This window comes from Paenibacillus sp. plas6, from assembly GCF_057221655.1.
Map to the genome: position 1 here is coordinate 3,525,045 of NZ_CM170151.1, position 57,671 is coordinate 3,582,715.

The following is a 57,671-nucleotide window of genomic DNA, read 5'->3' on the forward strand; positions in this document are numbered from 1 at the left end:
ACGAAGTGATTATTCCCCAAAACACAATATTAATTGAAAATCCGATTGCACTCGTTGATAAGCATATTGAGCAGCACGGAAATCGTAAAGTTGCAGAAGCTTTTTATAACTATTTGTTATCCGAGGAAGCTCAACGAGTTTTTGTAAAGTACGGCTTCCGTCCAGTAAACGAAATTGTTGCCGAGGAAAGCAAGCAACAGTTTACAATTCCAGAGGGGTTATTTGACATTTCATACCTTGGCGGCTGGGATGCTGTACGTGAGCAACTATACTCAAAGCGCGGTCTTTGGTATCAAGTACTGGCGGACTTATAATTTAGTAATGAAATCATATAATAAAGGATTGCAGAAGATTTGAGTTATTAGATTCAAATATTTTCTGACATCCTTTTTTTATTGTTGCTTTATTGCGAAAAATAGCATACCATTAGTTTAGAATCATTCTAATTTTAGATAGCTTTAGATTAGCTTGCCTTGTAGGGCTGAGGAGGCGAACGGATGAATATACAAGCTGAGATTGAGAAAATAAAGCACAGCTTGATGGAAAGTGGATATAAGCTTACAACGCAGCGTGAAATTATAGTTCGTGTTTTATTAGAAAATGAAGAAGATCATCTTAGTGCGGAAGATGTATATATGCTTGTTAAGGAAAAATTTCCTGAGATCGGTCTAGCTACCGTTTATCGTACATTGGAGCTGTTAGCGGAGCTACAAGTCGTTGCAAAAATGAATTTTGGGGATGGTGTTGCCCGCTTTGATTTACGCGGTCAAGATCATGAACATATGCACCATCATTTAATTTGTCATGAGTGCGGCGCACTTGAGGAAATTAAAGATGATTGGTTGTATGAGCTAGAACAACGTGTTGAAGCGGTATATGGCTTTAAAGTGCTTGACCATCGTCTTGACTTTATTGGCTTATATAAAAGCTGCCCAAATAAAAATTGTAAAACACATAAAGATTCTAGTAAGTAATTGCAGCAAAATGAAGCTTAAAGAATATTGGATGTTTAGATGCTAGCGAACGGGCTGATAATTAAAAAAGGGATGCGAACGTCAGAGGTAATGTACCCCGCTGGCGCTTTTTGCATGCTTATGTACCCTGCAACATGGCGTATTTCTTTCGCTTTCTAAAGCCGACTGTCCAATGAAATAATTAAGGAAGCAGTCGGCTTTAATAGCGGATTAATGTCATTATCCAGATACTATGTTGCGGAGATGGGGAATTGTTAGTGAAGCATTGAAGAATTTGCAAGCTCGAACTTTAAAAGGGCAAGCAAAGCTTTGCCGTCTAAGCACTCGCTTAATTTTTAGGCTCTATTGCTCGTTAAAAATAAATTTCTCGATTACGTGGCGAACGCCTTCTTCATTGTTGCTTAAGGTTACATAATCGGCGATTTCTTTTAAGCTTGGAACGGCATTGCCCATCGCTACGCCAAGTCCAGCTACGGAGATCATTTCACGATCATTCCAGGCATCCCCGATAGCAATTGTTTGCTCCATTGTACAGCCAATATGCTGAGCTAAAAATTGCAGCGCATGTCCTTTTGTGCCGTCTTTATGCATAAACTCTAAGTAATGCGGTTTAGATTTTGTAATATGCAGTTGATCACCTAGCATTTGCTGCAAAATGACAATATGATGATCAAGCACTTCTGGCTCGTCGATAATAAGCATTTTATGATTTGGCTTGTCAATAAGCAGCTCAAAATTCGGCTCAATTACGTAAGGAATGTTCGTTAGCTTGGAATAAGCTTGAATCCGTGCATTATCCTCAGTACCGTATAAGACATCATCAACATAAAGCTGCAGATGAAGGTTATTCTCTTTAGCGTATGCTAGTACCTTACGAGCAGCATCCTGAGGTACAGTGCGTTCATGCAACACTTTACCATCAAGCAGCGTTTTGACTAGCGCTCCTTGATAGGTAATAATAGGTACATTGAGATCGATTTGCTTGGCAATTTTTTTAGCGGATGCATACATTCGTCCAGTTGCTAAAGTTACAGTTACACCTGCTTGAATAGCGCGTTCAAGAGCCTTTTTTGTACCCTCGGTAACTTGAATATCGTCGTTTAGCAACGTATCATCAATATCAATTGCAATAAGCTTATAATTCATTAGATCATTGCTCCTTCCCTTGCTGTAATCTACATAATCTTGATTGTATCGAAAACAAACCTAACATACAAGGAGAACACATATGGAACAAAACAATAACACATACTTTGAAAGCAAACAGCCAATGAATTCGAACAGCCACCCAAGTAAGCTTAAATTGTTTTTAGTTCCGCTTATCATTTTAACGTTAATTGTCGGTTTTTTTGGCGGTCAGCTTTGGACAAAGCGGCAATATTCAATTATGAATGAACCGAACTTCAAATTACTGCAAACCGCGTATGACCGTATTCACCAGAAATATTTGTACGATATTGATAATGAAAAGCTAGTTGATGGTGCAATATCTGGAATGGTAAGCTCACTTGGCGATCAGTATTCTCAATTTTTAGCTAATGAGCAAGGGGCAGAGTACGCTCAGTCATACCAAAGCAATTTTTATGGAATTGGAGCAGAAATTCGTCAGGAAAATGAACGTTATTTCATATCTTCATTAGTGAAGGATATGCCAGCCGAAAAGGCAGGGATTAAGCCAGATGACGAAATCGTGCAAGTCGATCGTCAATCAATTGAGGGTCTCAATTTCAATGAGCTGCTAAGCAAAGTGCGTGGTGAAAAAGGAACAAAAGTAATTATTGGTGTGAAGCGTACAGGAGTAGAAGGTGTGCTGGAGTTTGAGATGGAGCGTGCCGAAATTCCTGTTACGACTGTAAGCTCAGAAAGATTAGCAGATGATATTGGCGTTATAGCGATTAGCGGGTTTAAAGAGAAAACAGATGTTGAATTTGCTGAAGCGCTTAAGGAGCTTCAAGCAAAGGGTGAGCTTAAAGGATTAATTATTGATTTGCGTTCAAATCCTGGCGGCTTGCTTGAGCAAACGATCAATATAGCCAGCTTGCTTATTCCGAAGGGTGAAAAAATCGTTGATGTTGTCTATAAAAATGACAGCAGACGAATTAGCTATGTTTCTCGCGAGGAAGAGACGCTTACTGTGCCAATTGCAGTATTAATAAATGAATATTCTGCTAGTGCGAGTGAAGTGTTAACTGCAGCGTTAAAGGAACAGGTTGGTGCTTACGTCGTTGGCGTAACTTCGTATGGCAAAGGAGTTGTGCAGAGCTATGAGAAATTCCGCGACAGCTCTGTGCTTGTATTAACCGAGGCAGAATGGAAAACTCCAAACGATAATAGCATTCATAAAATTGGAGTTGAGCCAACACATGCTGTAGAACTTCCTGAGTATGCTAATCTTCATGCTATTCCTTCCGATGTTGAGCTAAAGCTTGGCAGTTACGGTGAAAATGTTGAGCTATTAATTAAATATTTGCAAACATTAGGGTATTCTTTAGCTAGCGAAGGTGTGTTTGATAAAGAGCTAGAAGATGCGCTGAAAAAATACGAAGCAGCAAAAGGCTTACCTGTGGACGGAAAATATAACGATAAAGATGGCACGCAAATGATTAAGGACATTCGGGCTTTAATTGCAGAAAATGATACGCAGTTAAATAAAGCGGTTGAACTGTTAAAGCAGTCCAATTAGTTGAAATATTAAACATAGAAGGAAGCAAAAACTGGATGAGTCATGCAAGGGGATATTCTCCTTATGTGACGCATCCTTTTTTATGTCCGTCATTATTTAGTTTGACTTGACTTTATCATTGATAATCATTATCATTTATTTGTAATGAATAATGAATAATGTCGTCAGTGAAGTGGATGGTGAGAGCATGAAAATTAAATATTGTAAGCGCAGCTTAGAACAAGGGCTAAAACCTGTCTATAAGCGTATGAAAAAGAAGTATCCAGAGCTTAAACAAAAAAAGACGGGTTGTCTAGGACAATGCAAATCATGCAGATCAGGCTGCTTTGTTATGATTAAGTCTCAGCCAATCATTGCTTCCTCACCAAAAAAGTTATACAAAACATTAAAGAAAATTGTTGGATAAATTTTTTGGGAATATTTTCATCTCGCCTTTCCTTATTCTAATTTCTATGTTAGAATAATTATAAAGAAGAGAAAGAGGTGCATACATTATGAATGATAAATTAGCTCAAGCACTTAATGACCAAATGAACTTTGAGTTTTACTCAGCCCATGTATATTTAGCGATGGCTGCATATTGCTCCTCCGAAAACCTGGATGGATTTGCTAACTTTTTTCTAGTGCAAGCTGAAGAAGAAAGATTTCATGGAATGAAAATATATAAATTTTTAAATGATCGCGGACAACGTGCTACAATTCAAGCGCTTGGCGAGCCAAGAAATGAATATAGCTCTATGTTAGAGGTATTTGAGCAAGGTTATCAGCACGAAATTGCTAATACTAAACGCTTCTATGATCTTTCCGATCTAGCGATTGCTGATCGTGAACATGCGACAATTAACTTCTTGAAATGGTTTATCGATGAGCAAGTAGAAGAAGAAGCTTTATTTGATGGTATTATTACAAAGCTAAAACGCATTGATCAAGATAGCAACGCATTCTATATGATGGATGCAGAATTTGCAACACGCACTTTTAATGCTCCTGCAGAGGAATAACATTTAGGAATAAATTATCGCCTGCTGTCAGCATTGACATCATGCATAAAACAGAAGCCTAGCATTGTCGAAAGTAGGACAATGCTAGGCTTTTCTTATAACTACCCCTTAACCGCACCTGCAGTTAATCCCTTCATAAACGTTTTTGAACCTAAAATAAAGAGAAGAAGTACAGGCACGGTAGTCATTGTTAAAGCCATCATTCTTGCAGCATAGTCTGTACGATGTACGATACCAAGGTTGGAGATAAAGAGCGTTAATGTATACCATTCTGATTTATTAATTGTTACAAGCGGCAACAAATAGTTGTTCCATGACCATAGAAACACGAGTGTAGCTAAAGTAGCTAATCCTGGTTTTGTGAGCGGAAGCACTAACCGTAAAAATATTCCTAGTTCACTGCAACCATCTATACGGCCGCTTTCCAACATTTCAGTAGGGATAGAGTCGCGCATAAATTGGATCATAAAGAATGCTCCAAATGGGAATGCTGCCCAAGTGAGAATAACAGGCCATAATGTATTACCAAGCCCTAAGTTTCGCATTTCGATAATGTATCCGATTAAGCCGACTTGAGTAGGAACCATCATTGTGACCATAACGAAAATTTGCAGCCATTTTTTTGCCTTGAAATTAAATTTTGCAATGGCATAGCCGATTGTGCAGCTTGTAATCGTCGCTAAAATAACGGCTGAAACAGATACAACTAAGCTGTTCAAATAAACCCGATAAAAATCTGCAGCCAGCACCGTTTTTAAGTTTTCGGAAAAATAGTTACCGGGCAACAAAGGAATGCCTTTAAACAAATCCTCATTGTAATGCGTACCCATCACGATCATCATATAAAACGGAAACAAGGAAAGAAGAGAGATGATGCCTAACAGAATCCATACGAAATATTTCATTTGTCATCCCCCTTGCCTGACATAATGCGGAAACTAATAAGTGAAAATACAACGATCATAATAAATAAGGAATATGCAATCGCTGACGAGTAACCAAATCTTGTATTTGAAATGAACGATTCATCTACGAATTTCCATATTATTGTCAATGCTGTATTGTTCGGACCACCAACTTGAACGGAGCCTGACCAGCCGCCATATAACAGCTTCGGCTCATCAAATAGCTGAAGTCCGCCGATAATCGCCGTTACGACTAAGAAAATGGAGATGTTTTTTAGCAATGGGAACGTCACTCTCGTAAATAGCTTAAAGCCTGTTGCCCCGTCCACTTTAGCTGCCTCATATACATCTTGCGGAATCGTCGTCATTCCAGCCATATAAATAATCATGAAATACCCTAGATTTCGCCAAATTACCATAAGGGCAATAATCGCGCGCGAGCTCCATGGCTCTTGCAGCCAATAATAGCCCTCTTGCAAAATATTTAATTTCACTAACAGCAGGTTTACTAAGCCAGTTTGCCAATCGAAAAAATAGGAGAAGATAAAGCCGATTGCTACTGGCGTTGTAATATAAGGCAATATATTAATCGTTTGGATTAATTGCTTGCCACGTGCTAAGTTAAACGTCCAATAAGCAAGCGCAAGTCCAGCGATTAACGTAATTGGAATAAACATTAGCATCATAAGAAGTGTATTGGAAATTGATTTAAGAAACAGCTTATCTTGCGTCCAAAGCTGAATGTAATTTTGCAAACCAACAAACACTTTATCGCTAATGCCGTTCCAATCATATAGACTAAGCAGAAAGGAATACAATACTGGATATAGCTGAAATGCCGCATAGGTTAAAACAAACGGTAGGGCAAAAAGATAGGGCCACATTCGTGACCCCCATTTCCGTTTGCGGGATGCGGTGGAGGCTTCTACTCTGTTCTCTGCAAGCATGCTCATCCCTCAATTCGCATTTGATAACGTCTTAACAGCTTTACTTCACTGTTGCTTCTGGCGCTTTATTTTTGAATTCTTCCTTGAATTTCTCTAATGCAGTTTCAGCCGTAATTGAACTATCCTTTGTCCACAATGGATATAGCGTATTAAATACAGAATCTAGCACAGAATCGTATTTAGATTGCGGCTCACCCGCCATATCTGGAACGATTTTTTCCATAAAGTATTTAGCAAGATTTTGACCGCCAAAGAACTCGTCGTAAGGACCAGGAGCTTCAATGACATCTGCATGGTTATCATAGAACGATTTAGAGCTCGTCATATTACCGAACGTTTGGAAATTATAAAGAGAGCCTTCATCAGATAAATAAGCAAACTTCACAAACTCCCAAGCAGCTTCTTTCACTTTACTGTCCTTGTAAATACCAATAGCTGTACCGCCGCGCACAAAGCCGCGCTCAGGTGTTTTTACTAGTCCCCAACGACCGCTGCCTTCTGGGTCATTAGCGGAAATATGCCATTTTGCTCCCCAAGGTGCCATCGGATAGAACATAACTTCACCTTTAGCCATGGAAGCAGACCACGCAGGGGACCATAACTCGTTTTTACCAAGTATTCCAGCATCACGCATTTCGAATAAACGCGCGAGTGGAGCTTGCAATTTGCTAGTAAGATCGACTTCATTTCCGTTAACATAAGGTGCAACATTTTGCCCGCGCAGCGCTAGAAAGGCGTCGCCAACACCAGCTAGCATCGTAACTGAACCGTTACTTTTCTCTTTTAGCTCAATTCCCTTTTCAATAAATTGATCCCAAGTTGCCAGCATTTGCTCTAGCTCGACAGGGTCGTCAGTTCCCCAATATTGTTTTGCCAGATCACGACGATAGGCAAAGCCTGCTGGAGTTAGCGATTGGTCTACAGCAATGATGTTACCATTTGAATCAGACACAAACGGCACAACATAATCGACGATTGTGCTTTTATCAAAATTGTAAGGCTCATTTTCAAGACTATCTAAAATATTAAGATCGAATAATTTGCCACGGTAAGCAGATTCACCAAGAATAATATCAGGAACATCAGAGCCAGAAGCAATACCGCTTTGCAGCTTTTGTAAATAATCCGTTGTATTAACAACAGTTAGTTCAATTTTAATGTTCGGATACACCTTATTGAACTCAGCAATCATGCCCTGCTGGAACGCTTCATCCCAGTCCCAAATTTTAACAGTTGCGCTAAGCTGTGTTGGGTCGTTAACCGAAGCGGATTGCTCAGTTGCTGGTGTTTGGTTGTTGGCAGTGTTGCTATTGCTGCTCTTGTTATTGCCACCGCAGCCTACAAGTGCCATCGAAAGCATAGACAGTGTTAATAGCATAGCGCCGCTTTTAAATGCGATTGTCTTTTTCATATTTCATGTCTCCCCCTAAATGAAAATTAAGAAAACGCTTTCTTTATTTGAATTATAAATGTGTTAGTTTACGTCAGACAGTTTGAAATTCGGTGATATGGTTTAATTTTAGGGGATAATGATGCGAATTAATAATCCTCGCTCTTGGCCAGCTAGCATTTCCAGTCGAGCTGCTGCACCATAATGGGAGGTTAGCCGTTCTTTAATATTGCTTAAGCCAATGCCTCGCGTACGCTCTGGCATGCTCACTCTTTTAATTTCAAATTGTTCACGCATAGGGAAGCCTATTCCCGTATCTTCAACCTCTAAATAAAGCAACTTGCCCATTGTATAAGCGCGAATAGTAATTTTCCCTGCAGGCTGATCAGAGGGAATAATGCCATGAACGATTGCATTTTCAACCAAAGGCTGTAGCATAACTCTTGGAATTTCGCGCTCTAGCAGGGACGGCTCGATGTCCCATTCGAGCTGTAAACGATCAGGATAACGTGTCTGTTGAATGGTGAAATAACGATCAATAATATTTTTTTCTTGCCGCAGGGAAGCGACTGTAGCTCCTTCTCCTGTGCGAACAGTATCTTGTAAAATGGTAATTAATGCTTGAGTTACTTCTGCAACTTGTTGATTGCGCCCCGCATGAGCAAGATAAATTACTGTGTTTAATGTATTGTAAATAAAGTGAGGGTTGATCTGGGACATAAGCAAATCTATTTGCATTTTTCGTTCCTTTTTTTCATGCTGAATCGATTCTTCAATCGATAGGGTGAGTCCATCAATCATTCGATTAAAGCCATTCCCCAATAGTTCAAGCTCATCGTTGCTTTTCACTTCGACCTTAGCTTTCAAATCTCCCAGGGATACCCGTTTCATCGCTTTTACTAGTGCAGCGATCGGCTTTGTAATACTGTTAATAATAGGGAAGGTGACGAGTATTGTAAAAACAATGGCGCAAAGGACAATGATTAAATTGTAGGTAAACATCCGATTTATTTTTTCAAACATTTTTACTTTAGAAATGACGGCGACTTGCTTCCAGCCATGCATCATTTCATCATTAGTTAAAATAATCCAGTTACTATCCTCATCGTAGTCACTGTTACTTACATGTTTTACGATATTTTCGTAAAGCTGATTGTCGTCAAACTCAACCTTATCCCCATAGGAATATAAAGCAGTGGATTCATCAACGTAAAGATCAAACTTTTCATAATCGCTCGCAATATGCTCAAAGGTTTTGGCGATTTCTGTATAGGCAACATCGATAATGACATAGCTTTCAGACCTCATAAGCTGAGACGATAACAATGATTCGAGCGGCGTAAATTTAACGACATAGCTGAACACCTGCTTATTACCATTAAGATAGAAAAAGGGATGCGTCTTTGAATAGCTGACATTGTTATCCTTGATTTCTGTAAACCACGACTGCTGTAAATATGTATCGAAGTAGTCTTCATAACCGCTATGATTAGAATAAGTTCGCCCATCAGGACCAACAATTAACACATTTAAAATATTGCTATTTAATGCGGCAAAGCGTTGCAGCTTTTCCTTAATAAGCAACTCCTGATAATACGATTCCTCAAGATCTCTTTTTTCAGGTTCATATATGCTTCGAATAATTTCATCATCTGAAATAATGTACTCAACGGATTTGGCAATTTGCTCTTGGATTTTATTAATTTGAAATGAGCTTTGACTCATATTGGTATGCCGATCCTTTATCGTCTGCTCACGCAAAATCTCCTTTGCATAATTAAAGCTAATAAAGCTGCTAAGCAATAAGGAAAGCGAGACGACGATAATAGTACTAAAGAGAATTTTCGTTTTAATTTTGAAACGCATATTATATCACCTTGACCTGTCCATATATTCTTGCGGCGTCATTCCCGTATGCTTGCGAAATACTTGACTAAAATATTTGCTTTCCCGGTAACCAACTCGCTCGGCAATTTGATAGACTTTCAGCTTACCTTCGCGCAGCAGACGCTTTGCATGTTGCAGACGAATTTCCGTTAATTTATCATGAATCGTTATGCCAAGCTCCTCTTTGAATAAATGGCGCAAATGATCGCTGCTAATGTTAAGCTGCTCGGCAAGCTGTTCAATATGGAAATCACTATCTGCGTAGCGGCTCTCGATATATTCGAGCGCTGTTCTTACTTTCCGCGATAACCCTTTTTGAACTTTCGTTAATGCAATAAAGCACGTTACAACGGACGCAAACCATCTCTTTAGCTCATCGAAGCTATTAAAATAAGGTTCTGAAATTTCACCTTGCTCCCAGAGCAGAGGAAGGCTAGAGCCGAGTGTGCTAATTGCTTGGCGATTCAAGGTCATATAAAGGGTTAAACAGCTCTCTTTTAACGCGCTTAAATCATTAGCATAACGAATACGCTCTAAGATGGATTCAAGTCCTTTAGCAGCTTCCGTAAAACTTGAATCTTGTATATTTTGCTTAATCATATCCAGCTCTTCTTCATAGGTTAGCTGCTCTAGTAATGGTTGCTCCTCATAGCTTAGTTCTAAGCGGAAAATTTCCTCAGGTCCATAGAAAAAGCTGCTCTCTAATTTATCAAAGGCGGTTTTAAGCATAAAAGGAATGTCTTCAATTTTGGTAATTTGTGAAACTAATGCGCTTGCAAAACTAGAGGTACTGGTTTCTTTAAGCGCCTCTTTAACCGCAAGCAATTCGGTTTCCAGCAACTCCTTTTGTTTTTTTACGCTTGCAACATCTGTTAGCCCGTAAAGTAACAGAATATAGCGCTTTTGAATTGAAATGGTAAGCAGGAGCTGTTGCGAAGTTGAGCGTTGTTTATGCTCTAACATTTGTTCAAAGTTAAGCTCATTCCATTTTTGCTGCGCATCGTGATGGTCAGAATCAAGCCAAGAAAAAGGAATACTCTCTTTCAACAATATCATCTGCCATTGCTTCTGCCAGCTCAGCAGCTTTTGCAAGGGAGAGATTTGATGCAATTGAGCCCCGCTAAACCAATGCAGTAGTAATGCTTCCAACTCATCCAGCAGCTTTTTACGTTCTAGCTGCAAATCCTGTTTTAAGCGGAGCAACTCCTCCTGTAAATGCTCAGCGTTTAGCTCGTGTTTAACTAAATAATTATAAATCCCAAGCTTTATTGCAGTTTTTGCATATTCAAAATCTTTGTAGGAGGTTAGCAAAATAATGTTGAGATTAGGAAACTCCTGAATTATTTTGCAGCTTAACTCTAAGCCATCCATCCCTGGCATCACAATATCCATAATCATTAAGTCTGGTCGAGTTTGTCGAATAGAGTCGATAACCTTTAATGGCTGAGTTTGAGTCGCAACGATTTCGAAGCCTAGTGATTCCCAGTCAACTAAATCGCGAATGTACTCAATAGCTAATATTTCATCATCCACTAGCATTACTTTAATGTTTGGCATAGAAACCACCTTCCTCATTTATGCAAAATCAAACATATTACCGCCTATTATATAGGGAAAATGATAGATATTCTTGCTAAAACCATGAAAAAAAAGTGGATTTATCGGAGGTTAGTTGCAGTTTTTTATTAAAAAATCGCCTAAATTTGCACACTTCCTTGATTTTTGTAAAATAATCAAAATCATTTCAAGCTTGTAAACTATGAAAGCAGTTGAAATAGTGGTAAGATGGACGTTAGTATTTAGCTAGCATAAAGCTGTAATCGTGTGCTAATGAATTTATTTTTTATAAAGGGTGCTGTAAGATGAAGGTTGTATTATCGACATTAAATGCAAAGTTTATCCATACATCGCTAGCGCTTCGTTACTTGAAGGCGTTTAGCGGTCATAAATTTGATATGGAAATTGCTGAATATACGATTAAGGATCCAGCAATGAATATCGCCTCGGATTTATTTTCACGTAATCCTGATGTGATCGGCTTTTCCTGCTATATTTGGAACATTGAAGAGACCATTGTTGTTATTAATATGTTAAAAAAGATTAACCCACAGCTTAAAATTGTGCTTGGCGGTCCAGAAGTAAGCTATGATACAGAATATTGGATGGAGCGTCTTCCTGAAGTTGATTTCATCGTTATGGGTGAAGGGGAAGAGACATTTGATCATTTATTAACAGAGATTTCAACAACAGAAAAATATCATATGGTATTTGGTATTGCTTATCGTAAACAGCTAGAGAGAGGAGCTGAAATTCGAATTAATCCTCCGCGACCTAAGCTTGATTTAAGCACTTTGCCTTCGCCGCATCGCTTTGTTGAGGATTTGCCGCAGCTAGGCAATCGTATCGTTTATTTTGAGACAAGCCGTGGTTGTCCATTTAGCTGTCAGTTCTGTTTATCAAGTATTGAGGTAGGGGTACGCTATTTTGATATTGAACGTACAAAAGCAGACATTCTTTATTTAATTGATAACGGGGCAAAGCTGATCAAATTTGTCGATCGGACATTTAATATTAAGCGGGATTATGCTTTGGAAATGTTTAAATTTCTTATTGAAAATCATCGCGGCTGTGTTTTTCAGTTTGAAATTACTGCAGATATTATGCGTCCTGAAGTACTCGATTATTTAGCAGAAAATGCGCCTCCAGGAATTTTCCGTTTTGAAATCGGCGTGCAGTCAACCAATGATCTGACAAATCTCGCAGTGCAGCGACGCCAAAATTGGTCGAAGCTGGTGCGTACGGTAACAAAGGTGAAGGAATCGGGGAAAATCGCCCAGCATCTCGATTTAATTGCTGGGTTGCCTCTAGAAAACTATGACACGTTCCGCGGCACATTTAACGATGTTTTTGCGTTGCGTCCAGAGGAGCTGCAGCTTGGCTTTTTGAAAATGCTGCGTGGTACAGGGCTTCGCCGAGAGGCAGATAAATGGGGATATATTTATATGGATCATGCCCCATATGAGATTCTAGGAAATGAACTGATGCCATTTGCTGATATTGTTCGAATTAAGCGCGTAGAGGATGTTTTAGAGAAATATTGGAACGCTCACCGCATGGATCATACGCTGCTTTATTTGGTTGACCATGTATTTGAGTCGCCGTTTGATTTCTTCCAAAGCTTTGGCGATTATTGGGAGGAGCGTGGCTGGCAGAAGATCGGACATCAGTTAGAAGATCTGTTTACACGCCTTTGGTCGTATTTGAACGTCGTAGAGGAACGTGAAGGAATAAAGCTTAATCTGCCAGTTATTGTTGGCTTAATGAAGCTTGACTACTTCTTAAACCATCGCTATAAGCCGCGTAAAGTATGGTGGGAGCATGAACTCGATAAAAGTGAGTGGTCGAAGTGGATGAAAGCTTTAGCGGAGCAGCCTGAACAGGTTGGGGAACGTTTTGCTAGCTATCAATTTAATGAACGGGAATTACAAAAGCATCTATCGCTTGAGAAGGTTCCGTTTAATATGCCGCATTATTTGGCGACTGGCGAGTTACTTGCAGAAGGGGAATCGCTGCTTATTATGATGTATGTGCAGGATGAAGGAGAAGAAAAACCTACTGCAAAACCGTACAGCTTGCTGCTGTCAAATGAATCTTCTGGTGCCATTTAAGAAACCCGTCATTAAAATAAGAGGAGCTGGGCAGTTTGCCTGCTGAATAGATTATTGTTAAAAATCTAGCAGTAGGTAAATGACCCAGCTCTTTTTAAATTGCTGCAGACAGCTTTATATTACGATTTAGTTTACTTCACTTGGAACAACGGAACGAAGTACAGTTAATTCGCCTTCCAGTGTATAATTGCCTAAAGTTGCAGGAAGTAGGAAGCATTCGCCAGCTTTAATATCTTGTGAGCCATTAAACCAGCTAATGCTGCCTTGACCTTCTGCGATAACAAGAATTTCAAAGCTTTCTTCCGAAGTCGTTAACGTTGTAGAGCCTTCAATTAACCCTTTATCTACTTTGAAATATGGAGAAGAGGCTATCGTTAACCATTCGCCCCTTTTCATTTGAGTCGTATCGCTGTAAGTTGCGCCAGCACCGTCATAGGCGATAACAGCTAAAGAATCATCAATATGCAGTTCACGCAGCTTGCCGTCAAAGCCTGGACGATTGTAGTCGTATAGACGATAGGTCGTGTCAGAGTTTTGTTGAATTTCCGCAACGACAACGCCAGAGCATAAGGCATGAACTGTACCAGCAGGAATGTAGAAGGTATCTCCTGCTTTAACAGGCACCTCTTGCAGCATATCCATTACATAATTGCCCTTTAAGGCACGTTCCAACATTTCTTTCGTTACTTGATCACGCAGACCATATATAATTTTGGCATTCGGTTTTGCCGATAAAATATACCACATTTCTGTTTTACCAAGCTCACCTTCAGGCAATTTTTCATAATTGTCAGTCGGATGGACTTGGACAGACAGATCATCATTACAATCTAACAGCTTAATTAATAGAGGGAAGCGATGACTTTTCCCAGACAAGCCATTTTTACCAAACCACTGCTTGCCAAATTGCTCACGAATGACATCTAGCCCTGTGCCAGCAAGCGGACCGTTAATGACTTTTGTAATCCCATTCGGGTGATCGCTAATCATCCAACCTTCGCCAATTGCTCCTTCAGGCAGCGTTAAGCCAAATTGCTCAAGTGCTCGTCCGCCCCAAATGCGTTCCTTAAACTCAGGCTGGAATTGCAGCGGATAAGGAGTAATCTCTCCAGGCTGGAACAACTCCAATGATTCACCATCCGGACCGTAGAAGAAGAAATATTTTGAGCCATCAGGCAGTACAGTTAGCTCGGTATCTTGCAATTTAACCTCATCCATTTGCTTAAAACGCTCCAGCTCAGCTTCAATATCGCTTACGGTAAAAGCAAGATGATGCACTTTGCCTTCAGCAGGTAATTGATCATTATATCCTTGAATCAGTTCAAGAATTGTCTCGTTGGAATCTGGATAACCAAGAAAGGCGAGTGTAATGATTCCGTTGGAATGAGGCATCGTGCGAATATGCTTTAAGCCAAGCACTTTAGTATAAAATGCGATAGAGGCTTCAATATCTTTAACCATTAATCCTACATGCTCAATTTTTTTGATTGCCATAGAACAATCTCCATCTCCTTTTATGTATAAGTACTGCGTAAAGCAACCGTTAACTAATAGCAGTTGCTTTACGCTCAATACCGATTAAATAGGGGGCGTGTGGACGCTGCGGCTGACGATACAATACACAGTGCGCTAACTCCTGCGGCAAGGCGCTAGCCCATTGTTCAACGATTTCGGCTTCACGGTCTCCGCCTTCATGACCAGGGTATAACGTGCATGTAATAATACCGCCAGGGCGGAGCAAGGCTAAACCTTGTTCCAATGCCTGCAACGTACTGTCAGCTTTGGTAATAATTCGCTCGTCCCCGCCTGGGAAATAACCTAGATTAAACATAATTGCTGCAACAGGCTTTTCAATGTAGCTTTTCATATTTGCATGACTGTCAAGAATAAGTGAAACGCGTCCTAGCTTGCTTTGATCTTGGAATGCAGCCAGCCTGCGTGCCGTTTTATCTAACGCATCTTGCTGAATATCAAAAGCAAACACTTGACCTTTGCTGCCAACAAGCTGGGCAAGCATTAATGTATCTACACCGCCGCCAGCAGTTGCATCAATTACCGTTTCACCGCGCTCAACACGCTCACTGACCCAGCGCTGCGCCATTGTTAAAACTGAATAAAACCCCATCTGCTTATCCTCCAGAAGTCCATAGCTTGCCTTGCCAGCTATTTCGCCGCTCAAGCTCTTTATCAATGCCATTGAGCACGACCCATTTTTCTCGGCTCCATGTTGGCCCGATTAACAGCTCACGTGGAGCATCACCTGTGAGACGTGCGACAACCATTTCAGGCGGCAATATTTCGAGCGTATCGACTACAAGCTTTATATATTCATCGCGCTCTAGGAAACGCAATAACCCAGCTTCATATTGTTTTACCATAGGAGTTTTCTTCATCAAATGAAGGAGATGTATTTTAATACCCTGCACATCCATTTGTGCTACTTGTCGCCCTGTTTCTAACATCATCTCATGCGTTTCCTGAGGCAGGCCATATATAATGTGAGCACAAACGCGAATATTTCTTTCTCGAAGTCGTCGTACAGCATTTAAGTAGCAGGCAGTATCATGGGCACGATTTATTAGTTTTGAAGTGGATTCATGTACAGTTTGCAAGCCCATTTCTACCCATAAATACGTTCGTTCATTTAACTCTGCCAAGTAATCAACAACATCATCCGGTAGGCAGTCTGGCCGAGTTGCAATCGATAATCCGACTACACCAGGCTGCTCCAATATTACCTCATAATACTCGCGCAATGTCTCTACAGGTGCATACGTATTGGTGTAGGCTTGGAAATAGCCGATGTACTTAGCCTCAGGCCATTTTTTATGCTGTCTGTCACGAATCGTATTAAATTGCGTAACGAGATCATCGCGTCTGCTGCCAGCGAAATCACCTGAACCGCGTGCGCTGCAAAATGTGCATCCGCCTTTTGCGATAGAGCCATCACGATTAGGACATGTAAAACCAGCGTCGAGCATCACTTTAAATACTTTTGAATTAAACTGCTGACGCATTTCATAATTCCAAGTATGAAATTTTTTTTCTCCCCAAATTAGTGGTTCATTGGAGGAGGATTGTAGATTAATCATTTTTTACCATCCTTTTCGCAACTTCACCCACAATTGTAACGAAAAATGAAGCGAAAATCTATGTTTTCTATTGCTTCAATGAAGAATTGTTCGGAATTGAGAAAAAGCGAAAAAGGCAGCTGTAAACTTGATAAATATTACATGATATGTTATATTAAAAGTGCGATAAATCAATAAACTAACCTTACATGAACAATTTGTAAACGGATTCAGCTTCGCATATTTTTCTTCTATTTTCATATCCTATATAATGAGGTGATTTGAGATGGAAAATACAAAAATTCCTAATGGAGATGAAGTAGTAACTGTTGAGCTTACAGTTAAGGAATTAATTGCACTAACAGGAGTGCGTCTATATGACAATAACTCTTCGAAAATTTCTGCATACAAGAAGTTGAATCATACATTAGAGCAAGCTTGGAATTCTAAAAAAAGCGAATCACAGCTTGCTTAGTTGCTAATAACGCTAGGTTTGTATGATAATAAGGCACGAGTTTTGGGAACAAGATTTCCTAGCCTCGTGCTTTTTTGTTTTTAGTTTCAAAGATTTTGCAGCTTTGCTCGTTAACATTTACTAATAATTATTAGGGCTTTACAAGGTTAACGAAGTTAGGCACAATAGTATCTGATTGAGAAGCAGAGAGCATTGTAAATGAAGGAGATTAACTCATGCGTTTAAGAGGAAGAAAAGGAATATTAGAAAATATCGCTTCACAAACGGATTTAGTTGTGTTAGATGCATCGCAATATAAAGGAAAATGGCATCAATTTTTTGGCAATGATCGTCCTATTTACGTTGAGCTCGGAATGGGAAAAGGTCAGTTTATTAGTCAAATGAGTGTACGTAACCCAGAAATCAACTATATTGGTGTTGACATGTACGATGAGCTTATTCGTCGTGCAAGTGAAAAAGCGCGCGCTGCTTGGAGTGAAAAAGGTGTCGAATCTCCTCCTAATTTGGCGCTACTGCGTGCAAATATCGAAAATATTAATGAAATGTTTGAGGATGGCGAAATTGAGCGAATTTACTTGAATTTTAGCGATCCATGGCCGAAAAGCAAGCATGCTCGCAGACGACTAACTCATCCGCGATTTGTAAAACACTATATTCAAAAGCTAAATGATCGCGGAGAAATTCATTTTAAGACAGATTCGCAGTCTTTGTTTGAGTTTTCATTGAATAGCTTCGCAGATATGGAGCTTTTTATGCGCAATATTTCATTAAACTTGCATAAGGACGGACCGCGTGAAGATCTAGTTTTTACGGAGTATGAAACGAAGTTTCATCAATTAGGACATCCAATTTATCGTGTCGAAGTTGTTATTGGCAAGGATGCGATTGCCGAGCATCGGGAAGCATTAAAAGGCAAATATCGGATGTAATAAAAACAAGCTAGCGATTCAGCCCATAAATGAAAGGGGTGAATCGCTAGCTTGTTTTAATGTTAAGTTAACCCGCTGCCGGCAGGAGTATGCCAAAAATATTGAACAAGGATTGCGGTCGTTGTCCCGATTAAAAAGCCAACTAATACATCAGAGGGATAATGTAATCCTAAATACATTCTTGACCATCCAACTGAAATGGCAATGAACAGTACAATAGGAATTAAAATTAACGGAAACAACGAAGCATTTAACAGAATTGGCGTAACTAGTGCAAAAATCGCTGTTGTATGTCCTGATGGGAAGGACGGATCAGCGAGCGGCTTTAAGCCAGTATTAACATTTGGTAGCGCTTGATATGGGCGCAGCCGTTTAAATTTATTTTTTAACAATGCGACAGGAAGATGACTAACAGCTAGTGCCGTTAAGCATTTCCAGCCTACCATTGATATTTCATTACGTCCCGCAATTGCGATTAACAGTGAGCAGCAAATTGTAAATGTAGCTCCTCCCAGATGAGTGATAAGACTAAGCCACCGATGTAGAAAACGATATGTTAATTTATGATTCAAACGACGATTTAACCATATTAGTAAGCGCTCTTCATGGAATCTAAGCCGATTAATCCATTTTTCCATGTATGACATCCTTCCGCAGGTATCCACATTATGCTGATAACCTCAAAATTCTAAAAAAATTTTTACGTATATTGAATACTATACCACTTAAAGCGGGTAAGTGGGTAATATAATCGTTTATTTATGGTAAAGCTAACATTAATCTAAGGAAGTTTATTGTCGCTGACATCGAGAAATATAAGCATAATGCAAGCTAATCCCAGTAAATGCTATGTGCATAACTAATGCAAGCGTTTTTCTTGCTTTATGCGAGAGTTTATGCCCTTATTCTCACTTTGACAAAAGCTAATCTTAGAGTGCACAATTAGAAACTGCGGTTCGATTGTTTGGAAAAGAAAGAGAATGAAAAACCGAATCACAGTTGCTTCACCAAACAGAAGTATGTTGTGTTAAGGGGGCTAAGCATTATGATTTTTACAGTGTCATTTCTTATTGTCCAGATTTTCCTGGCAATTATTGCGCTGTACCAGTTTGTGCTTTCGCTGTTCGGGTTTAAAAAACATAAATCAAGACCGAAGCAAAAGCCACAAAAATCGTTTGCTGTACTTGTTGCAGCACACAATGAAGAAAAGGTAGTCGGGGCACTTATAGAAAACTTAAAAGCAATGGACTACCCAAAAGAGCTTTACGACATTTTTGTTATATGTGACAACTGTACAGATGCGACAGCAGATATCGCTCGTCAGCATGGGGTTTATGCATGTGAGCGTCACAACAACAAGCAACGTGGTAAAGGTTACGCAATTGAGTGGATGCTTAAAGAGCTTTGGGCAATGCCGCGCCAGTACGATGCGGTAGTGATGTTTGACGCTGATAACTTGGTAAATGAAGATTTTTTAAGCTTGATGAACGATGATCTATGTGCGGGACATCAAGTCATTCAAGGATATTTGGATACGAAAAACCCAGATGATTCATGGGTAACTGCATCTTATGCGATTACGTATTGGTATTGTAATCGTCTATGGCAGCTCTCACGCACAAATCTAAAAATGAGTAATTTCCTTGGCGGTACAGGAATGTGCTTTGATGCCAATTTGCTTAAAGAGATGGGTTGGGGCGCTACTAGCCTTGTCGAGGATTTAGAGTTTTCAATGCGCTGCGTACAACGCAATGTGTACCCGGTTCTTAACTATGAGGCAAAAGTTTATGATGAAAAACCAGTAACATTCAAGGCTTCCGCAAGACAACGTCTGCGTTGGATGCAAGGACACTTTAATGTTGCCCGTAATTATTTCTTCCCGCTGCTTTGGGCAGGAATTAAGGAGCGGAATTTGACTAAAATTGATTCTGCAGTGTATTCCATCTCTGTTTATAACACGTTTATTGGTTTCTTATTAACGTTGGTTTTATGGATAGATTTGATTGTACCTGCAGATGATGTGATTATATCGATTTATAGTACGATGCCAGCATGGCTTGTCGCAATCATTATTGCTTGCTCGGTTCTGCCTTTCCCATTAGCAATGATGGTTGAAAAGGTTAAATCTTGGAAAATGTTTGCTTACTTGCTAAGCATGCCGATCTTTTTAATTTCGTGGTGGCCGATTACGGTTTATGCTTTCTTTACACAAAACAACAAAGTTTGGAGTCATACAGAGCATTCTCGTGTTGTACGAATTGAGGAAGTTCGCAGTAAATAGTTTTGGACTAAGGTTGACAACATGTAAGCTGGTATGATAAAGTAACTAAGGTGTGAATATTACATTGCTGAAGTAGAAGCGCCCGCTTCTCACCTGATCGGCATTAGCTGACTGGTTTGCGATGATGTAATGCATAGCAAAACATATACTTTATATATGTTTTTATGGATACATTACGTTTATGACGATGCGGGTTCTTAGGAACCCGCATTTTTATTTATATCAATTTTGGGGGTGTAACATATTAGCAGAGAACATCAAATTAATGAAGACATTCGTGCAAGAGAGGTTCGTCTAGTTGGACCAGATGGCGAACAAATCGGTATTAAACCGCTTCGCGAGGCGTTACAACTAGCAAACGAAATGAATCTTGATCTTGTAAATATTGCTCCTACGGCAAAACCGCCAGTATGTCGTATTATGGACTATGGTAAATTCCGTTATGAGCAACAAAAGAAAGAAAAAGAGGCTCGCAAAAACCAAAAGGTTGTTGATGTTAAGGAAGTATGGTTCCGTGCAAATATTGAGGAACATGACTATCAAACGAAATACCGCAACGTTGTCAAATTCTTAAAAGATGGAGACAAAGTAAAAGCTTCTGTTCGTTTCCGTGGTCGTGAAATTACTCATGCTGACATCGGGCTGAAAATTCTTGAACGTTTGTCATCTGAGGTTGCCGAAATATGCAATGTTGAGCGCGCTCCTAAGCTTGAAGGCCGGAGCATGATTATGATTTTGGCACCAAAAAACAACAACAGCTAAGCTGTTAGACCACAATTTAAGGAGGATACTACAATGCCTAAAATGAAAACTCATAGCAGTCTTAAAGACCGCTTTAAAATTACTGGAACTGGTAAAGTGAAACGTTATAAAGCTTACAGAAATCACTTGCTTTCTCACAAGTCTGGACGCCAAAAACGTGTACTTGCTGGCCAACCATTGATGGCTGCTGGTGACGTTCGTCGTATTCAACAGCAACTTGGTAATATCAAGTAATTGTAACGTAACTGAAGTAACGAAATTCATTATACCTACAGGAGGTTTATAAACATGGCAAGAGTTAAGGGCGGATTTGTCCGCGCACGTCGTCGTAAAAGAATTCTTAAACTAGCTAAAGGCTATTTCGGTTCCAAACACCGTTTATTTAAAACTGCGAAGGAGCAAGTTGGTAAGTCTCTAATGTACGCTTACCGCGACCGTCGTCAGAAAAAACGCGATTTCCGCAAACTTTGGATCGTTCGTATCAATGCAGCAGCTCGTATTAACGGACTTTCTTACAGCAAATTCATGCATGGCTTGAAACTTGCTGGTATCGAAGTTAACCGTAAAATGCTTGCTGATCTTGCAGTAAATGATATTGCATCTTTCAATGCACTTGCTGCAGTTGCTAAAGAAAAACTTAGTGCGTAATTGTTTGCAGCATTACGTTTTTTAGAAATAGAAAGGCGCTTCCGAAATGAAAGCTAAGCTCAACAGAGCAAAGCAATTCATTTCAGGAGGCGCCTTTTATTTTATAAATCTTACCTGCTGCTTAATAAAAATCCCATTCTATATTATATTTCCTAAGTTGCGAAATGCACCGCCCTTTTTTTGTCCTGTAGGACAATCATACACTCCTGTCCGACAGTGAGTACATAGACTGTTATATATCTTAAAGGAGGTGCGAGTGTAATTGAAAGCAATCAATAAACAAGCGCTAAAGAAATATGTGGGTCGCTACATTCAAGTTAAGCAAGCAGACGGAACGGTTGTAAAAGGGAAGCTCGTTGCTGTTGATAATCAACGTGTTTATATTAAGCCATTGCAACGTAAAAAAGGTAAAGCTGTAACAAGTAATTGGATTATTGGATTATTCCTGGTAGGTATCGTATTTGTCGGCTTAATCGCCTTCTGGGGTTGGGGAGGCGGTGGCGGTTGTTATAAACCGTGCTGCGGAGCTCCATGTAATCGTCCGTGCGGCTGCAAGCATCGTCACCATCGAAGACATCATCGACGCAAAAAACGTTATAACAGTTACGCATATTAATACGAGGGTAGCGTAAAGCGGGATGAATAATTGAGCTTCAAAAAAGATAAACTATAATCACATACAGTTTGCAGTTGACGTATGGAGCTAATGAGCATATAATAATGAAAAAGAAACTCACTGCATAGTAGTGAATACTCAGTGAATATTGATAATCGGCATTGAAGAGGAGAAGTATTTTGGGCTCTACTGCTCAGAGAGTGTTGGAGTAGCTGAAACCAACACCAGAATCCCTTTATACGAGTCACCTCGGAGCCATTTTCCTGAACGGTTTACACTTATTAAGGAAAATCGCAAGGCAAGCGTTAAAGTGCTAAGGTGTAATAAGCATCGTTATTTTAAATGCATTAATTTGAAATATTGACATGCTTGTTGAACCTGTTAAGGTTATTTATCGTGAGGTAAATAACGAATTTGGGTGGTACCACGGAAGATACAGTCTTTCGTCCCTGAACTCTATGTAGGAGTTTCAGAGACGAAAGACTTTTTTGTTTTTCGAGAGGAGGATTATTAATGGCAACAACTAATGTAATATCAAAATCAAGAGCAGAGCTAATTGAGAAGTTTTCAAAGCCGGAAGTAATTTCAGGCTCAGAAATTTTGTTACGTAGTCTGCTGCTTGAGGGTGTAGAGTGTGTCTTTGGTTATCCAGGAGGCGCAGTACTTTATATTTATGATGCAATGCATGATAATCCTGACTTCAACCATTTGTTAACAAGACATGAGCAAGGAGCAATTCACGCTGCGGATGGTTATGCTCGCGCAAGTGGTAAAGTAGGTGTATGTATTGCAACTTCAGGTCCAGGAGCAACAAACCTTGTAACAGGTATTGCAACTGCATATATGGATTCAGTACCGCTTGTAGTAATTACAGGTAACGTAATTAGTTCTTTGATCGGAACAGATGCCTTCCAGGAAGCGGATATTGTAGGTATTACAATGCCTATAACAAAACATAGCTATTTGGTACGTAACGTTGAGGATTTGCCTCGCATTATTCATGAAGCGTTCCATATCGCTAATACTGGACGTAAAGGCCCTGTATTGATTGATATTCCTAAAGACGTTTCAGCAGCGAAAACATTGTTTAAACCTGTAACAGAAGTGAATATCCGTGGCTATAATCCAACGGTTAATCCTAACAAGCTTCAGGTTGAAAAAATGATCAACGCGATTAAAGAAGCAAAACGTCCGATTATTCTAGCTGGCGGCGGCGTTGTTTATTCCGGTGCTCATGAGGAGCTATTGGAATTTGTTGAGAAAACACAAATTCCAATAACAACTACGCTTCTTGGCTTAGGCGGTTTCCCAAGCGGTAACCCGCTATGGCTAGGAATGCCAGGTATGCATGGATCCTACACTGCAAATACATCCCTGCAGAAGGCTGACCTATTAATTAATATCGGTGCGCGCTTTGATGACCGTGTAACAGGTAAGCTTGCTGGCTTTGCTCCGCATGCGAAAATTGTTCATATAGATATTGACCCTGCGGAAATCGGTAAAAATGTACCAACTGACATCCCAATCGTTGCAGATGTTAAAGCTGCACTGCAAGCTGCTAACGCGATTGCAGTTCGTGCAGATTTAGCAGATGAATGGAGAGCGGAAGTGTTGGCATCAAAAGAAAAATATCCGTTCAAATATGTTGATTCTGATACTGAACTAAAACCGCAATGGGTTATTGAAATGATTCATGAAACTACAAACGGTGACGCAATTGTTACAACTGACGTTGGTCAACATCAAATGTGGGCAGCACAGTACTACAAATTTAATAAACCTCGTTCTTGGGTAACGTCTGGTGGACTTGGTACAATGGGCTTTGGTTTCCCTTCAGCGATTGGTGCTCAGATGGCAAATCCTGATCGACTTGTTGTATCAATTAATGGTGACGGCGGTATGCAAATGTGCGCCCAAGAGCTTGCGATCTGTGCAATTAATAACATTCCAGTAAAAGTTGTTATTCTAAACAACCGCGTGCTTGGTATGGTTCGTCAATGGCAAGAGCTTATCCATGAAAATCGCTTTAGCCATATCGACCTTGCGGGTAGTCCTGATTTTGTTAAACTTGCAGAGGCTTATGGTGTTAAAGGCTTCCGTGCATCAAATAAAGAAGAAGCTCGCAAAGTTTGGGAAGAAGCAATGAATCATCCTGGTCCTGCTGTTGTCGAATTCGAGGTAGCTCGTTACGAGAATGTATATCCAATGGTTGCGCAAGGCAGCACAATTGACCAAATGATGATGGGGGATGCAGAATGAAAAAGCATACGATCGCAGTAATCGTTAACGATCAGCCTGGCGTTCTGCAACGCGTATCTGGACTGTTCGGTAGACGTGGATTTAATATTGAAAGTATTACAGTTGGGGCTTCGGAAGAACCTGGCTTATCCCGTATGGTTATCGTCACTTCTGGCGATGACCATACATTAGAGCAAATTACAAAGCAGCTATATAAAGTTATAGATGTTATTAAAGTTGTTGATTTAAGTGCAAATCCAATGGTTTCTCGCGAGCTTGCATTGATTAAAATTCAAGCGGAGCCTGCAAGTCGCCCAGAAATTTTAGGTGTAGTAGATACATTCCGTGCATCAGTTGTTGACATCGCGCCAAGTTCTTTAATGGTACAAGTTGTCGGTGATACTGAAAAAATTGATGCTATGATTGAGCTGCTGAAGCCTTACGGAATTCGTGAGATTTCACGGACTGGGGTTACAGCGTTAAACAGAGGCAACATCAAGTAAGAGGCAGTTCAAAAAACTTAGGTTTGATGACGAAGTGTTGCTATGAAGGGTACTTGACGCCGAATCTTTGTTTGTTTGAATCTAGCATTTCTTTGTTGTACTAAAACATGATAGAATAAAGCTAACGCCTTTTGAACGGGAATGTAAGAGGGAGAAACGTCTCTTTCTTACATACCCGTTCAAAAGGGTCATATTAAAGGAGGCAATTATTGAAATGGCAGTTACATTGTACTATGAAAAAGACGCTGATTTTAGCGTACTAAATGGAAAAACAATCGCGGTTATTGGTTATGGTAGCCAAGGTCATGCGCAAGCACAAAACCTTCGCGACAGCGGCGCTAAAGTTGTAATTGGTCTTCGCCCTGGTAAATCTGCTGATGCAGCGAAAAAAGATGGTTTTGAAGTATTGTCAGTAGCAGAAGCAACTAAAGTTGCTGATATCGTACAAATTCTTCTTCCAGACGAGATTCAAGCTCGTGTATATAAAGAAGAAATTGAACCAAACCTTAAACATGGCGCTGCGTTGATGTTCTCTCATGGTTTCAACGTTCACTTTGGTCAAATTAAACCATCTGCAGATAAAGACGTATTCCTAGTTGCTCCTAAATCTCCTGGTCACATGGTTCGTCGTACATTCGTAGAAGGCTTTGGTGTTCCTGGTCTAATCGCTATTTATCAAGATGCTACAGGCAATGCAAAAGCTCTTGGTCTTGCATATGCAAAAGGTATCGGTTGTACACGTGCAGGTGTAATCGAAACTACATTTAAAGAAGAAACTGAAACTGACTTGTTCGGTGAACAAGCTGTACTTTGCGGTGGTGCTTCTGCACTTGTTAAAGCAGGTTTCGAGACATTGGTTGAAGCTGGTTATGCTCCAGAAATGGCATACTTTGAGTGCTTGCACGAACTAAAACTAATCGTTGACTTGATGTATGAAGGTGGACTAGCTGCTATGCGTGATTCCATCTCTAATACAGCTGAATATGGTGACTATGTAACTGGTCCTCGTATCGTTACAGAAGAAACTAAAAAAGAAATGAAACGTGTGCTTGAAGATATCCAATCTGGTCGCTTCGCACGTGATTTCATCCTTGAAAATCAATCTGGTTTCGCTATGATGAATGCTACTCGTCGCAATGAGGCAGCTCATCAAATCGAGCAAACTGGTAAACAACTTCGTGAACTTATGCATTGGATCAAAAAATAATTGATCACAATGTCAATGTAATCTGAAAACAATGAACGTCTAGCAGGATGCGTCGCAGCGTCTAGCTAGACGTTTTTGTTAATCAGTCCTACAATCCACAATATATTGAGAATAATTATCAATAACTTTATAGTTTATGCCTATAACGGCAATAGATTTTATATCTTGGTCAACCTATGCCTTTTAAGGGTATAATGAGCTTAATAGATTAATGCTAATTTAATCAAGCTAAGGAGTGTCAATAATGTCTGAAGTAAAAAAAATCGCAGTATTAGGCGGAGACGGTATCGGCCCAGAGGTCGTAGCTGAAGCGCTAAAAGTAATGAAAAAATCTGAGGAATTGTTCGGCTATAAATTTGAAACTGAACATGCATTGTTCGGTGGAATTGCCATTGACGAAAAAGGAACTCCGCTTCCACAAGAAACATTAGATCTATGTCTTGCATCTGATGCTGTATTGCTAGGTGCAGTTGGTGGTCCAAAATGGGATAGTAACCCAGCAGCATTACGTCCTGAAACTGGTCTACTAGGTATTCGTAAAGCGCTTGGTTTATTCTCTAACATTCGTCCAGCTACTGTGTTTGATTGTTTGAAAGATGCTTCAACTTTGAAACCAGAAGTACTAGAAGGCACTGATTTAATCGTTGTTCGTGAGCTTACTGGCGGTATTTATTTCGGTGAGAAATCTCGTCGTGATACTGAGAATGGTCAAGAAGCAATTGATACTTGTGTTTACAATGAAAAAGAAGTTGAACGTATCGTTCGTCAAGCATTTGACATTGCAATGACTCGTAGCAAACGTCTAGCTTCTGTAGATAAAGCGAACGTACTAGAAACTTCGCGTCTATGGAGAGAAGTTGTGCTTCGTGTTGCTAAAGATTATCCAGAGGTAGAACTAGAACATGTACTCGTTGATAACTGCGCAATGCAGCTTCTACGTCGTCCTGCAAGCTTTGACGTTATCGTTACTGAAAATATGTTTGGTGATATCCTATCTGATGAAGCTGCAATGCTAACAGGTTCAATCGGCATGCTATCTTCTGCATCTCTAGGTGAAGGCAGCTTTGGCTTGTATGAACCAGTACACGGCTCTGCGCCAGATATTGCTGGTCAAGGCATTGCCAACCCAATTGCAACAATTCTTTCCGTTGCATTAATGTTCCGTCTAACATTCGGTTACCATGATGCAGCTCAATCTATCGAGGATGCAGTTAAAGCAGTACTTGATGCTGGTCATCGTACAAGTGATATTGCAGCAGATAAGAGCAAAGCAGTTAGCACTTCAGAAATGGGAGATCTAATTGTTGCGGCTATGAAAAAATAAGCAACTTTTTATTTCTTAAACAAGCTTCACGCCATTCGAGCTGGAGCTTGTTTTTTTTCATGGGATGAATAAAATAAAACTAAAATAGGAATAATATTCATGCTGTTCACAGAATATTTATAATTATTATCAATAAATATTCTCTATAATCTTGACACTTAAATATTAGAATGATAACATTTATCAACAGAGAGATATTAAACCAATTGGATAAGAGGAGGATTTAATAATGGCAGATCGTTTGGTAGGTCGTAAAGCACCTGAGTTTACTATGGAAACAGCACTAGGTGATGGTTCTGGTTTTGGAAAAGTTTCACTTTCAGATTACAAAGGTAAATGGCTAGTATTGTTCTTCTACCCACTAGATTTTACATTTGTATGTCCAACTGAAATTACAGCACTTAGCTTAGTTGCTGACCAATTTAAAGCACTTAACACTGAAGTTCTTGGTGTTTCTATTGACAGTATCCATACTCATCGTGCATGGATCAATACACCAACAGAAAACAATGGTCTTGGTAAACTTAACTTCCCACTAGCTTCTGATATTACTAAGAGCGTTGCAAAAGACTATGGTGTATTAATTGAAGAAGAAGGCGTTGCGCTTCGCGGTCTATTCATTATTAACCCAGAAGGCGAAATTCAATATCAAGTTGTTAACCACAACAATGTTGGACGTAGCGTAGACGAAACACTTCGTGTACTTCAAGCACTTCAAACTGGTGGACTTTGCCCAATCAACTGGAAACCAGGTCAAGCAAATCTAAAAGTTTAATTGTCTTAAAGTGCAAAGGCTGTTTCTCGAAAAGCAGTTATTTTTCGAGAAGCAGTCTTTTCTTATTTGTAGTTTTTTGCATGAGAACGGTACATAATTGGGCATAAATAGAACGATACATACTACTATAATGGAATGTACTTATAATATATATCGTAAGATCAATGGAACAGGAACAAGTTTAAGGAGGAGAGCAGATGACTAATTATAACTTTAACAATGCTGCAGGAGAAAAAGATGGATTGCTGCTGCCTGTTACTGTAGCTGAGCTTGAAGCTTTGAAAAATGGAGAAGATTTACTACATCCACAAATTGATGAGCAACTTAAACTTTTGCTTAACAACAAAACTTTCAACAATAAGAGCGGCAGCACAGTTGCAATTGCAACGCTTGGCTTACTGCCACAACGAAATGTTATTGTCGTTGTTGTAGAGGATTCAGCATATCAATTGCGTGAGGCTTTTGCTTTAGCGGCAAATAAAGTAAAAAGTATGAAGCTTACAACACTAGCAATAGACATAAGTTCACCAGCAATAGCAAATATTATACAAGAGATAGGAATTCGCCAAGCTGTGAAAGCCATGCTTGAAGGTCTAAAACTTGCTCTCTATGTACGCCCAACGAATAAAAAGGAAGCTCAAGAAGTAGTTCAATTAACTACTATTACGTTTGTACTTAATGACAAGCAGCAGCAACAGGTTATTCGCTTTGAGCAAGCTGTAGAGGAAGTTGAACATATTGTAGAAAGTGTAAATTTAGCACGTGATTTAACGAATATGCCAGGTAATGATTTAACCCCTGAACGTCTAGCGTTTTATGCAGAAGAAATTGCACATAAGCTAAATCTTGATATTGAGGTGCTAGATGAATGGAGCTGCGCTGAAGAAGGGATGGGAGGCTTGCTTGGTGTAGGACAAGGAAGTGTCAATCCGCCGCGCATGATCGTTATCCATTATGAAGGTGATGCTGATTCACAAGAGAAATGGGGACTTATCGGTAAAGGGATTACGTTTGATACAGGTGGTATTTCGTTAAAACCGGCAGCCAATATGGATGAAATGATTTCCGATATGGGTGGAGCAGCGGCTGTACTTGGAGCGATTCATTTGATTGCCTCGATGAAAGTCAAAGCAAATGTTATTGCAGTTATTCCTACAGCAGAAAATATGCCTTCTGAGCGTGCATTAAAGCCAGGTGATATTATTACAACGATGAGTGGGCATACTGTAGAGGTTGTGAATACTGATGCAGAAGGACGATTAGTTCTAGCCGATGGCATAACTACTGCAATTAAACGTGGTGCTACCAAGCTTATCGATGTTGCAACATTGACCGGAGCAGTTTTAGTGGCATTAGGTACAGAAGCAACGGGTGCAATCACAAATAATGATCAATTGATGAGAAAATTGCTTGCTGCTTCGGAGAAAAGCGGAGAACGGATATGGCAACTTCCTGCATATGCTGAATACAAAAAGTTAATCTCCAGCGATGTTGCTGATTTGAAAAATAGTGGTGGACGACATGCTGGTTCGATTACTGCTGGATTATTTCTTGGTCATTTCGTAGAAAATAAACCTTGGGTACATTTAGATATTGCCGGTACTGCATATGTAAATAGCTCACGAAGATGGGAACCTAAAGGTGCAACTGGCGTTATGACAAGAAGCATATATGAGTTAATTGCCGAAAATGATCAATAAACTAAAATAAACTATAGATTATATGAATTGTTAGACAATTAATACGCGATTTCGATGAAACCGATGCTAAATGAGCTATTGAAGCCTTTTCATTAATGTACTAGAATATAGGAAAGCTACGACAGCTAAGTCTATCGTTAGCTTTTCTATAACAAAATGAGTAATGACATGAAGGAAAGATCAATTAGCTAAAAGTATAGAGAGGGTGGAATATACTGCAATGAGCATCCATGATGAGCGAAATTCTTCTCCTTGGAAGAGCTACTACGGGCCAAACTATGGATATGTCCTAGAGCAATATGAGCTTTACTTACAAGACCCAAATCTAGTAGAACCTTCCGTACGTGAATTGTTTGTTCGCTATGGTGAACCACCAAGCGATTTAGTGACTGGTGAGTCTTCAGTTACAGCAAGTTCAGCTTCAGGAGCACATGCTTCCTTGGCAAATGCTAATATTCAACTAGACAATAATATGATTCAAAAGGTAGTAGCTGCACACCAACTAATGCTAAATATCCGTCGCTACGGACATCTTGGAGCAGATATTAATCCTCTTAACTTAAGCCCTGTAGCTGATACCAAATTGTTAGAGCCTAAAACATTTGGCTTGACGAAGCAAGATTTGGAGGCTATTCCTGCGTCCTTGATCTGGAATAATGCCCCATCAGATATTTCTAACGGATGGGAAGCAATTCTTCGCTTGCGCGAAATTTACGCTCGTTCTGCTGCATATGAGTTTACTCATATCCATGATGAACAAGAGCGTGAATGGTTATTTAGACAAGCAGAATCAGGTTCTTTCCCAGCTCCGCTATCTGATCGTGAAAAAGAAGCTTTACTTGAGCGTTTGCTTCAAGTAGAAATGTTTGAGCAATTCCTTCATAAAACATTTGTTGGACAAAAGCGCTTCTCTATTGAAGGGCTAGATATGCTTGTGCCTGTATTGGACGAAATCGTTAAAGCAGTTGCACATGATGGAGCAAATCACATTTTAATGGGGATGGCACATCGTGGCCGCCTAAATGTACTTGCTCATGTATTAGGAAAACCTTATGAACAAATTTTTGCAGAATTCTATCATGCCCCTAACAAAGCTCTTGAAAGCGCAAAAACTGTTAACTTTGGTTGGACAGGGGACGTAAAATACCATCTTGGTGCCGATCGCGCCGTTCGTGAAGGTGAAACAGTTCGTGCTAACATTACACTAGCAAATAACCCTTCACATCTTGAGTTTGTTAATTCAATTGTAGAAGGCTATACACGTGCTGCCCAAGAGGATCGCTCAGAGCGCGGCTATCCTAAGCAAGATCTTCATGCTGCAGTTACCATTTGTATACATGGTGATGCTGCGTTTATTGGTGAGGGCATAGTTGCGGAAACGCTTAACTTCAATAATTTGGATGGTTATCGCAATGGTGGAACAATTCATATTATTGCAAACAACCGTCTTGGCTTTACAACAAATAGTAATGATTCTCGCTCCACTTATTATGCAAGTGATCTAGCGAAAGGCTTCGATCTTCCGATTGTGCATGTTAATGCGGATGATCCTGAGGCTTGTCTTGCTGCGGTCAGATTGGCATGCGAATATCGTTTACGTTTTAATAAAGGCTTTGTTATTGACCTTATCGGTTACCGCCGTTTCGGTCACAATGAGATGGATGATCCAGAAGGTACACAACCGTTAATGTACAAATTAATTCGCAATCATCCAACCGTTGCTACCATTTACGCAAATCAGCTTATTGAGCAAAATAAGTTGACTAAAGAACAAGTTGAAAATATTCGCAACAAAATTGCGACTACATTGCAAAATGCTTATACGAATATGAAGGCTCAAGCGGATAACAAAGGCAAAAGCCAAAAAGTGGACAAATCCGACGGAGTAATCGTACCTGAAGATGTGAAAACTGCTGTCCCACTTGAGCAACTTCGTGAAATTAATTTGGAATTATTGAATCGCCCAGAGGGCTTTACTGAATACAGCAAGCTGCAACGTATATTACAACGTAGAGCGATAAGCCTTAATGATGGAGAAAAAGTGGATTGGGCACATGCAGAAGCTTTAGCATTTGCAACAATTCTGTCTGATGGTACACCAATACGTATGAGCGGACAGGATTCTGAGCGTGGTACATTCTCACACCGTCATATTGTGTTAAATGACCATATAACAGGCCAAAAGTTTTCACCACTACACTATATTCCACAAGCAAAGGCATCCTTTGCTGTGCATAACAGTCCATTGTCTGAAACGGCTGTACTTGGTTTCGAATATGGCTACAACGTTTTTGCTCCTGAAACCTTAGTTATTTGGGAAGCGCAATACGGTGACTTCGCCAACGTTGCACAAGTAATGTTTGACCAGTTTATTAGTTCAGGTCGTGCAAAATGGAGACAAAAATCAGGCATTGTTGTTCTATTGCCGCACGGCTACGAAGGTCAAGGTCCTGAGCATTCAAGTGCTCGCTTAGAGCGTTATTTACAGCTGTCAGCAGAGAACAACTGGACAGTTGCTAATTTAACAAGCGCTGCGAACTATTTCCATTTGCTGCGTAAGCAAGCGAAAATGCTTGGCAGTGAAAGTGTTCGTCCGCTAATCTTAATGGCACCGAAGAGCTTGATTCGTAATCCGCGTGTAGCATCACACGGATTTGAGTTTAGCGAAGGCTCCTTCAAACCAGTGCTTCCACAGTTTAGCCTAACTGAAGCTAAGTCGCAGCGTGAAAAAGTAAAACGTTTAGTACTTGGAACTGGTAAAGTGATGGTTGATATTGAGGAAGCGATGTCTTCAAGTTCACCTTCAGATTTTGAATGGATGCGTATCGCTCGCATTGAGCAGCTTTATCCATTCCCGCAAACAGAAGTTGAACGCTTGATTAAGCTATTCCCGAACCTTGAAGAAGTGGTATGGGTGCAAGAAGAACCAAGAAATATGGGTTCATGGTTCTATATGGAGCCAAAAATTCGCGCACTGGTACCAAGTCATGTTAAGGTTAATTATATTGGCCGTCAAGAACGTGCAAGTACTGCAAGTGGTCATCAAGATGTTCATGCAAGAGAGCAACAGGAAATCATTACATCAACATTAAATGGACAGCCATTCGAATCGAATATTGTTAGGGGGTAGCTACTCGTGGCAGAAATCATTGTACCAGAATTAGGGGAATCTATTTCAGAAGGAACGATTACAAAATGGTTTGTTAAAGTTGGAGATAGTGTTACTCAAGGTGATGTACTTCTTGAACTAGAAACTGACAAAGTTAATATTGAGATTAGTGCTGAAAGCAGTGGTGTAGTAGCATCAATTGATAAAAAAGATGGAGACGTTGTTTATGTCGGCGAAGCAATTGGCTCCATATCTGAAGGTGCTTCTGCGCCAGTTGCACCAACTGCTGATGCAGCTCCGGTTGAAACTCCAGCTGCTCAGCAAGCAGCAGCGCCTGTGCAGGCAACTGCACCAGCAGCTACGCCTGCTGCAGTAAGCGGCTCAGCAGTTACTGCATCTCCTGCTGCTCGTAAGCTAGCAAGAGAGCAAGGAATTGATTTAAGTAAAGTTCAATCTACCGATGCAATCGGTCGTATTTATCCTGAGAATGTGCGTTCTCACACTTCTCAACCAGCGCCAGTTGCGCCAGCAGCGCCTCCAGTAGCAGCTGCATCAACCGTAACATCGGCTGGTTATGCCAAACCAGTTGAGCGCAAGCGCATGTCTCGTCGCAGAGCAACAATTGCTAAACGTTTAGTTGAAGCACAGCATACTGCTGCGATGCTTACAACGTTTAACGAAGTTGATATGACTGCGATTCTTGATATTCGCAAACGTCGCAAAAATGAATTCTTTGAGAAAAATGAAGTTAATCTGGGTTTCATGTCATTCTTTACAAAAGCTGTCGTTGGTGCATTAAAGCAGTTCCCATTGCTAAATGCAGAAATTGATGGTGAAGATATTGTTATTAAAAAATTCTATGATATTGGTATTGCAGTAGCAGCTAAAGAAGGACTTGTTGTACCAGTTGTTCGAGATGCTGATCGTTTAAGCTTTGCAGAAATTGAGCGCAATATTGCTGAGCTGGCTAAAAAAGCTCGTTCCAATACATTAACGCTTGAAGAGCTACAAGGCGGCAGCTTTACGATTACAAATGGCGGTGTATTTGGTTCATTGCTATCTACTCCAATATTGAATACACCTCAAGTTGGTATTTTAGGTATGCATAAAATCCAAATTCGTCCTGTAGCGATTGATGAGGAGCGTATGGAAAATCGCCCTATGATGTATATTGCTCTTTCCTACGACCATCGTATCGTTGATGGAGCAGAGGCAGTCCGTTTCCTAGTTACCGTTAAAGAACTTTTAGAGGATCCGGAACAATTGTTGCTGCAAGGTTAAAAGCTAAAAAAATTGTAAAAAAATATTTAAAAAACCTTTCGAAATTTAAAAAATTCGAAAGGTTTTTTCTATTTAATGACAAATATATATATATGATAAGAATAAAAAAGGGGTGATTTTTAAATGCAACTACCGTATTATAAATCTCAACCAAATAACGAAGTGCCATTGTTAAGGCCTGCTTCCTTACATCAATATTCTTATGCCTATAACCAAGTTTATGAGCAGTCAAATCGTTATTTAATGTTTGAGTCATTGGTGAAGGAGCAGACAAATTTCTACTCAACACTGATGGATCATATGGTGGCTGGTGTTTTCGTTATTCATGAGAACGTTTTCATTTACGCCAATTCATATTTTGCTCAATTACTAGGCTATACGGTTGAAGAAATTGTAGGACAACCAGTTGAGAACTTAATTGAGGAAGAGGATTGGCTGCTACCACGTCCATTTGGTGTTATTAGAGATAATGAAGTAACGAAAAATCAAATTTTTCGTTGGAACGGGAAGCATAAAAATTGCTCAATCGTTTATTTAGAAGGCAAAAGCACACCAATTAATCATCATGGAACCATTTATTATTTATCTACAGTACAGGATGTTACAATAAAATATGATAAAGAGAGGGAATTGATCCGTAATGCTAAAATGTATCAAAGGATGTTAATGACAATTCCCGAGCCTATATACATAACTGTTGATTATAGTATTGTATTTGCTAATCGCAATGGTCTTGAATTTCTTGGTAAACGACATATTAGCGGACTTTCCGAGCAGTCCTTTTTAGATTATTTTGACTCACAAAATCGTACCGATGTTATTCAAGATTTTCAAAATGCGCTATTGCTAGAAGAAGCAACTCCGTTTCGTAAACAGCAAATGATAATAAATGATAGCGTTATTGAAATAGAGCATTCCAGTGTAAAGATAGAAAACTATATGGGAAGAACAGCTATTTTAACTGTTATTCGTGATTTAACAGAACGACGCCAAGATGAAGAGCGGCTCGTTCGTCAAGAAAAGCTTTCGGTAATTGGACAATTGGCTGCTGGCGTAGCACATGAAATTCGTAACCCTCTTACTGCTCTTAAAGGTTTCACTCAATTATTGCGCAACAAATATACAGAGCACAGCTACTATTTTGACATCATGGCTAATGAAATTGATCGCATTAATCTTATTGTTAACGAGTTCATGACGCTAGCCAAGCCTCATTATAATTCCTTCCAATTTAACGACATTGAGAAAATTGTTACAAGCGTGTTATCTATACTGGACACACAAGCAAATTTACATGGTGTGGAAATTGTTTTTCAAGCTGAGGAAAATTTACCGAGTCTCTATTGTAATGAAAATCAATTAAAGCAAGTGTTTATTAATGTAATAAAAAATGCAATTGAAGCGATGCAAAAAGGAGGTAAAGTGACAATTAATATTCGCTTTGATCCACAGGAACGAATGCTGCATGTAAAAATAGCTGATGAAGGAGAAGGCATGCCTGAATATGTTCAAAAGCGAATTGGCGAGCCATTTTTAACAACAAAGGAAAAAGGGACTGGCTTAGGACTAATGGTCAGCTCGCGTATTATTGAAGAGCACAAGGGTACCATGCATATTACAAGTAAACCAGGCGAAGGCACACTGATTGATATACAGTTACCATTACATAAGGACTATATAGTATAATTCATATCATTTTAATTAGGTAACAATCTAACTTTCAGCGTAGGAATAGAGTGCTCGGTCAATAAAATGCGATGCTATAAGAGCAGAGATTGCTAGCAAAAAATCATGTTCAGCAACTACAAATGAGAGCAGTCTATTCCACACGCTGCAAAGCGCAGGTAAAATCATAGTTTATAGTTTGCAAGGAATTAAAATAGAAAATATTGTAATTTATTACATTGTTTAAAAGAGTTAGGATATAATGCTTACTGCACTTGATGCAGTCGTCGATATTGCTCTGCTGTCATGCCTGTAGCTTGTTTAAAGCAACGAGAGAAGTGAGCAAGATGCTTGAAGCCTACTTCCATACATATGTCTGTAATACTATCTTGGCTATCTACGAGTAGCAGCTTGGCAGCATAAATACGACGTTCTAGCAAATATTGAAAGATCGTAGTTCCTGTAACCTCTTTAAATGTTTTACTTAAATAGTATTTATTAAGATGAAGATGATTTTGCAATTGATCTAAAGTGATGTCTTCAGTATAATGCTGCTCGATATACGTAATAATGTTTTGGGTATGAGTCTCTTGCGTTGTTGTACTATGATGGCGACTTTGCATTGGCTGCTGACATTGCTCATAAATAAACAGTAATAGTTCTAGCAGCACGATATGACTTTTTTGATAAGCATAAGCGTTTTCATTTTTTATTAGCATAAGCTTGTCTAGTTTGTGCAGCAGTGCTTCACATTCTTCACGTGCATCTCCCTGTAACGAGAGGTGCACATTTTTTAGCTCTGTAAAAGGGAGCAATAAATTTTCGGTGAAGCTTGGCTGAATATGCTTTTTTACATAAGCAGGATCGAAATGCACAATGGTACGTTTATACACATCATTTCGTTCTATCATTGCTTTATGTAATGTCATTCCATGCATTAATATCAAATCACCGGGAGCAAGCTTATAAATTCGATCATTAATTAAATAGCTTACTTGACCTTCATGGAAGTAATAAATTTCATAATGATAATGAGTATGATATGGTAAAAGATTCGGAACATCTGTAGCATATTTGACTGTAAATGGTTCAGTAACGAATAAACTCAACCGAATCCCTCCTAATCGGATATAAACATATGAGTATAGTATACACCAATCTCGGTTAAATGACGTAATGAAACCATTAATTATAGCGAAGTGAGAGTTAGAAGCTTAATGATATGATAAGGTACAAGAAAGCAAAAGTAGCATTGGAATCAAAAAAACTTGCTTCTAAACTATGGGAGGTAGCTATAGAGATGTTCAAAAAAAATGATGGAATGAATTATGCACCGACTGGTAAACCGTCTCCAGTGGTAAAACCTGGTGAGTATTGCTTTGCAGCAGTAGCATTGGATCATGGTCATATTTATGGCATGTCCAATGGGTTAATTGAAGCAGGAGCGACTTTAAAATGGGTATACGATCCTGACCCAGCAAAAGTTGCACAATTTCAAAAAACTTATCCACAGGTTGAGGTTGCATCTAGCTTAGAGCAAATATTAAATGATGCTGACATTCAACTTGTTGCGGCAGCAGCCATTCCAAATTTGCGTGCCGACCTTGGAATTAAAGTAATGCAAGCTGGCAAGCATTACTTCACAGATAAAGGTCCATTTACAACATTAGAACAGCTACAACGAGTTAAAGAAGTGTATGCGCAAACAAAACGTAAATATGCTGTTTATTATAGTGAGCGCTTACATGTTGAAAGTGCAGTGTATGCCGAGCAATTACTTAAGCAGGGCGCAATTGGTCAGCTCGTGCAAATGATCGGATTAGGACCACATCGTTTAAATGCGAACTCTCGTCCAGATTGGTTTTTCCGTAAAGAAGCATATGGCGGAATTATTGCTGATATTGCAAGTCATCAAATTGAGCAGTTTCTATTTTTTTCAGGAAACTCTAAAGCGCAAATTATTAGCAGTGCTGTTGGTAATTTAAATAATCCGGCTTATCCAGAGCTAGAGGACTATGGTGAAGTTCATCTGCGCGGCGAAAATGGAGTAACCGGCTATGTGCGTGTTGACTGGTTTACACCAGATGGCTTGCGTACTTGGGGAGATGGAAGAACATTATTGCTTGGTACAGATGGCTATATCGAGCTGCGTAAATATATCAATATCGGTTCTGATGAAGGGGCAGACCATGTTTTCTATGTTAATGGCGAGAAGGAACATCATATTCAAGCATCTGGATTAACTGGCTACCCGTATTTTGGTCAGCTTATTTTAGACACGATTCATGATACGGAAAATGCAATGACGCAAGAGCATATTTTCAATGTGGCTGAGTTGACATTGCTGGCACAGCAGCAAGCAACAGTACTTCAAGCTATTAAAAAATAGGAGTGACGAGTTTGAAGAAATTTTTAGATGAGCATTTTTTACTGCAAAATGTTACAGCCATTACGTTGTATCACAATTATGCAAAAGAGATGCCAATCATTGATTATCATTGCCATCTTAGTCCACAGGAGATCTATGAAAATAAAAGCTTTAACAATTTAACAGAAGCTTGGCTTGCAGGAGATCATTATAAGTGGCGTATTATGCGTGCGAATGGAGCAGAGGAAAGTCTGGTCACTGGAGGAGCTGGAGTAAGTGATTATGATCGCTTTCTCGCATATGCTCAAGCAATTCCTCAAGCGATTGGCAATCCGCTATACCATTGGTCGCATTTGGAATTGCAAAGATATTTTGCTGTTCACGAGCTTATAAATGAGGCTAATGCAAAGGTAATTTGGGAGAAGGTTAATGCGAAATTACAGTCAGGCGAATATCGTGCACGTGACTTCATAACGAAGTCGAACGTAAAAGTGATTTGTACAACCGATGATCCGATTGATTCACTAGATTTTCATAAAAAGATAAAAGAGCTAGAAGATTTTGATGTTAAAGTATTGCCTTCGTTCCGTCCTGATAAGGCACTTGAAATTAATAAAGCTGGCTTTGTCGAATGGCTTGCGCAGCTAGAGCAAGTAGTTGGCTATCAGCTGTCAAGCTACGAAAATCTTTTGCAAGCATTGGCAGAGCGCATTTCTTATTTTAATGAAGTTGGCTGTAAAGTGTCCGATCATGGAATGGATTATGTGCCATTCTGTCAGGCGACGAAGGAGCAGGCCGCTCAAATTTTTGAACGTAAGCTAAAAGGAGAAGCTATTAGCTTAAGTGAAGAGCAACAGTATAAAACCTATACCTTTTTATATATGGCAAAGCTATATGCTAAGCATGGCTGGGCGATGCAACTTCATATGAACCCAACACGCAACAACAATACGAAAATGTTTGCATTGCAAGGAGCAGACCATGGCTATGATGCTATTAATGATGCTCCCGTAGCTGCGCCACTTAAAGGCCTACTTGATTCATTGGAGCAGGAAGGAGCACTGCCGAAAACGATCGTTTACTCATTAAATGCAAACGATAATGATATATTGGCAGCGTTAATTGGATGCTATCAAGGCGGCGGCGTAGCGGGAAAAATGCAGCTTGGCTCAGCATGGTGGTTTAACGATACGAAAAAAGGAATGATTACTCAGCTTGAATGCTTAGCTAATTTTGGCTTGCTGGGACAATTTGTTGGCATGCTTACAGATTCTAGAAGCTTCTTAAGCTTTACACGTCATGAGTATTTTCGCCGAATTTTATGTAATCTAATCGGCACCTGGGTTGAACAAGGCGAATTGCCGAATGACATCGATCATCTTGGCAAGCTTGTGCAAAATATTTGCTACTTTAATGCGAAGCGATATTTTGGCTTTTAATGCTACGGAAAGTAAGCTCTTGCGGACGCTTTTTAAACCTGATGCTTCTTATCAATAATAAATTGAAAGCATCAGGTTTAAAGGCGTCCCACTGCGTTCTTCAGAGCTTATTTTTCCTCCACTGTAGATATATCGCTCCGCTACGTTCTCCAGAGCTTATTGTCCTTCGCAAGAAGCCTGGTGGGTTATGCTTTTCAGCATACGAAAGCTAATCTTTGAAGCTTAGGCTGTTCAATGCTTCGGAAAAGTAAGCTCTTGCGGATGCATTTTAAACCTGATGCTTTTTAACGGGGATTACGAAGAAGCAGGAGTCGGCAGAACATAGTGAAGCATCTGAGTTCCAACAATGTTGCATAGCAGACATAAAATATCGCTATTAAACGTCATTCTTCCCAAAGCGAAAAATGCAAGTCCGCTAATGAAATCAAGCATGACGTATCGGCTTAACCATTTAAGATGAACAAAAACAACAAAATAATTCGGTGCAGAGCAATTTATGACAAGCTGAGTCACATCAACATCCCCCAACTAAGCATAGTAGCAACTCATTATATGAGCTAATGCTTGCACAATATGCTCATTATTCAACAGCTTGTCCAAATGAGCTTATCCATTATTTATGCTGAATAGATTTGCTTCAATATATCAATAAAATATTGCGCACGTTTTGGCAGATAATGCTCCTTAAGCCAAATCAAACCAATCGCAGAGGATAGCTCGGTCTCTGCCAATGGAATGAGCTTAACACGAGGTTCTATAAATGCGTTCATCACAGAGCGGGGGAGAAGCGCTACTCCCATTCCTTGTGCAATAAGAGCTAACATTAATGCGACTGAAGAACATTCACATACGACTTTTGGTTCAAATCCTTTTTTATTGCAGGCTGCGATCACTTGCTCATGCATATGAGTCGTTTGATCTGTTTTTAACGTAAGCAGCGGGGTGTCAATAAGCTCAGTGAGGGAAAAGCTCGTCTTGTTACGATAATGCTCCCAAATTGTCGGCACGATTACAACAAATGGATCAGAGGGCAAAGGCAAAATTGTTAGCTGCTTTGGCTCAGTCAGCGCTTCAAACGGAAGTCTGGCAATAACTAGATCAATTGCATGCTTCTCAAGCTGCTCTCCTAAATAATAATGATCACCTTCCAATATTTTATAGGTGACCTGTGGATATTTTTTACGATATTGTTCAATTGCTTCCGGCACAAGGGAGCTACAGGAAAACACAGCACCTATTGATAGCACGCCACGAACCCCTTGCTCAAGCTCCTTCATTTCCTCAATCGTTTCATTAAACTGAGAAAATAGGGATTCTGCCTTTTGCTTTAAATGTTTACCAGCATCAGTCAGCTTAAGCCCTTTACCATGGCGATCGAAAAGCTTAACGCCCAGCTCTTCTTCAAGCTGTTTTAGCTGACGGCTAAGCGGCGGCTGCTCCATATTTAATAATTTGGCAGCACGCGTAATTTGACCTTCACGTGCAATCATTAAAAAATATTTTAGGTGTCGCATATCCATGATAACGCTTCCTTTCGGAATTTCCATATTTAAAAGGTATAGATATAAAATCTAATAGATATTATAAATATACGTCAAAGCATGGTATGATTCAAATATGAATAATTATTTCAAGGGAGAGTCGTCTCAATGGTACAGCAAATTTCAATCGAGCGTTCAACACAGTTGAAACCAAAACCAGATGAAAGTAATCTTGGTTTCGGCCACTATTATACAGATCATATGTTTATTCTTGAATACAATGAAGGTAAAGGCTGGCATTCACCTCGCGTCGTGCCTTATCAAAATATTTCTTTAGATCCAGCTGCTAAAGTATTCCACTATGGACAAACTGTATTTGAAGGAATGAAGGCATATCGTACAAAAGATGGAATTAAACTTTTCCGTCCTAAGAAAAATTTTGAGCGCTTGAACAAATCAAACGCTCGTCTAAGCATTCCTGCTATTGATGAGGAACTAGCTTATAAAGGATTAATTGAACTATTGAATGTTGACCGTGATTGGGTTCCTTCTGCCGAAGGCACTAGCTTATATATCCGTCCATTCATTATTGCAACTGAAGCACAACTTGGTGTAAATCCTTCATTGTCATATTTGTTTATGATTATTATGTCGCCTGTTGGTGCATACTATGCTGAAGGTGTTAACCCAGTTAAAATTCATGTTGAAGATCATTTCGTACGTGCGGTAGCTGGCGGCGTTGGTGAAGCTAAAACAGCAGGTAACTATGCTGCTGGTCTAAATGCGCAAGAAGAAGCAAAACATCGTGGATATTCTCAAGTATTGTGGCTTGATGGTGTTCATCGCAAATATATCGAAGAAGTCGGAAGCATGAATGTGTTCTTCAAAATTAATGGCGTTGTAGTAACTCCAATGCTTAACGGCAGTATTCTTGACGGTATTACTCGTAACTCTGTGCTTACATTGCTAAGACATTGGAATCTTCCTGTAGAGGAACGTCGTGTTTCTATTGATGAATTGATTGAAGCTCATAGAAACGGAACACTTGAAGAAGCTTTCGGAACAGGTACAGCTGCAGTTATTTCGCCAATTGGTGAATTAAGTTACAAAAATGAAAAATTCGTCATTAACGGTGGAAAAACTGGTGAGCTGTCTGCTAAAATTTATGATACGATTACTGGTATCCAAAAAGGTAAACTTGAGGATCCATTTGGCTGGCTTGTATCACTTGACTAATTCGTAAAGCTTTTACTTTACGATCAATTAGTTCATAAATAAGGTGCTGCATCCTTAATTGGTGTAATTACACTACCAGTTAAGGTTCAGCACCTTTTTATATGCTCCTATTTTTGTTTCCCATTGTTTCAAAAGTTATAATAGCTTTGTTAAGCTGCTGTAGCATTTGCTTAAAGAATCGTTACATGGTCAGGCACATATAGCTTACTTACTCCATTCTTATGCACAAAGGAAATTTCACCAGCAACGGTTCTAAAGCTTAACGTTAAGTTCGTTAATGAGGATGGAATATGCGGGCTAAAGCTAACCTGTGACCAACCAGGTGCAGCAGGCTTAATACCGCATAGCTCTTCAATCAATATTGGAATTGGAGCACTTGCCCACGGATGGCATAAGCTTGTATTCCATTTCAGCTCCTTTGACCATGCTTCAAAGCATGTTGTCGCTCCTTCTTTAACCATCGTACTCCATGAATGCAAGTCCTCGCTTATAATCAACTCATAAAGTAAATCATATTGCTTTGCCGCAGCTAGCGACTTAAGCACAAAATATGACATATATACGCCGCAGCTTAGTCGTTTTTCAGAAATGAGTTTGACGATTTCTGAAACAGCCTCTTTAGGACAACATTGGAATAAAAGCGGCAGCACATTACTGTGGAGAGAGGCATGTTGCGAGCCTTCTGCATCGATAAAAAGCTTGCGCTTTGCATCATAAAAAACTCTGTTGAACGAATCATACACTTGCTCTAACTGCTTGCGATATACAGCTGCTGGATAATCGAGTTCCTCTGCAATCTCAAGCATCGTTTTTAACGCGCCATAATAAAACGCATTAATAACATTATGACAGCCTTCAAGACCTGTTCTTTTTAGCTCAAAATCATAGCCATCTCGTAAATTTTCTGGCCAATCTACTAAGTTCCACTTTTCATTAACTGACTCCAGCAAGCCATCACTGCGGCAGTAGGAGCTAAAATAGTCCATTATTCCTTCAGCGACAGGGTACATTTCTGTGAGAAATTGACGATCACCGCTTAGTCGATAATATTGCAGCAGTTGCATTGGATATTGCAAGGAAAAATCGGCAATCTCCTGCATAACATGCCCTGGAGCAACAGCCATTAAGCCGGGACAAACACGCGCTGACATTAGCGCAAAGTCCTGCAACGCTTTGCGATACATTGTCAAATCTCCTGATACATAAGCATGAGCATGCGTAATAATTGTATTGTCGCCAAGATATTGTCCCTTTTCTCGGGATGGGCAATCGACATAATTCTCCTGCGTGCCATACTTAATACCATTTTTACATATATGCCAAATTTTATTTAGCAGCTCGTTTGCGGAATGAAATTGACAAGCTTGTTCATCAAGCGGGTAGTGTCGCACAATGACTGCAAAGCTATCGAGATTAAGAGAGTCAAGTGCGTCAGTTAACACTTCAACATAGCGAAACGCTTTATAATCGTATAGTTCAAGCTCATCCTCTGTACCGGAAAGTATCCAACGATCCTCATAAATGCAATTGCAACGCATATCATAACGTACACGCTCATTAGGGAGGAGTTCCTCACCACAGCGGATGATCACCTCTTGTCCAGCTTTGCCGTTTGCTTTCATAGTAAATTGTCCAGTTAGCTCACTGCCAAAATCAAGCTGAAAGCCGCCTTTAATTGCAGTAATTTGCTTAGGTTTTACTCTGTAAATAGAAAGAGCAGAGGTTGGCTGTTGCATCAGACGATGATCATCTGATAGCAGCTCCCATGCAAAGAACCAATCTGAATCATCCAACTCATTTGTGCGCCAGCCCTTTTTCGCCAATCTGCTGTCAATATATTCGCAGAACTGCGTATTATAGCCAATGATTGGTCCAGCTTGATATTCAGCAGCACGGGAACATTTCCAGCTTCTATCTGAACCTAGCAGATGCTCGCCATCTATTAGCAGCTCAGCAATCATTCCTTGTCGATGATCGCCACTGCTGTAGGAGCGACTAATAAGCCCGTGATAATAGACATGTACGGCTATTACATTAGCTCCCTGCTGCAAATACGGTGCAATGTCATATTCATTATAAAAATAGTGATAATAATTGCTTTGTGCTGGACCTTGCCCAATAAAATGACCATTGACATAAAGCTTATAATAGTCATCCGCTGTAATATATAACTTAGCTGCTAGTGGCGTTTGTAACAGTTGAAAACTTTTTCTAAATTGCGTATGGATATTAGTTAAATCCTTTCGATGTGCTGTATTGTTTATTACGTCATGCTCTTTACCATAAACATCAAGCGGCTTTAAGTTCTTAAAAAGCGGGTCAATTATCCACTTTGCTTGCCAGCGTCGATCCATTGCAACTTCCCTCCTGAAATTGAATACACATTGTATTTTAGCTTAATGGTGGCAATGAAAACTTGGGCTTTTCAACGCTGTATTAAGGGAAATTGACGCTAATATAGCCTTCTACTACAATTACAAGCAGAAGGATTACTTGCTAGAGATGGGCGAGGGATGATAATGGAGCTATATTCTAAGGAAAAATATTTAGAAAGCGAAGTTTTTCCTTTTGCTGTTTTGTACTATAAGACGCTTCCAAGTCGAGGAATGCGACCGCATTATCATGATTTTTTTGAAATAGTTTATGTAGCGGATGGTGAAGGGGAGCATATTTATAAGGGACGTTCCTATAAAATCGTTAAAGGTGATTTTTTTGTCATTACGCCTGGTATTGAACATGATTATATTGTTACTGGCGATACTCCTCTAGAGGTTTATAATGTAATGTTCCTGCCGTCATTGCTACATACAGAATTAGCAAGTCTTGCAGCAGAAGCTCCATTTGTTAACTTGTTTTATGTCGAGCCATATTTAAGAGAAACGATTAATTTTGATTCCCATCTAAAGCTGTCCTATATGGAAGCACAAGAGGTAAAGCGAAGAATTGATCATTTAAATTTTGAATTTACACGTAAGCAATTAGGCTATCGACTTGTTATTAAAGCACTATTGGTTGAGCTATTAGTTTATTTAAGTCGTTGTTATGAAGGAAAGGAGCTCACTCAGCTTTTTCCTAGTGATGATATAAAGGCGATCATGGGGTTATGTGAATTTATTGAACAGCATTATGCACATCCAATTCATTTAGAGCAAGTATGTCGAATGTGCGGAATGAGCCAGACGGTTTTTACTAAAAAATTTAAGCAAATTGTCGGCAAAACGTTTATTGAATATCGGAATGAGGTGCGGATTAAAGCAGCGTTACAAAAATTAATCGAGAGCGATGAGAAAATTGTTCATATTGCTCAACAGGTTGGAATTGACGATCTTAGTCATTTTAATTATTTATTTAAGAAGCAAGTGCAGCTAACACCAAGACAATATCGTAAGCTGCATCGCAAAATATAATTTTAGCAAGGAATCGCGACCGTAGTAGAGGTTCGCAAACTGATTTTTACGCATGCAAAAAAATGAGCAGCATCGAAAGTTTGATACTCTCAATGCTGCTCGCTAGTAATTATACAGACAAATACTCAACTGCCCGTTGTTTTAAAACAGCTTCTTCGTAATAATGATGCTCCGAGTTCGTATCAGGAAGAAATTTCAACTGATGCAGAGCATTTGTGAATAGATAGAGACAACGTTCGTCACAGTTTATTGTGTTGTTCATTTGCAGTTCAACTTGTTCTGTAAGACGAGCCATTGTAGTAGGACCAATAAGCGGGGATAGTTGCTGTTTCCAATCTTCAAGATTAAAGTTTGAATCTCCATCATCAATAAAAATTTCACTCCAGCCATGTCCGCGATTGCTTGAAATCCGCAGACAAACTCGATAACCATTGGCATCAACTGCTAGAGCAGGTATTACGAATACTTCAATTCGTTGAATGTGCAAAATATGTGATTCATGCTGCACATTTTGAAATTCATCGGATGGACAAACTGACATTCTACATCTCTCCTTTGCACGCTGACGAGGTTAGCTGTCGGGTTCGGGCTAGAGAGTAGGCCCTACTGTCATCGCTTCCAATTGACATGATTCACCCCTGAAGACTTTGGGTCCCCCGCTTTTTCTAGTGAAAAATTAAGCGTATATTAGTATTATTTTAAATCTTTAAACAGAATTTGTAAATGAAAGCTCATGCATTATAAGATAAACAAATCAGTGGACTAGCAGGTGCATAATAATTTTTATTTTGCGTTATTTTATGATTTCAAGTATGATGATTAGAACGGTATATATTTAATACAGTAAATCAAAGTCAAAGGAGCAAGTGATATGCAATCCAATACAGCACATTGTAAAATAGTTGACTGTACAATTCGTGATGGCGGATTAGTTAACAATTGGGATTTTAGTGTTGAATTTGTTCAGCACTTATATAATAGCTTAAACGAAGCTGGCGTTGACTATATGGAAATTGGCTATAAAAATTCTCCTAAACTGCTTAAAAGCACTGGTTCCGAGGGACCTTGGAGATTTTTGGATGATGATTTTCTTCGTAAAGTTATTCCAAATAAAGGGAATACGAAGCTTTCAGCACTTGTCGATGTTGGTCGTGTAGATGAACAAGATATTTTGCCACGCAGTGAAAGTATGCTTGATCTGATTCGTGTTGCTTGCTACATTCAAGATGTTGATAAAGCTCTTGAGTTAGTTAAAATTTTCCATGATCGCGGCTATGAAACTACTTTAAACATTATGGCTCTTTCTAATGTAATGGAAAATCAATTGCATGAAGCCTTTAAACTGATTCGTGAAAGTGTAGTTGATATTGTATATATTGTTGACTCTTACGGCAGCTTAAAACCAGATGATATGGCTTATCTTGTAGATAAATTTAAAGAGCACCTGCCTAACAAACGTTTAGGTGTTCATGCTCATAATAATTTGCAGCTTGCTTTCGCTAATACGTTGCTAGCAGCAGGTAAAGGCGTGGAGCTGCTAGATTCATCTGTTTATGGAATGGGTCGTGCGGCAGGGAACTGTAATACTGAGCTATTGGTTTCAGAGCTGCAAAACGCTAAATATAATGTACGTCCGGTGCTCGATATGATTGAGAAATATATGATTCCGATGCGCGAAAATGTAGAATGGGGATATATTATTCCATATATGATTACTGGAATTTTGGATGAGCATCCTCGTTCAGCGATGGCTTGGCGCAGAACTGAGCAAAAGGATCAATATGTTGATTTCTATGATCAGCTCACAACTCCAGAAATGGCAAACAAATAAGTAAATTGCCAATAAAGAGGCTGAGGGAAGCTTCTATACGAAAAACTCCGAAAGCAGTATATTCGGAGTTTTTTTATTTCGGCTAAAGATAACTGTTGAAATTTGCTGCCCTCCAAAATCTTGCTTTAATATAAAAAGGGAATGGATTACATGTATTAATTGTATGTTGAAAGGTTCGTAATTTTGCATTCAGTCATTACAGTCATTACAAAAGTGTGATTACTTACTGAAAGGATGATTACAATGCCTTTAACACACGAATTTGGGATAATTGATGATTTTGACAGTCGAAAAATATACGTTAACTATTTTGCAATAGGATGTGAACGGGGGAGCACCTGCTACTCAACACTGCATAGTTAAAAAGAAAAGGCTGGTTTTTTCCAGCCTCATAAGTTTTGTATTAATATAGTTTTCCTTGGCGATAAAGAATGTTACATAATCGATTAACAGCGTGATTATAACAACATTGACGCAAGTTTTGCGGCTGATCAAAGAAAGTTGGAAGCACTTGATCGAGCGTATCGGTCATTTGCTTGTAGAGCAGCTCATAGACATGCTCCTCACTGTAATATTTCGTTTCTCTGCCTTGCAACCATTCAAAATAGGAGACAATCACTCCACCAGCGTTGGCTAATATGTCTGGAATAACCACAATATGTCTTTTAGCTAATGCATCATCTGCCTCACCAGTAATAGGGGCGTTTGCGCCTTCTACAATAATTCCTGCTTGCACAGAATCAACATTATTTTTATGAATTTGCTCCTCTAGGGCAGCTAGAAATAACACATCAACCTTTTGGTAAAGCACTGCTTCTCGGTCTAATATCTCTGCTTCAATTCCTGCTAATTGCAGCTGCTCCTTAGTTGTCGGCAGCTCACCATGATTTTGCTTAGCATAAGCAAGCAAACGATCAATTGCTAAGCCATTTTCATGATATAAGGTGACGTTACGATCGCTAACTGCTACTACACGATGCTTGTAACTATCCGTAAACGCCTCTTGCGCGACAACTGATCCTACGTTACCAAAACCTTGTACAGCAATAGATAGTGGCTTATTTAGATAAGGCAGGAGGCTATTGACATATGGATTGTTTAGTGCTTTTAGCTGAGATAGATGCGTGCTTACATAATTGTTCAGTAAATATTTCAGTACAAAATAGACCCCTTTACCCGTTGCTTCACGTCTGCCAAGCGAGCCGCCAAATGCGATGCTTTTTCCTGTGAAGCTTCCTAAGTAAGGTTGACCTGGATGCGTGCTTTTATATTCAGCGGTCATCCAATCCATTTCTCGTTCGCCTGTGCCCATATCAGGAGCAGGAATATCTTTATCGGGACCTAAAATATCAGAAAAATATTGCACATATTTTTTACAAATTTGATAAAGCTCACGCTCTGAATATTGCCGCGGGTTAATGCCTACTCCGCCTTTTGCTCCGCCGAATGGAACGTTATGCAATGCATTTTTCAAAGTCATTAGTGCAGCGAGGTTAGTTACTTCATCCTCATTTACCGACTCATGAAAACGAATGCCGCCCTTGTATGGCCCTAAGGCGTCATTATGTTGGATACGATAGGCTGGAATGCGCACAACGACACCGCTATCGAGCGTAATTCGTAAAAATGCTTTATGAGTTTTGTTAGGAGTAGATAAAATTGCTCCTAAGGATTGGAACGCTTGCTCTCGTTTCGTACCAGTTAATTGTGGTAAGATAGAAGTGTTTGCTAATAATACACGTAAAGATTGTTCAACGATTGCACTTGTTTGTCTGCCCAAAAGTATTCATCTCCTTAATCATTTTTTCGAACTAATACATAATTATGATGTACGTATGCGCTTTAAAGATACTCATGGAAGGATGATCTAAACATTTTAGAGCGCAGACTGTTGCCGTTAAGAAGAAAGTAATATCTTGTTGCATTATAATCATCATACTACATTTTATGTAATTGTCGATGACAGTGAAAGCAAAGGAAGTGTAAAGTGATGGATATTTTGATATATTGTATAAAACTGCTTGTTTACTTATTGCTTATCGTAATTTCCGGAGATGTGCTAGTTAACAGCTTTGTTCCTTCGACGGTTAGCCTACAGCGGCAAGAACGATTACATAAAGGTATGAAGCAGTTAGCAAACGTTCTGTTGCTTGTGATTGTACTTGCAATCTTCGTGCAAATCATTAGCTGGACACAGCAACTTGAACCCGAGCTTAATCAGCTTATCTCGATGCTGTTAGAGGAAGCAACAGGAAGAGCATGGTTAGCACTATTTGTATCGAGCTTGCTGTTTTCACTGCTAAGCAGTAAATACTTTATGGCACGGATTGTGCTTGTGTTAGCTATGCTGCTAGCTGAAAGCTTTAACGGGCATGCAGCTGGAAATAGTGTTTTAGTTTTATTTGATTTTGTTCATCTTTCCGCTGTTTCGATTTGGGTTGGCGGAGTAATTAGTTTTTGTTGGCACTCGCGAGAAAGTAAGGAAGCGGCGATTAGCTTTTTAAAAAATTATGCTAAGCTGCTTTGGTTAACTATCGCTATTGTCAGTGCGAGTGGCTTGATTATGGCATTAAATATTTTACCTAGCTGGTATTACTTATTGTATACGAGCTGGGGAATTATATTAATACTGAAAATAGCTGCTGTGTTATTAGCGCTTTGGTTAGGTTATAAGGCGAAAAATAAACTGACTCATTATGCGGCTAATCAGAGGGAGCAAACAAACAAAGCTCAACTACTTCGTCCGATATTGATGGAATTTGCAGTACTGCTTGTTGTTATCGCCTTTGCAGCATTAATTGGCATGCTTAGCCCAATGCCAAGCGGAGAAAAAGCACTGAATTATCATCAAATGGGTGAAGAATTGCATTACACGATTAAACTATATCCTAATGCTCCAGGTCCAAACGACGTAAGTTTAAGCTTATGGACGCTTAAGGAGGAAGGAGAAATCGAGTCAGTAGAGCTTAGTTTGCAAGCTCTTGAAAAGCAAAAGGCAGTTCCAAGAGTTTTCCAGCTAGAAGCAGCACAACTAGACGATGATTTTGAATTTCCTGGCTTTAATGAATCTCGTTACACGTTAGCTGGGCTGACCTTACCTTATCCAGGCAAGTGGCAGGCAGAGGTTACTATTACGTTTACTGATGGCAGAGAAAGACAATTTAGTTTGGAGTTCGACAATTAACACAGGCTGTTGTCTTAAGTATCATTTCCCATTCGAAGGTTGCGTGAAAGGTAGCTTTTGCATATAATATAAATCATACTTTACAATTTCAGATGTAATGCGTTGAAGGAGACAAGTACGCAATTCCACTATACAGGGAGAAGCAGTCAGAGATTGAGAGCTGCTTTATAGCTTAGGCTTGCCGAAATTCACTCCGGAGCATGAGCTTGAACCTTTTACCCAGTAAAAGCAGTAGAGCATCACGTATTCCCTACGATACAGGGGTCTGAGAGTCGAGAACAGGTTTTACATGCTAAGAATTCAATAACTCGGCTGAATTAGGGTGGTACCACGGTTATTTCCGTCCCTTGGGGGATAGAAATAACCTTTTTTTGTGCAATGAGGTTTAAAAAGCGGACTTTGATGCCGAAGGATTTTCACTGAAGATAATTCGACGTCGCATTTCGCACGCTAGCGAAAGCTCCGTTGCTCACGTAGAAATAGCCTACGCTGCGCTACTCGCTTTCTAACTAGCGAGCAAACTGCTCGGACCTGAAAGCCCTGCTTTTTAAACTTTGATTGGAATGAGGTTTACAAGCGGACTTTGATGTCCCTTTTACCAATTAATAGCTGTAAGGTAGATTTAATGGAGGCGAATGTAATGAAAGAAAAATTGGAAGCATTGCGCGCAGAAGCGCTCGCGGCATTAAGCAATATTCAAGATGCCTCAGCACTGCAAGAGCTGCGTGTAAAGTACCTTGGTAAAAAAGGTGCTCTAACTGAAGTGCTGCGCGGTATGGGTGCACTAAGCGCTGAAGAAAGACCTGTTATTGGTCAAGTTGTTAATGAAGTGCGCGCTGCAATTGAAGAAGTAATTGAGCAAAAGCAAGCACAAATTCAAGCTGAAGAAACGAATAAGCGACTACGTGAAGAAACGGTCGATGTTACGCTACCAGGCCGCAAGCTTGCAACAGGTGCTATTCATCCGCTTAACAAAGTAGCGCAAGAAATAGAAGATATTTTCGTTGGTCTAGGCTATTCTGTTGCAGAAGGTCCAGAGGTAGAAACGGATTTCTATAATTTCGAGGCATTGAATTTGCCAAAAGATCACCCTGCACGTGATATGCAGGATACCTTCTATATTACTGAAGAAATTTTAATGCGTACGCAAACTTCGCCAGTACAAGTTCGTACAATGCAAGCACATCACGGTAAAACACCAATTCGTGTAATTTGCCCTGGTAAAGTATATCGTCGTGACGATGATGATGCAACGCATTCATTCCAATTTAATCAAGTGGAAGGTCTCGTTGTCGGCAAAAATGTTAGAATGAGCGATTTGAAAGGCACGTTGCTGCAATTTGCTCAGCAAATGTTTGGCGAGAATACACAAATTCGTCTTCGTCCTAGCTTTTTCCCATTTACTGAGCCTAGTGCAGAGGTCGATGTCACTTGTGCACAATGTGGTGGCTGCGGCTGTCGTATGTGTAAAGGCACAGGCTGGCTAGAAATTTTAGGCTGTGGTATGGTTCATCCGCGCGTACTTGAAATGGGCGGATATGATCCGGAGGAAGTAACTGGCTTCGCATTTGGTATGGGTATTGAACGGATTGCATTGCTTAAGTACGGAATTGATGATATTCGTCATTTCTACACGAACGATACTCGCTTCCTCAATCAGTTTGCACGAATGTGAGTTAACGGTTGTTTCTGCAAGTAGCAGCTTTAGAGCTAGAATAGTTTTAGAAGGGAAGAAGATCAATGAAGGTTTCATATAAATGGCTTCAACAATATGTTGATTTGTCTGGTATTTCAGCTGCCGAACTAGCTGAAAAGATGACTAGAGGCGGTATTGAAATTGATATTGTAGAGGCTAGAAATAAAGGAGTATCAGGGGTAGTTGTTGGCTATGTAAAGCATAAAGAAAAACATCCTGATGCAGATAAGCTTAATGTTTGTAAAGTCGATGTTGGCACAGGCGAAGAGTTGCAAATCGTTTGCGGCGCACCAAATGTAGCAGCAGGTCAGCATGTACCAGTAGCAGTTATTGGCGCTAAGTTGCCTGGTGATTTCAAAATTAAAAAAGCTAAATTGCGCGGTGTTGAATCCCAAGGGATGATTTGTTCTGCGAAAGAACTAGGGTTAAACGATAAATTATTGCCTAAGGAGCAACAAGAGGGCATTTTGGTGCTTCCTTCTACACTTGAACTAGGTACACCAATTGAGCAAGTGCTAGATCTTGACGACGAGGTGCTAGAATTAGATTTAACACCTAACCGTTCTGATGCGCTTAGCATGCTAGGCGTAGCCTACGAGGTTGCGGCACTTACTGGTCGCGAAGTAAATCTTCCTGAAGTATTTATTGCTGATACACCAGAGAAAGCAAGTGACAAAATTACCGTTTCAATTGAAAATAAAGAGCTGTGCAGTCATTATTCTGCCCGTTATATAAAAGGGGTTAAGGTGGCACCTTCACCGCTTTGGCTGCAAAATAAACTAATTGCAGCGGGAATTCGTCCGATTAACAATATCGTTGACGTTACGAACTATGTAATGCTGGAGTATGGTCAACCGCTTCATGCATTTGATGGCGATAAAATTCCTGGCGGCAACATTGTTGTTCGCTCAGCTAAACCAGGAGAAACGCTTGTAACTTTAGACGATCAAGAACGCAAGCTTGAGCCGCATATGCTAGTTATTGCAGACCAAAGCTCACCTATTGCACTAGCTGGGGTTATGGGCGGAGCTAGCACTGAGGTTACACCAGAAACTGTAAATATTATTTTGGAATCTGCACGCTTCGCAGGTTCATCCGTTCGTAAAACTTCTCGTGAGCTGGGACTTCGTTCAGAATCTAGCTTGCGCTTTGAAAAGGAAGTGGATCCAAATCGTGTCATCCCTGCACTAAATCGAGCTGCTGCGCTAATCGCTGAGCTTGGTGAAGGTTTAGTATTGGATGGAATTGTGGAACAAGTGGTTTCACCTGGTGAAGCGAAAAGAATACAAGTTTCACTAGAGAAAATTAATGCTGTACTTGGAACTAGCTTGTCCAGCATAGAAGTTCAAACGATCTTCTCTCGCTTAGGATTCCCATATGAGGTTCAAGCAGGCGATTTGTATACAGTTGAAGCTCCTACCCGTCGTGGTGACTTACAGTATGCTGTTGACATCATTGAGGAAATTGCTCGTATCTATGGCTATGACAATATCCCAACAACACCAATTCATGGGGAAATCATTCCTGGAGCATTAACGAAGCCACAAGCGATTCGTCGTGAGCTGCGCAAACGTCTTTCTGACTCCGGAATGCTAGAAGTAATTAGCTACTCCTTCACAAGTGCGAAGCATACAACAATGTTCCCAGAGCTGGCGCCAAATACGCAGGCGATTAAGCTGCTTATGCCAATGAGTGAGGAGCGCAGTGTACTAAGAACAACACTTATCGCACAACTTATTGATATTGCAACCTATAATCGTAACCGTAAAAATGAATCGCTTGCATTATTCGAAATTGGTTCGGTGTTCCATACAAACGAAGCTGTGCTAACAGAATTACCAAAAGAAAAGCATCGTTTTGCAGCATTGCTTACTGGAGAACGTTTATCTGCTAGCTGGAATCAAAAAGCAGTTTCTTACGATTTCTATGATGCTAAAGGCGTTGTTGAAACCATTGCTGCAGCGCTTGGAGTTAGCGACTATATTAGCTTTGAAGCAGCTCAACCTGAATCTTTCCATCCAGGTCGTACTGCAGCAATTATGCTAAATGTTAATGAGCAAAAGCAACTTCTAGGTTATGTAGGCCAATTGCATCCTGAAGTGCAGCGTGCTGCTGATTTGCAGGACACTTACGTAATTGAATTTGAACTTGCTCCGCTATATGAATATGCAAGCAGTGATATCGTATATAAAACGCTACCTCGTTACCCAGCCATTACACGAGATATAGCAGTTGTTGTTGCTAAGGAAATTCAAGCAGGAGATATGCTGTCAGCAATTAAACAAGCTGCCGGAGAATTGCTTGAGTCTGTTCAAGTATTTGATGTATATACTGGTGAACGTCTTGGTGCAGATAAGAAGAGCGTTGCAATTTCGTTAGTTTACCGTCATAAAGAACGCACGCTAACTGATGAAGAAGTTACTACTTTACATGAGTCAGTTGTTGCTACATTAGAGGAATCTTTTAAAGCAGAATTGCGCAAGTAGGCAGGAAACTCTTTAAGCCACATCGAATTAGTTTCTTAGAAACTTCGGTGTGGCTTTTTTTGTCGTGCACCTAGTGTTAAACAGAAGGAATGGGAGGTATATAGGTGAATACAGATAACATCGTAGTAACCGTTGATATATATGGTAGCCAGTATAAACTAAAAGGACATTCAAATGTAGAATATATGAAATCAATCGCAGCCTCGATTGATGAAAGCATGCATAAGCTTGCTAAAAGCTATCCCATTCTTGATACTCATAGATTAGCAGTGCTTGCCGCTGTTCAAATTACAGAAGAGGCTTATCGCTTACGACGTGAAAACAGCAGATTGCAGGCTGAGGAAGCTCGTTTGCATAAAACAGAAGAACAGTTACAAATTGAAAAGGGAAAACTTCAAGAGCTTTACGCACAATATGAGCAATATAAGCAGCAAATGGCGCAGGAGCTTGAGCAGCTTGAAGGTTTATATAAAGAGCAATTAGCACAGGAAACAGGAGCATTAAAACTTCAATTAGAAGAACAAGCACAGCAGTTTGAGCGTGAGAGAGAGAAGCTTGTTGCTGATCAGGTAGTAGAACGGGAACAGCTTATCCAATCACATGCTGCCGAGCTGCAAACGATTATTGAGCAATCGGCAAAACTTCAGCATGCTTTAGAGCAAAGCATTGTGGAGCTTAAAGCAGAGCATCAACAACAGCTTGCCAAGCAACAAAAGCTATTTGAAGATGATAAACGACTAGCTTTAGTTAATCAAAAAAGTAAATTTGAAGCCGAGTTAGCAAAGCAAAAAACGGATTATGAGGCAATTATTAATGAAAAATTAGAATTAGAACAGCAATATGCTGCCGAACGAGAGAAATTGCAGGAGCAGCTGCAGCTTGCCGAGCAGCGATTAGCCGAGCAAGAGAACGCTCATAATGAGCAATTAGAATTATTAAAGCAGCAAACCGAGCAACAACTTCAGCAATTGCAAGATGAGCATGCATCTGCATTAGAGGAACTTCGTTTGCAGCAGGAGCAGTCAGCAGCATTGTATGCGGAGGAGCAGCAACGATGGGCTGCCGAGAAGGATGAGCTCGAGCAGCAAATTTTAGCGATAAAGGCGCAATTAACGGAATCGACTGAACGTTTTGAATTGCGTTTATCACAAGCTGATGAACAAATTTTACTTGCTTTAGAGCAAGAGGAAGCTTTACGTTCTGAACTTAATGAGGCTTCACGTGCATTAACGCAATTAGAAGAAACGCACAAGCAATTAATTGTTCAACATGAAGAGGAGATTAATCAGCTTAAAGAACAGCTTCAAGCAAAGCATGCGGAGGAGCTTGAGCGACTACGTTTGACATTAGAGAGCGAGCATAGTACTTTGCTTGAAATAGCTCAGCAGGAGCTTGAAGAAAAGCATCAAGCTGAATTAGCATCTGCTATTGCAGAGCTTAAGCTTCAACAGCAATTGGAGCTTGAGCAGCAACGTGAGCAATTGCAAATAGCAAGTGAGCAGAAGATGCAGCAGCTGCGAGAGAATCTTGCTACAGAATATGATAACAATCTTGCGCAAACTAGACAGCAACTGCAAAGTCAACATGACGTAGAGCTGACTCAACTTCAGCAGAAGTTACAAGAGCTTCAGGAGCAATATGAAAATGCTCAGTTGCGAGAATTAGAGCTGCTTGAAGAACAGGAAAAGTTACAGGCAGCGCATGAAGCTAGCCTTGCTGAAGCCCGTCAGCAGCTACAAGCTCAGCACGAAAGTGAGCTGGCAAAGGTGCGAGAAGGACTGCAGGGGCAGCATAGCAGTGAGCTAGCAGAGGTGCGAGAGCAATTGCAAGCACAGCATGAAAGTGCGTTAGCAGAGTTACGCCAACAGTTGCTGTCTCAACATGTGAGTGAGCTGGCAGGAATTAGAGAGCAACTGCAAGCGCAGCATAATAGTGAATTAATAGAGGTACGAGAACAACTGCAAGCTCAATATGAAATACAGCTGGCAGAGACAAAAGAGCAGTTAGAAGCACAGCATAGTAATGAGCTAACAGAAGTTCGTCAGCAATTGCAATCACAATTTAGAGCTGAACTAGAGAAATTACAGCAACAATTACAAAAAATCCAAGAGGATAACGAATTATTGCAGCTTCGCGAGCTAGAATTGCTGGAGGTGCAAGAGCAATTAACTGCCGAACAGCAACAGCTACAGCAAAATCATCAAAATGAGGTTGCACAATTGCGTGAGCAATTACGGAGCACAGAACATCAATATGAGCAGCAGCTTGCAGAGCTTCGTCAGCAAATGGAAGAAGAGCACAATACTTTATTGGCTGAGCAACAAGAGAAGCTGCAGCAGCTTGAGCAAAAATATGCAAATGAGCTTGCACAACATCAATCGCAGCTTAATGCTGCTGAAGAAAATTATGTTGCTGCACAAGCACAAATTGAAAGCTTACAGCAACAATTACTTGATGAAGGCTTAAAATTGCTATCGATTGAGGAACAGGATGAGCTGCTTAAG

At 39.9% G+C, this 57,671-nt stretch carries 47 protein-coding genes, 1 pseudogene, 1 riboswitch and 3 other annotated features (2 of these 52 cut by a window edge); of the genes and pseudogenes, 31 read left to right on the forward strand and 17 right to left on the reverse strand.

Going from position 1 to position 57,671, the window contains the following annotated elements:
* Positions 1 to 314, forward strand: the 3' end of a protein-coding gene (locus AC2TDL_RS15490) for a sulfate ABC transporter substrate-binding protein (protein WP_484696971.1). 745 nt of this gene lie to the left of the window's left edge; the window shows 314 of its 1,059 coding nt (coding positions 746–1,059); its start codon lies off the left edge, out of view; the stop codon is at positions 312 to 314.
* Between the two features lie 183 nt (positions 315 to 497).
* Complete coding sequence (gene fur / locus AC2TDL_RS15495; RefSeq protein ID WP_484696972.1) at positions 498 to 974, forward strand: ferric iron uptake transcriptional regulator; 477 nt, start codon at positions 498 to 500, stop codon at positions 972 to 974.
* A gap of 342 nt (positions 975 to 1,316) precedes the next feature.
* Here the strand turns inward: fur and AC2TDL_RS15500 are convergent, their stop codons facing one another.
* Entirely contained in the window at positions 1,317 to 2,120 is an 804-nt protein-coding gene (locus AC2TDL_RS15500; RefSeq protein ID WP_484696973.1) for a Cof-type HAD-IIB family hydrolase, read from the reverse strand.
* An 82-nt stretch (positions 2,121 to 2,202) separates the two neighbouring features.
* On the opposite strand from AC2TDL_RS15500, the gene AC2TDL_RS15505 reads away from it, so the two are divergent.
* From AC2TDL_RS15505 to AC2TDL_RS15515, 3 genes are all read left to right on the forward strand, one after another.
* The gene (locus AC2TDL_RS15505; RefSeq protein WP_484696974.1) at positions 2,203 to 3,657 is read left to right on the forward strand and encodes a S41 family peptidase; all 1,455 of its coding nucleotides are present in this window, start codon (positions 2,203 to 2,205) and stop codon (positions 3,655 to 3,657) included.
* Positions 3,658 to 3,808: 151 nt separating this feature from the next.
* Positions 3,809 to 4,063 (forward strand): DUF1450 domain-containing protein, encoded by a 255-nt coding sequence (locus tag AC2TDL_RS15510; RefSeq protein WP_484696975.1) that lies wholly within the window; start codon positions 3,809 to 3,811, stop codon positions 4,061 to 4,063.
* A gap of 88 nt (positions 4,064 to 4,151) precedes the next feature.
* The gene (locus AC2TDL_RS15515) at positions 4,152 to 4,658 is read left to right on the forward strand and encodes a ferritin (protein ID WP_484696976.1); all 507 of its coding nucleotides are present in this window, start codon (positions 4,152 to 4,154) and stop codon (positions 4,656 to 4,658) included.
* Between the two features lie 101 nt (positions 4,659 to 4,759).
* On the opposite strand, the gene AC2TDL_RS15520 is transcribed toward AC2TDL_RS15515, so the two are convergent.
* The 5 genes from AC2TDL_RS15520 to AC2TDL_RS15540 form a co-directional block, all read right to left on the reverse strand.
* The gene (locus tag AC2TDL_RS15520) at positions 4,760 to 5,563 is read right to left on the reverse strand and encodes a carbohydrate ABC transporter permease (protein ID WP_484696977.1); all 804 of its coding nucleotides are present in this window, start codon (positions 5,561 to 5,563) and stop codon (positions 4,760 to 4,762) included.
* Positions 5,560 to 6,447 carry a carbohydrate ABC transporter permease gene (locus AC2TDL_RS15525; protein WP_484696978.1) on the reverse strand — a complete coding sequence of 296 codons (888 nt, stop codon included), beginning with the start codon at positions 6,445 to 6,447 and terminating at the stop codon, positions 5,560 to 5,562. Before AC2TDL_RS15525 ends, AC2TDL_RS15520 begins: the two co-directional genes overlap by 4 nt.
* Before the next feature lie 103 nt (positions 6,448 to 6,550).
* On the reverse strand, positions 6,551 to 7,921 hold the full coding sequence (locus AC2TDL_RS15530; RefSeq protein WP_484696979.1) for an ABC transporter substrate-binding protein: 1,371 nt from the start codon (positions 7,919 to 7,921) through the stop codon (positions 6,551 to 6,553).
* Positions 7,922 to 8,029: 108 nt separating this feature from the next.
* Positions 8,030 to 9,766, reverse strand: coding sequence for a sensor histidine kinase (locus AC2TDL_RS15535; RefSeq protein WP_484696980.1), 1,737 nt, complete (start codon positions 9,764 to 9,766; stop codon positions 8,030 to 8,032).
* A gap of 6 nt (positions 9,767 to 9,772) precedes the next feature.
* Entirely contained in the window at positions 9,773 to 11,344 is a 1,572-nt protein-coding gene (locus tag AC2TDL_RS15540) for a helix-turn-helix domain-containing protein (RefSeq protein ID WP_484696981.1), read from the reverse strand.
* A gap of 305 nt (positions 11,345 to 11,649) precedes the next feature.
* On the opposite strand from AC2TDL_RS15540, the gene AC2TDL_RS15545 reads away from it, so the two are divergent.
* Positions 11,650 to 13,455, forward strand: a complete 1,806-nt coding sequence (locus tag AC2TDL_RS15545; protein ID WP_484696982.1) for a B12-binding domain-containing radical SAM protein — start codon at positions 11,650 to 11,652, stop codon at positions 13,453 to 13,455.
* Between the two features lie 126 nt (positions 13,456 to 13,581).
* On the opposite strand, the gene AC2TDL_RS15550 is transcribed toward AC2TDL_RS15545, so the two are convergent.
* From AC2TDL_RS15550 to mnmL, 4 genes and pseudogenes are all read right to left on the reverse strand, one after another.
* On the reverse strand, positions 13,582 to 14,559 hold the full coding sequence (locus AC2TDL_RS15550; RefSeq protein ID WP_484701219.1) for a type I phosphomannose isomerase catalytic subunit: 978 nt from the start codon (positions 14,557 to 14,559) through the stop codon (positions 13,582 to 13,584).
* Positions 14,560 to 14,586: 27 nt separating this feature from the next.
* Positions 14,587 to 14,949: pseudogene (locus tag AC2TDL_RS15555) on the reverse strand (VOC family protein); the annotation flags it as partial.
* 49 nt (positions 14,950 to 14,998) lie between these two features.
* On the reverse strand, positions 14,999 to 15,634 hold the full coding sequence (mnmM, locus tag AC2TDL_RS15560; RefSeq protein WP_484696983.1) for a tRNA 5-(aminomethyl)-2-thiouridylate-methyltransferase MnmM: 636 nt from the start codon (positions 15,632 to 15,634) through the stop codon (positions 14,999 to 15,001).
* A complete protein-coding gene (mnmL, locus tag AC2TDL_RS15565; RefSeq protein ID WP_484696984.1) occupies positions 15,585 to 16,547 on the reverse strand; it encodes a tRNA modification radical SAM protein MnmL/YtqA in 963 nt (320 codons plus the stop codon). Before mnmL ends, mnmM begins: the two co-directional genes overlap by 50 nt.
* A gap of 265 nt (positions 16,548 to 16,812) precedes the next feature.
* Between mnmL and AC2TDL_RS15570 the strand changes: the two genes are divergently transcribed.
* Together AC2TDL_RS15570 and trmB are read left to right on the forward strand one after the other, a co-directional pair.
* Positions 16,813 to 17,001 (forward strand): hypothetical protein, encoded by a 189-nt coding sequence (locus tag AC2TDL_RS15570; protein WP_484696985.1) that lies wholly within the window; start codon positions 16,813 to 16,815, stop codon positions 16,999 to 17,001.
* A gap of 215 nt (positions 17,002 to 17,216) precedes the next feature.
* The gene (trmB, locus tag AC2TDL_RS15575; RefSeq protein ID WP_484696986.1) at positions 17,217 to 17,930 is read left to right on the forward strand and encodes a tRNA (guanosine(46)-N7)-methyltransferase TrmB; all 714 of its coding nucleotides are present in this window, start codon (positions 17,217 to 17,219) and stop codon (positions 17,928 to 17,930) included.
* Between the two features lie 62 nt (positions 17,931 to 17,992).
* Here trmB and AC2TDL_RS15580 read toward each other — a convergent pair whose 3' ends face one another.
* Positions 17,993 to 18,568, reverse strand: coding sequence for a phosphatase PAP2 family protein (locus AC2TDL_RS15580; protein ID WP_484696987.1), 576 nt, complete (start codon positions 18,566 to 18,568; stop codon positions 17,993 to 17,995).
* A gap of 407 nt (positions 18,569 to 18,975) precedes the next feature.
* On the opposite strand from AC2TDL_RS15580, the gene AC2TDL_RS15585 reads away from it, so the two are divergent.
* From AC2TDL_RS15585 to AC2TDL_RS15650, 14 genes are all read left to right on the forward strand, one after another.
* Positions 18,976 to 20,211, forward strand: a complete 1,236-nt coding sequence (locus tag AC2TDL_RS15585) for a glycosyltransferase family 2 protein (RefSeq protein ID WP_484696988.1) — start codon at positions 18,976 to 18,978, stop codon at positions 20,209 to 20,211.
* A gap of 64 nt (positions 20,212 to 20,275) precedes the next feature.
* Positions 20,276 to 20,434: a sequence feature (ribosomal protein L20 leader region), on the forward strand.
* Positions 20,435 to 20,472: 38 nt separating this feature from the next.
* On the forward strand, positions 20,473 to 20,973 hold the full coding sequence (gene infC / locus AC2TDL_RS15590) for a translation initiation factor IF-3 (RefSeq protein WP_484701221.1): 501 nt from the start codon (positions 20,473 to 20,475) through the stop codon (positions 20,971 to 20,973).
* Positions 20,974 to 21,006: 33 nt separating this feature from the next.
* Entirely contained in the window at positions 21,007 to 21,207 is a 201-nt protein-coding gene (gene rpmI / locus AC2TDL_RS15595) for a 50S ribosomal protein L35 (protein ID WP_484696989.1), read from the forward strand.
* Between the two features lie 54 nt (positions 21,208 to 21,261).
* Positions 21,262 to 21,621 (forward strand): 50S ribosomal protein L20, encoded by a 360-nt coding sequence (gene rplT, locus AC2TDL_RS15600; protein ID WP_484696990.1) that lies wholly within the window; start codon positions 21,262 to 21,264, stop codon positions 21,619 to 21,621.
* A gap of 262 nt (positions 21,622 to 21,883) precedes the next feature.
* On the forward strand, positions 21,884 to 22,237 hold the full coding sequence (locus tag AC2TDL_RS15605) for a hypothetical protein (protein ID WP_484696991.1): 354 nt from the start codon (positions 21,884 to 21,886) through the stop codon (positions 22,235 to 22,237).
* A gap of 152 nt (positions 22,238 to 22,389) precedes the next feature.
* Positions 22,390 to 22,691, forward strand: a binding site (T-box leader).
* A gap of 59 nt (positions 22,692 to 22,750) precedes the next feature.
* Positions 22,751 to 24,496, forward strand: a complete 1,746-nt coding sequence (gene ilvB / locus AC2TDL_RS15610) for a biosynthetic-type acetolactate synthase large subunit (RefSeq protein ID WP_484696992.1) — start codon at positions 22,751 to 22,753, stop codon at positions 24,494 to 24,496.
* Positions 24,493 to 24,978 (forward strand): acetolactate synthase small subunit, encoded by a 486-nt coding sequence (gene ilvN, locus AC2TDL_RS15615; RefSeq protein ID WP_484696993.1) that lies wholly within the window; start codon positions 24,493 to 24,495, stop codon positions 24,976 to 24,978. Before ilvB ends, ilvN begins: the two co-directional genes overlap by 4 nt.
* Positions 24,979 to 25,192: 214 nt before the next feature.
* Positions 25,193 to 26,185: a ketol-acid reductoisomerase gene (ilvC, locus tag AC2TDL_RS15620; RefSeq protein ID WP_484696994.1), complete on the forward strand. Its 993-nt coding sequence runs from the start codon at positions 25,193 to 25,195 to the stop codon at positions 26,183 to 26,185.
* Positions 26,186 to 26,429: 244 nt separating this feature from the next.
* On the forward strand, positions 26,430 to 27,509 hold the full coding sequence (gene leuB, locus AC2TDL_RS15625; protein WP_484696995.1) for a 3-isopropylmalate dehydrogenase: 1,080 nt from the start codon (positions 26,430 to 26,432) through the stop codon (positions 27,507 to 27,509).
* Between the two features lie 229 nt (positions 27,510 to 27,738).
* The gene (locus tag AC2TDL_RS15630) at positions 27,739 to 28,284 is read left to right on the forward strand and encodes a peroxiredoxin (protein ID WP_484696996.1); all 546 of its coding nucleotides are present in this window, start codon (positions 27,739 to 27,741) and stop codon (positions 28,282 to 28,284) included.
* A gap of 197 nt (positions 28,285 to 28,481) precedes the next feature.
* The gene (locus AC2TDL_RS15635; RefSeq protein ID WP_484696997.1) at positions 28,482 to 29,984 is read left to right on the forward strand and encodes a leucyl aminopeptidase; all 1,503 of its coding nucleotides are present in this window, start codon (positions 28,482 to 28,484) and stop codon (positions 29,982 to 29,984) included.
* Between the two features lie 220 nt (positions 29,985 to 30,204).
* Positions 30,205 to 33,114 carry a 2-oxoglutarate dehydrogenase E1 component gene (locus tag AC2TDL_RS15640; RefSeq protein WP_484696998.1) on the forward strand — a complete coding sequence of 970 codons (2,910 nt, stop codon included), beginning with the start codon at positions 30,205 to 30,207 and terminating at the stop codon, positions 33,112 to 33,114.
* A 6-nt stretch (positions 33,115 to 33,120) separates the two neighbouring features.
* Positions 33,121 to 34,374, forward strand: coding sequence for a 2-oxoglutarate dehydrogenase complex dihydrolipoyllysine-residue succinyltransferase (odhB, locus tag AC2TDL_RS15645; protein ID WP_484696999.1), 1,254 nt, complete (start codon positions 33,121 to 33,123; stop codon positions 34,372 to 34,374).
* Between the two features lie 123 nt (positions 34,375 to 34,497).
* The gene (locus tag AC2TDL_RS15650) at positions 34,498 to 36,060 is read left to right on the forward strand and encodes an ATP-binding protein (RefSeq protein ID WP_484697000.1); all 1,563 of its coding nucleotides are present in this window, start codon (positions 34,498 to 34,500) and stop codon (positions 36,058 to 36,060) included.
* Positions 36,061 to 36,305: 245 nt separating this feature from the next.
* Here AC2TDL_RS15650 and AC2TDL_RS15655 read toward each other — a convergent pair whose 3' ends face one another.
* On the reverse strand, positions 36,306 to 37,148 hold the full coding sequence (locus AC2TDL_RS15655; protein WP_484697001.1) for a helix-turn-helix transcriptional regulator: 843 nt from the start codon (positions 37,146 to 37,148) through the stop codon (positions 36,306 to 36,308).
* A gap of 191 nt (positions 37,149 to 37,339) precedes the next feature.
* On the opposite strand from AC2TDL_RS15655, the gene AC2TDL_RS15660 reads away from it, so the two are divergent.
* Both AC2TDL_RS15660 and uxaC read left to right on the forward strand, forming a co-directional pair.
* On the forward strand, positions 37,340 to 38,428 hold the full coding sequence (locus AC2TDL_RS15660; protein ID WP_484697002.1) for a Gfo/Idh/MocA family protein: 1,089 nt from the start codon (positions 37,340 to 37,342) through the stop codon (positions 38,426 to 38,428).
* 11 nt (positions 38,429 to 38,439) lie between these two features.
* Positions 38,440 to 39,846 (forward strand): glucuronate isomerase, encoded by a 1,407-nt coding sequence (gene uxaC / locus AC2TDL_RS15665; protein WP_484697003.1) that lies wholly within the window; start codon positions 38,440 to 38,442, stop codon positions 39,844 to 39,846.
* A 294-nt stretch (positions 39,847 to 40,140) separates the two neighbouring features.
* Here uxaC and AC2TDL_RS15670 read toward each other — a convergent pair whose 3' ends face one another.
* Both AC2TDL_RS15670 and AC2TDL_RS15675 read right to left on the reverse strand, forming a co-directional pair.
* Positions 40,141 to 40,359 (reverse strand): hypothetical protein, encoded by a 219-nt coding sequence (locus tag AC2TDL_RS15670; protein WP_484697004.1) that lies wholly within the window; start codon positions 40,357 to 40,359, stop codon positions 40,141 to 40,143.
* Positions 40,360 to 40,463: 104 nt separating this feature from the next.
* Positions 40,464 to 41,366, reverse strand: a complete 903-nt coding sequence (locus tag AC2TDL_RS15675) for a LysR family transcriptional regulator (protein ID WP_484697005.1) — start codon at positions 41,364 to 41,366, stop codon at positions 40,464 to 40,466.
* 129 nt (positions 41,367 to 41,495) lie between these two features.
* Between AC2TDL_RS15675 and AC2TDL_RS15680 the strand changes: the two genes are divergently transcribed.
* A complete protein-coding gene (locus AC2TDL_RS15680; protein WP_484697006.1) occupies positions 41,496 to 42,563 on the forward strand; it encodes a branched-chain amino acid aminotransferase in 1,068 nt (355 codons plus the stop codon).
* 170 nt (positions 42,564 to 42,733) lie between these two features.
* Here the strand turns inward: AC2TDL_RS15680 and AC2TDL_RS15685 are convergent, their stop codons facing one another.
* Positions 42,734 to 44,917: a family 78 glycoside hydrolase catalytic domain gene (locus tag AC2TDL_RS15685; protein WP_484697007.1), complete on the reverse strand. Its 2,184-nt coding sequence runs from the start codon at positions 44,915 to 44,917 to the stop codon at positions 42,734 to 42,736.
* Between the two features lie 165 nt (positions 44,918 to 45,082).
* Between AC2TDL_RS15685 and AC2TDL_RS15690 the strand changes: the two genes are divergently transcribed.
* The gene (locus AC2TDL_RS15690; RefSeq protein WP_484697008.1) at positions 45,083 to 45,970 is read left to right on the forward strand and encodes an AraC family transcriptional regulator; all 888 of its coding nucleotides are present in this window, start codon (positions 45,083 to 45,085) and stop codon (positions 45,968 to 45,970) included.
* A 109-nt stretch (positions 45,971 to 46,079) separates the two neighbouring features.
* Here AC2TDL_RS15690 and AC2TDL_RS15695 read toward each other — a convergent pair whose 3' ends face one another.
* Positions 46,080 to 46,511 carry a hypothetical protein gene (locus AC2TDL_RS15695; protein WP_484697009.1) on the reverse strand — a complete coding sequence of 144 codons (432 nt, stop codon included), beginning with the start codon at positions 46,509 to 46,511 and terminating at the stop codon, positions 46,080 to 46,082.
* A 4-nt stretch (positions 46,512 to 46,515) separates the two neighbouring features.
* Positions 46,516 to 46,663, reverse strand: a riboswitch (cyclic di-AMP (ydaO/yuaA leader).
* A gap of 178 nt (positions 46,664 to 46,841) precedes the next feature.
* Between AC2TDL_RS15695 and AC2TDL_RS15700 the strand changes: the two genes are divergently transcribed.
* Positions 46,842 to 47,801, forward strand: a complete 960-nt coding sequence (locus tag AC2TDL_RS15700) for an aldolase catalytic domain-containing protein (protein ID WP_484697010.1) — start codon at positions 46,842 to 46,844, stop codon at positions 47,799 to 47,801.
* A gap of 403 nt (positions 47,802 to 48,204) precedes the next feature.
* Here AC2TDL_RS15700 and AC2TDL_RS15705 read toward each other — a convergent pair whose 3' ends face one another.
* The gene (locus AC2TDL_RS15705; RefSeq protein WP_484697011.1) at positions 48,205 to 49,581 is read right to left on the reverse strand and encodes a Glu/Leu/Phe/Val family dehydrogenase; all 1,377 of its coding nucleotides are present in this window, start codon (positions 49,579 to 49,581) and stop codon (positions 48,205 to 48,207) included.
* A 210-nt stretch (positions 49,582 to 49,791) separates the two neighbouring features.
* Here AC2TDL_RS15705 and AC2TDL_RS15710 point away from each other — a divergent pair, with 210 nt between their 5' ends.
* The 4 genes from AC2TDL_RS15710 to AC2TDL_RS15725 form a co-directional block, all read left to right on the forward strand.
* Positions 49,792 to 50,985, forward strand: coding sequence for a copper resistance D family protein (locus tag AC2TDL_RS15710; RefSeq protein ID WP_484697012.1), 1,194 nt, complete (start codon positions 49,792 to 49,794; stop codon positions 50,983 to 50,985).
* A 93-nt stretch (positions 50,986 to 51,078) separates the two neighbouring features.
* Positions 51,079 to 51,336 (forward strand) — a binding site (T-box leader).
* A 289-nt stretch (positions 51,337 to 51,625) separates the two neighbouring features.
* Positions 51,626 to 52,660, forward strand: coding sequence for a phenylalanine--tRNA ligase subunit alpha (gene pheS / locus AC2TDL_RS15715; protein WP_484697013.1), 1,035 nt, complete (start codon positions 51,626 to 51,628; stop codon positions 52,658 to 52,660).
* A gap of 65 nt (positions 52,661 to 52,725) precedes the next feature.
* On the forward strand, positions 52,726 to 55,167 hold the full coding sequence (gene pheT / locus AC2TDL_RS15720) for a phenylalanine--tRNA ligase subunit beta (RefSeq protein WP_484697014.1): 2,442 nt from the start codon (positions 52,726 to 52,728) through the stop codon (positions 55,165 to 55,167).
* 104 nt (positions 55,168 to 55,271) lie between these two features.
* Positions 55,272 to 57,671 carry the 5' portion of a hypothetical protein gene (locus tag AC2TDL_RS15725; RefSeq protein WP_484697015.1) on the forward strand. It continues 1,017 nt past the right edge of the window, so 2,400 of the gene's 3,417 nt are visible here — the first part of the coding sequence; it begins with the start codon at positions 55,272 to 55,274; its stop codon lies off the right edge, out of view.

Bases quoted from the DNA above. Each gene is read 5' to 3' on its own strand.
- pheS (WP_484697013.1), top strand. From the start codon at position 51,626: ATGAAAGAAAAATTGGAAGCATTGCGCGCAGAAGCGCTCGCGGCATTA.
- AC2TDL_RS15585 (WP_484696988.1), top strand. From the start codon at position 18,976: ATGATTTTTACAGTGTCATTTCTTATTGTCCAGATTTTCCTGGCAATT.
- AC2TDL_RS15630 (WP_484696996.1), top strand. From the start codon at position 27,739: ATGGCAGATCGTTTGGTAGGTCGTAAAGCACCTGAGTTTACTATGGAA.
- AC2TDL_RS15530 (WP_484696979.1), bottom strand. From the start codon at position 7,921: ATGAAAAAGACAATCGCATTTAAAAGCGGCGCTATGCTATTAACACTG.
- AC2TDL_RS15680 (WP_484697006.1), top strand. From the start codon at position 41,496: ATGGTACAGCAAATTTCAATCGAGCGTTCAACACAGTTGAAACCAAAA.
- leuB (WP_484696995.1), top strand. From the start codon at position 26,430: ATGTCTGAAGTAAAAAAAATCGCAGTATTAGGCGGAGACGGTATCGGC.
- mnmL (WP_484696984.1), bottom strand. From the start codon at position 16,547: ATGATTAATCTACAATCCTCCTCCAATGAACCACTAATTTGGGGAGAA.
- AC2TDL_RS15570 (WP_484696985.1), top strand. From the start codon at position 16,813: ATGGAAAATACAAAAATTCCTAATGGAGATGAAGTAGTAACTGTTGAG.
- AC2TDL_RS15515 (WP_484696976.1), top strand. From the start codon at position 4,152: ATGAATGATAAATTAGCTCAAGCACTTAATGACCAAATGAACTTTGAG.
- AC2TDL_RS15695 (WP_484697009.1), bottom strand. From the start codon at position 46,511: ATGTCAGTTTGTCCATCCGATGAATTTCAAAATGTGCAGCATGAATCA.
- AC2TDL_RS15545 (WP_484696982.1), top strand. From the start codon at position 11,650: ATGAAGGTTGTATTATCGACATTAAATGCAAAGTTTATCCATACATCG.
- AC2TDL_RS15535 (WP_484696980.1), bottom strand. From the start codon at position 9,766: ATGCGTTTCAAAATTAAAACGAAAATTCTCTTTAGTACTATTATCGTC.
- ilvC (WP_484696994.1), top strand. From the start codon at position 25,193: ATGGCAGTTACATTGTACTATGAAAAAGACGCTGATTTTAGCGTACTA.
- AC2TDL_RS15710 (WP_484697012.1), top strand. From the start codon at position 49,792: ATGGATATTTTGATATATTGTATAAAACTGCTTGTTTACTTATTGCTT.
- AC2TDL_RS15640 (WP_484696998.1), top strand. From the start codon at position 30,205: ATGAGCATCCATGATGAGCGAAATTCTTCTCCTTGGAAGAGCTACTAC.
- AC2TDL_RS15650 (WP_484697000.1), top strand. From the start codon at position 34,498: ATGCAACTACCGTATTATAAATCTCAACCAAATAACGAAGTGCCATTG.
- AC2TDL_RS15690 (WP_484697008.1), top strand. From the start codon at position 45,083: ATGGAGCTATATTCTAAGGAAAAATATTTAGAAAGCGAAGTTTTTCCT.
- AC2TDL_RS15685 (WP_484697007.1), bottom strand. From the start codon at position 44,917: ATGGATCGACGCTGGCAAGCAAAGTGGATAATTGACCCGCTTTTTAAG.
- AC2TDL_RS15675 (WP_484697005.1), bottom strand. From the start codon at position 41,366: ATGGATATGCGACACCTAAAATATTTTTTAATGATTGCACGTGAAGGT.
- AC2TDL_RS15500 (WP_484696973.1), bottom strand. From the start codon at position 2,120: ATGAATTATAAGCTTATTGCAATTGATATTGATGATACGTTGCTAAAC.
- pheT (WP_484697014.1), top strand. From the start codon at position 52,726: ATGAAGGTTTCATATAAATGGCTTCAACAATATGTTGATTTGTCTGGT.
- ilvN (WP_484696993.1), top strand. From the start codon at position 24,493: ATGAAAAAGCATACGATCGCAGTAATCGTTAACGATCAGCCTGGCGTT.
- rpmI (WP_484696989.1), top strand. From the start codon at position 21,007: ATGCCTAAAATGAAAACTCATAGCAGTCTTAAAGACCGCTTTAAAATT.
- trmB (WP_484696986.1), top strand. From the start codon at position 17,217: ATGCGTTTAAGAGGAAGAAAAGGAATATTAGAAAATATCGCTTCACAA.
- fur (WP_484696972.1), top strand. From the start codon at position 498: ATGAATATACAAGCTGAGATTGAGAAAATAAAGCACAGCTTGATGGAA.
- AC2TDL_RS15635 (WP_484696997.1), top strand. From the start codon at position 28,482: ATGACTAATTATAACTTTAACAATGCTGCAGGAGAAAAAGATGGATTG.
- AC2TDL_RS15525 (WP_484696978.1), bottom strand. From the start codon at position 6,447: ATGTGGCCCTATCTTTTTGCCCTACCGTTTGTTTTAACCTATGCGGCA.
- AC2TDL_RS15660 (WP_484697002.1), top strand. From the start codon at position 37,340: ATGTTCAAAAAAAATGATGGAATGAATTATGCACCGACTGGTAAACCG.
- AC2TDL_RS15520 (WP_484696977.1), bottom strand. From the start codon at position 5,563: ATGAAATATTTCGTATGGATTCTGTTAGGCATCATCTCTCTTCTTTCC.
- AC2TDL_RS15505 (WP_484696974.1), top strand. From the start codon at position 2,203: ATGGAACAAAACAATAACACATACTTTGAAAGCAAACAGCCAATGAAT.
- rplT (WP_484696990.1), top strand. From the start codon at position 21,262: ATGGCAAGAGTTAAGGGCGGATTTGTCCGCGCACGTCGTCGTAAAAGA.
- AC2TDL_RS15580 (WP_484696987.1), bottom strand. From the start codon at position 18,568: ATGGAAAAATGGATTAATCGGCTTAGATTCCATGAAGAGCGCTTACTA.
- ilvB (WP_484696992.1), top strand. From the start codon at position 22,751: ATGGCAACAACTAATGTAATATCAAAATCAAGAGCAGAGCTAATTGAG.
- AC2TDL_RS15700 (WP_484697010.1), top strand. From the start codon at position 46,842: ATGCAATCCAATACAGCACATTGTAAAATAGTTGACTGTACAATTCGT.
- AC2TDL_RS15510 (WP_484696975.1), top strand. From the start codon at position 3,809: ATGAATAATGTCGTCAGTGAAGTGGATGGTGAGAGCATGAAAATTAAA.
- AC2TDL_RS15540 (WP_484696981.1), bottom strand. From the start codon at position 11,344: ATGCCAAACATTAAAGTAATGCTAGTGGATGATGAAATATTAGCTATT.